General features: G+C 71.8%; 49 protein-coding genes (1 of these 49 only partly in view). 26 read left to right on the forward strand and 23 right to left on the reverse strand.

All coding sequences use genetic code 11. The features are described 5' to 3' along the window. Positions 1-273 precede the first annotated feature (273 nt). The 5 genes from BM076_RS05150 (at position 274) to BM076_RS05170 (ending at position 3,274) form a co-directional block, all read left to right on the forward strand. Positions 274-507 carry a chaplin gene (locus BM076_RS05150; protein ID WP_093712106.1) on the forward strand — a complete coding sequence of 78 codons (234 nt, stop codon included), beginning with the start codon at positions 274-276 and terminating at the stop codon, positions 505-507. 172 nt (positions 508-679) lie between these two features. Further along, entirely contained in the window at positions 680-1,450 is a 771-nt protein-coding gene (locus BM076_RS38150) for a chaplin (protein ID WP_093712107.1), read from the forward strand. 216 nt (positions 1,451-1,666) lie between these two features. Further along, positions 1,667-2,047 carry a hypothetical protein gene (locus BM076_RS05160; RefSeq protein WP_093712108.1) on the forward strand — a complete coding sequence of 127 codons (381 nt, stop codon included), beginning with the start codon at positions 1,667-1,669 and terminating at the stop codon, positions 2,045-2,047. A gap of 148 nt (positions 2,048-2,195) precedes the next feature. Beyond that, positions 2,196-2,606 (forward strand): rodlin, encoded by a 411-nt coding sequence (locus BM076_RS05165; RefSeq protein ID WP_093712109.1) that lies wholly within the window; start codon positions 2,196-2,198, stop codon positions 2,604-2,606. 227 nt (positions 2,607-2,833) lie between these two features. Beyond that, a complete protein-coding gene (locus BM076_RS05170) occupies positions 2,834-3,274 on the forward strand; it encodes a DUF7144 family membrane protein (RefSeq protein ID WP_093712110.1) in 441 nt (146 codons plus the stop codon). Here BM076_RS05170 and BM076_RS05175 read toward each other — a convergent pair. The 4 genes from BM076_RS05175 to BM076_RS05190 form a co-directional block, all read right to left on the reverse strand. Next, on the reverse strand, positions 3,271-3,732 hold the full coding sequence (locus BM076_RS05175; protein ID WP_093712111.1) for a hypothetical protein: 462 nt from the start codon (positions 3,730-3,732) through the stop codon (positions 3,271-3,273). The two genes, BM076_RS05170 and BM076_RS05175, sit on opposite strands and share 4 nt — an antisense overlap. A gap of 43 nt (positions 3,733-3,775) precedes the next feature. Further along, on the reverse strand, positions 3,776-4,171 hold the full coding sequence (locus tag BM076_RS05180) for a cupredoxin domain-containing protein (protein ID WP_093712112.1): 396 nt from the start codon (positions 4,169-4,171) through the stop codon (positions 3,776-3,778). Between the two features lie 65 nt (positions 4,172-4,236). Next, complete coding sequence (locus tag BM076_RS05185) at positions 4,237-5,070, reverse strand: ferritin-like domain-containing protein (RefSeq protein ID WP_245795726.1); 834 nt, start codon at positions 5,068-5,070, stop codon at positions 4,237-4,239. Then, positions 5,067-5,861, reverse strand: coding sequence for a ferritin-like domain-containing protein (locus BM076_RS05190; RefSeq protein ID WP_093712113.1), 795 nt, complete (start codon positions 5,859-5,861; stop codon positions 5,067-5,069). Before BM076_RS05190 ends, BM076_RS05185 begins: the two co-directional genes overlap by 4 nt. A 227-nt stretch (positions 5,862-6,088) precedes the next feature. On the opposite strand from BM076_RS05190, the gene BM076_RS05195 reads away from it, so the two are divergent. The 4 genes from BM076_RS05195 (at position 6,089) to BM076_RS05210 (ending at position 10,687) form a co-directional block, all read left to right on the forward strand. After that, a complete protein-coding gene (locus tag BM076_RS05195; RefSeq protein ID WP_093712114.1) occupies positions 6,089-6,961 on the forward strand; it encodes a sigma-70 family RNA polymerase sigma factor in 873 nt (290 codons plus the stop codon). A 318-nt stretch (positions 6,962-7,279) separates the two neighbouring features. Continuing rightward, a complete protein-coding gene (locus BM076_RS05200) occupies positions 7,280-7,630 on the forward strand; it encodes a PadR family transcriptional regulator (RefSeq protein ID WP_093712115.1) in 351 nt (116 codons plus the stop codon). After that, positions 7,627-8,733: a hypothetical protein gene (locus tag BM076_RS05205; RefSeq protein WP_093712116.1), complete on the forward strand. Its 1,107-nt coding sequence runs from the start codon at positions 7,627-7,629 to the stop codon at positions 8,731-8,733. The genes BM076_RS05200 and BM076_RS05205 overlap by 4 nt, the downstream gene beginning before the upstream one ends. A gap of 136 nt (positions 8,734-8,869) precedes the next feature. Further along, positions 8,870-10,687, forward strand: a complete 1,818-nt coding sequence (locus tag BM076_RS05210) for an alkyl/aryl-sulfatase (protein ID WP_093712258.1) — start codon at positions 8,870-8,872, stop codon at positions 10,685-10,687. A 16-nt stretch (positions 10,688-10,703) separates the two neighbouring features. On the opposite strand, the gene BM076_RS05215 is transcribed toward BM076_RS05210, so the two are convergent. Then, a complete protein-coding gene (locus BM076_RS05215; RefSeq protein ID WP_093712117.1) occupies positions 10,704-11,963 on the reverse strand; it encodes an MFS transporter in 1,260 nt (419 codons plus the stop codon). A gap of 86 nt (positions 11,964-12,049) precedes the next feature. Here BM076_RS05215 and BM076_RS05220 point away from each other — a divergent pair, with 86 nt between their 5' ends. Continuing rightward, the gene (locus tag BM076_RS05220; protein ID WP_093712118.1) at positions 12,050-13,051 is read left to right on the forward strand and encodes an ArsR/SmtB family transcription factor; all 1,002 of its coding nucleotides are present in this window, start codon (positions 12,050-12,052) and stop codon (positions 13,049-13,051) included. Between the two features lie 22 nt (positions 13,052-13,073). Here BM076_RS05220 and BM076_RS05225 read toward each other — a convergent pair whose 3' ends face one another. Both BM076_RS05225 and BM076_RS05230 read right to left on the reverse strand, forming a co-directional pair. Beyond that, entirely contained in the window at positions 13,074-14,135 is a 1,062-nt protein-coding gene (locus tag BM076_RS05225) for a flagellar basal body-associated FliL family protein (RefSeq protein WP_093712119.1), read from the reverse strand. Positions 14,136-14,214: 79 nt separating this feature from the next. After that, positions 14,215-15,372: a glycoside hydrolase family 26 protein gene (locus BM076_RS05230; protein WP_093712120.1), complete on the reverse strand. Its 1,158-nt coding sequence runs from the start codon at positions 15,370-15,372 to the stop codon at positions 14,215-14,217. A 275-nt stretch (positions 15,373-15,647) separates the two neighbouring features. On the opposite strand from BM076_RS05230, the gene BM076_RS05235 reads away from it, so the two are divergent. The 4 genes from BM076_RS05235 to BM076_RS05250 are packed head-to-tail and all read left to right on the forward strand — an operon-like array spanning position 15,648 to position 20,989. Further along, positions 15,648-16,967 (forward strand): glycosyltransferase family 2 protein, encoded by a 1,320-nt coding sequence (locus tag BM076_RS05235; protein ID WP_093712121.1) that lies wholly within the window; start codon positions 15,648-15,650, stop codon positions 16,965-16,967. Positions 16,968-16,978: 11 nt separating this feature from the next. Then, positions 16,979-18,199, forward strand: a complete 1,221-nt coding sequence (locus tag BM076_RS05240) for a glycoside hydrolase family 26 protein (RefSeq protein WP_143120520.1) — start codon at positions 16,979-16,981, stop codon at positions 18,197-18,199. Beyond that, complete coding sequence (locus BM076_RS05245; RefSeq protein WP_093712123.1) at positions 18,196-19,845, forward strand: glycosyltransferase family 39 protein; 1,650 nt, start codon at positions 18,196-18,198, stop codon at positions 19,843-19,845. Before BM076_RS05240 ends, BM076_RS05245 begins: the two co-directional genes overlap by 4 nt. A gap of 16 nt (positions 19,846-19,861) precedes the next feature. Next, entirely contained in the window at positions 19,862-20,989 is a 1,128-nt protein-coding gene (locus tag BM076_RS05250; RefSeq protein ID WP_093712124.1) for a glycoside hydrolase family 26 protein, read from the forward strand. A gap of 76 nt (positions 20,990-21,065) precedes the next feature. On the opposite strand, the gene BM076_RS05255 is transcribed toward BM076_RS05250, so the two are convergent. Both BM076_RS05255 and BM076_RS05260 read right to left on the reverse strand, forming a co-directional pair. Continuing rightward, on the reverse strand, positions 21,066-22,838 hold the full coding sequence (locus BM076_RS05255; RefSeq protein WP_093712125.1) for a discoidin domain-containing protein: 1,773 nt from the start codon (positions 22,836-22,838) through the stop codon (positions 21,066-21,068). A gap of 225 nt (positions 22,839-23,063) precedes the next feature. Beyond that, positions 23,064-23,747, reverse strand: a complete 684-nt coding sequence (locus BM076_RS05260) for a helix-turn-helix domain-containing protein (RefSeq protein WP_093712126.1) — start codon at positions 23,745-23,747, stop codon at positions 23,064-23,066. Between the two features lie 153 nt (positions 23,748-23,900). Here BM076_RS05260 and BM076_RS05265 point away from each other — a divergent pair, with 153 nt between their 5' ends. Beyond that, on the forward strand, positions 23,901-24,962 hold the full coding sequence (locus tag BM076_RS05265) for an alpha/beta hydrolase (RefSeq protein WP_093712127.1): 1,062 nt from the start codon (positions 23,901-23,903) through the stop codon (positions 24,960-24,962). 10 nt (positions 24,963-24,972) lie between these two features. Here the strand turns inward: BM076_RS05265 and BM076_RS05270 are convergent, their stop codons facing one another. From BM076_RS05270 to BM076_RS35950, 3 genes are all read right to left on the reverse strand, one after another. Continuing rightward, complete coding sequence (locus BM076_RS05270) at positions 24,973-26,451, reverse strand: AAA family ATPase (RefSeq protein WP_093712128.1); 1,479 nt, start codon at positions 26,449-26,451, stop codon at positions 24,973-24,975. 65 nt (positions 26,452-26,516) lie between these two features. Further along, on the reverse strand, positions 26,517-26,876 hold the full coding sequence (locus BM076_RS05275) for an MmcQ/YjbR family DNA-binding protein (protein ID WP_093712129.1): 360 nt from the start codon (positions 26,874-26,876) through the stop codon (positions 26,517-26,519). A gap of 54 nt (positions 26,877-26,930) precedes the next feature. Then, entirely contained in the window at positions 26,931-27,443 is a 513-nt protein-coding gene (locus tag BM076_RS35950) for a helix-turn-helix domain-containing protein (RefSeq protein WP_143120521.1), read from the reverse strand. A 164-nt stretch (positions 27,444-27,607) separates the two neighbouring features. On the opposite strand from BM076_RS35950, the gene BM076_RS05285 reads away from it, so the two are divergent. Beyond that, complete coding sequence (locus BM076_RS05285; protein WP_093712130.1) at positions 27,608-27,880, forward strand: helix-turn-helix domain-containing protein; 273 nt, start codon at positions 27,608-27,610, stop codon at positions 27,878-27,880. 524 nt (positions 27,881-28,404) lie between these two features. On the opposite strand, the gene BM076_RS05290 is transcribed toward BM076_RS05285, so the two are convergent. Beyond that, positions 28,405-28,839: a universal stress protein gene (locus tag BM076_RS05290; protein WP_093712131.1), complete on the reverse strand. Its 435-nt coding sequence runs from the start codon at positions 28,837-28,839 to the stop codon at positions 28,405-28,407. 294 nt (positions 28,840-29,133) lie between these two features. Here BM076_RS05290 and BM076_RS05295 point away from each other — a divergent pair, with 294 nt between their 5' ends. Together BM076_RS05295 and BM076_RS05300 are read left to right on the forward strand one after the other, a co-directional pair. Beyond that, positions 29,134-29,934, forward strand: coding sequence for a VOC family protein (locus BM076_RS05295; protein ID WP_093712132.1), 801 nt, complete (start codon positions 29,134-29,136; stop codon positions 29,932-29,934). Positions 29,935-30,040: 106 nt separating this feature from the next. Then, entirely contained in the window at positions 30,041-30,547 is a 507-nt protein-coding gene (locus BM076_RS05300) for a signal peptidase II (RefSeq protein WP_177246327.1), read from the forward strand. Positions 30,548-30,584: 37 nt separating this feature from the next. Here BM076_RS05300 and BM076_RS05305 read toward each other — a convergent pair whose 3' ends face one another. Beyond that, positions 30,585-32,165, reverse strand: a complete 1,581-nt coding sequence (locus BM076_RS05305) for a sulfatase family protein (RefSeq protein WP_093712134.1) — start codon at positions 32,163-32,165, stop codon at positions 30,585-30,587. A gap of 311 nt (positions 32,166-32,476) precedes the next feature. Next, positions 32,477-32,842, reverse strand: coding sequence for a hypothetical protein (locus BM076_RS05310; protein ID WP_093712135.1), 366 nt, complete (start codon positions 32,840-32,842; stop codon positions 32,477-32,479). 144 nt (positions 32,843-32,986) lie between these two features. On the opposite strand from BM076_RS05310, the gene BM076_RS05315 reads away from it, so the two are divergent. From BM076_RS05315 to BM076_RS05325, 3 genes are read left to right on the forward strand one after another with little or no spacing between them, the layout of a single operon-like run. After that, the gene (locus tag BM076_RS05315; RefSeq protein WP_245795727.1) at positions 32,987-33,373 is read left to right on the forward strand and encodes a hypothetical protein; all 387 of its coding nucleotides are present in this window, start codon (positions 32,987-32,989) and stop codon (positions 33,371-33,373) included. Next, entirely contained in the window at positions 33,370-34,272 is a 903-nt protein-coding gene (locus BM076_RS05320) for a hypothetical protein (RefSeq protein WP_093712136.1), read from the forward strand. The genes BM076_RS05315 and BM076_RS05320 overlap by 4 nt, the downstream gene beginning before the upstream one ends. Continuing rightward, complete coding sequence (locus BM076_RS05325; protein WP_093712137.1) at positions 34,269-34,649, forward strand: roadblock/LC7 domain-containing protein; 381 nt, start codon at positions 34,269-34,271, stop codon at positions 34,647-34,649. Before BM076_RS05320 ends, BM076_RS05325 begins: the two co-directional genes overlap by 4 nt. Positions 34,650-35,065: 416 nt before the next feature. Here the strand turns inward: BM076_RS05325 and BM076_RS05330 are convergent, their stop codons facing one another. Beyond that, positions 35,066-36,454: a macro domain-containing protein gene (locus tag BM076_RS05330; RefSeq protein ID WP_177246328.1), complete on the reverse strand. Its 1,389-nt coding sequence runs from the start codon at positions 36,452-36,454 to the stop codon at positions 35,066-35,068. 241 nt (positions 36,455-36,695) lie between these two features. Here BM076_RS05330 and BM076_RS05335 point away from each other — a divergent pair, with 241 nt between their 5' ends. Next, positions 36,696-37,490 (forward strand): macro domain-containing protein, encoded by a 795-nt coding sequence (locus BM076_RS05335; RefSeq protein WP_245795728.1) that lies wholly within the window; start codon positions 36,696-36,698, stop codon positions 37,488-37,490. A 92-nt stretch (positions 37,491-37,582) separates the two neighbouring features. Here the strand turns inward: BM076_RS05335 and BM076_RS05340 are convergent, their stop codons facing one another. From BM076_RS05340 to BM076_RS36470, 5 genes are all read right to left on the reverse strand, one after another. Next, the gene (locus BM076_RS05340; protein WP_093712138.1) at positions 37,583-38,296 is read right to left on the reverse strand and encodes a TIR domain-containing protein; all 714 of its coding nucleotides are present in this window, start codon (positions 38,294-38,296) and stop codon (positions 37,583-37,585) included. A gap of 4 nt (positions 38,297-38,300) precedes the next feature. Further along, the gene (locus tag BM076_RS05345) at positions 38,301-39,932 is read right to left on the reverse strand and encodes a hypothetical protein (protein WP_245795754.1); all 1,632 of its coding nucleotides are present in this window, start codon (positions 39,930-39,932) and stop codon (positions 38,301-38,303) included. Positions 39,933-40,023: 91 nt separating this feature from the next. Continuing rightward, entirely contained in the window at positions 40,024-40,806 is a 783-nt protein-coding gene (locus BM076_RS05350) for a hypothetical protein (RefSeq protein ID WP_245795729.1), read from the reverse strand. A gap of 109 nt (positions 40,807-40,915) precedes the next feature. Beyond that, entirely contained in the window at positions 40,916-43,768 is a 2,853-nt protein-coding gene (locus BM076_RS05355) for a tetratricopeptide repeat protein (RefSeq protein WP_177246329.1), read from the reverse strand. A gap of 166 nt (positions 43,769-43,934) precedes the next feature. Beyond that, positions 43,935-44,438, reverse strand: a complete 504-nt coding sequence (locus BM076_RS36470) for a hypothetical protein (protein ID WP_093712139.1) — start codon at positions 44,436-44,438, stop codon at positions 43,935-43,937. Positions 44,439-44,771: 333 nt separating this feature from the next. On the opposite strand from BM076_RS36470, the gene BM076_RS05365 reads away from it, so the two are divergent. Then, positions 44,772-47,939 carry a family 78 glycoside hydrolase catalytic domain gene (locus tag BM076_RS05365; RefSeq protein WP_093712140.1) on the forward strand — a complete coding sequence of 1,056 codons (3,168 nt, stop codon included), beginning with the start codon at positions 44,772-44,774 and terminating at the stop codon, positions 47,937-47,939. A 354-nt stretch (positions 47,940-48,293) separates the two neighbouring features. After that, complete coding sequence (locus BM076_RS05370) at positions 48,294-50,951, forward strand: PA14 domain-containing protein (protein WP_093712141.1); 2,658 nt, start codon at positions 48,294-48,296, stop codon at positions 50,949-50,951. A 63-nt stretch (positions 50,952-51,014) separates the two neighbouring features. Here the strand turns inward: BM076_RS05370 and BM076_RS05375 are convergent, their stop codons facing one another. Both BM076_RS05375 and BM076_RS05380 read right to left on the reverse strand, forming a co-directional pair. Further along, entirely contained in the window at positions 51,015-52,559 is a 1,545-nt protein-coding gene (locus BM076_RS05375) for a cellulose binding domain-containing protein (protein ID WP_093712142.1), read from the reverse strand. Between the two features lie 51 nt (positions 52,560-52,610). After that, positions 52,611-54,110 (reverse strand): glycosyltransferase family 2 protein, encoded by a 1,500-nt coding sequence (locus tag BM076_RS05380; protein ID WP_177246330.1) that lies wholly within the window; start codon positions 54,108-54,110, stop codon positions 52,611-52,613. Positions 54,111-54,703: 593 nt separating this feature from the next. Between BM076_RS05380 and BM076_RS05385 the strand changes: the two genes are divergently transcribed. Beyond that, the gene (locus tag BM076_RS05385) at positions 54,704-56,020 is read left to right on the forward strand and encodes a UDP-glucose dehydrogenase family protein (RefSeq protein ID WP_093712144.1); all 1,317 of its coding nucleotides are present in this window, start codon (positions 54,704-54,706) and stop codon (positions 56,018-56,020) included. Positions 56,021-56,190: 170 nt separating this feature from the next. Then, on the forward strand, positions 56,191-56,993 hold the start of the coding sequence (locus BM076_RS05395) for a hypothetical protein (RefSeq protein ID WP_143120523.1). Its footprint extends 2,959 nt past the window's final position; only the first 803 of its 3,762 coding nucleotides appear in the window; its start codon is at positions 56,191-56,193; its stop codon lies beyond the right edge, outside the window.

Below are 56,993 nucleotides of genomic sequence, written 5' to 3' on the forward strand. Positions count from 1 at the left end.
GGCCGGGGCCGCGGCCTTTTCTCCGGAAGGGCACGCCGGTTCCCGTCGGGGAACTCCGGACTTCCCCCGGGTTTCCCCCCGCCCGTCCGCTGCCGGCGGAAAAAGCCGAGCCATTCGGGTGGATGATGACCGGCGCGCCGTATCCGGGAGTTGCTTACCGTCGTCGCCCGTCGTTAGCCCGGCGGTAGTGGTGTTCGCGGACCCGGATTTCCGGGTCCGGCCGGCACGAAGGACGTGCGGGCACCAGACACCGCTTCGGAAAGGGAGCACAACGTGAAGTACTCGAAGGTTGCGGCCATCGCTGCCGGAACGCTCATGGCGGTCGGCGTCGCGGCCCCCGCGTTCGCCGACTCCGACGCCAGCGGTGTCACCGCTCACTCCCCGGGCGTCCTGTCCGGCAACAGCGTCCAGGTGCCGATCCACATCCCGGTCAACCTGTGCGGCAACACCGTCAACGTCATCGGTCTGCTGAACCCCGCGTTCGGCAACACCTGCGTCAACCAGTGACGAAGTGACGTGACGTCGTCCTGTCAGACCGTCAGGTTCTGATCCCGGACCGCCCCGGAGCGCGCACGTCGCGCACCGGGGCGGTCCGTCGTCAGGGACGGAACGGAAGCGGAACGAAACGGGACGGGACGAAGCGGACAGGACCGAAGAACCCGAGCGGAGAAAAGATTCGATGCGACACATCCTGAGCAGGAGCCTGCTCACCGTCGCCGCCGCCAGCAGCATCCTCGCGGCCACCGGGGGTATCGCGAGCGCGGATTCCGACGCGCAGGGCGGCGCGTCCGGCTCGCCCGGCCTGCTGTCGGGCAACAGCGTCGAGGCCCCGATCGACGTTCCGGTGAACGCGTGCGGGAACAGCGTGAACGTCGTGGGCGCCGACAACGCGGCGCTGGGCAACAAGTGCACCAATGCATCGCATTCCCATGCGGCACCGCACACCGGATCGGGCGCCCAGTCCGGTACGCAGTCCGGTACGGAGTCGGGTACGGGGGGATCACCGGGCGTGGCGTCCGGGAACTCGGTGAAAATTCCGGTCGACGTTCCGCTCGATCTGTGCGGAAACACCGTCGACGTGGTCGGACTGCTGAATGCGGTGACCGGGAATTCCTGCGCCAATGACGGAACCGGCGCGCACGCGGGCACCGGCACCGGTACGGACACCCACTCCGTGCACACCGATCCGCCGACCCAGGTACGGGACCTGCCGCCGGCCCCCGGGAAGTCCACCCGCGCGGTACCCGCCGTCGACCAGGAGTCCCTGGCCGAGACCGGTACGTCGGGCGGTGGCCTCGGCACGGCCGGGGCGGCGAGCGCGGCGCTGCTGCTCGGCGGCGCGATGCTCTACCGGCGGGGGCGCGGCGGTCCGCGCCCGGCGCACGCCGCCGTCGCCCGGTCCGCGGCGCACGACCGTATTCGCCGCACATATTCCGCGCCGGCGTCCTGACCGGTTTTCGCACCGGCGTCCTGACCGGTTTCCCCGCCGGTTTCCGCGACGGTTCGGTGGCCCCGGGCAACGGAATTAGTACGAGAATTGGGCGAGGCGGCTCTCATCGCCGGCCGCACGGACGAGTGATTGTCGAGCGGCGCGTTTACTTTTCGTTTCCGTTGCTATCCGTGGTCGTTGACCATGCCGACAGACACCGGCACTGAAAGGGTGGCAATGAAGTACTCGAAGGTCGCAGCAGTCATGGCCGGCTCGATGATGGCGGTCGGCGTCGCCGCGCCCGCTTTCGCGGACAGTGTGACGGCCCCCGACATGCCGACCGCGGCCACGATGCCGACCAGCATCAACGGCGGCGTCGACCAGCTCATGGAAGCGCAGCCGCTGCAGAAGGCCACCGACGGCATGCAGGTCGACTCCACGCTGCAGAAGGTCACCGGCACCGCGGACCAGCTCCGCGGCCAGCTCCCGACCGACGCGCTTCTCGGCCAGGCCACGTCCGCGACCAAGGACACTGCCCTCTCCACCGTGACCGGTGCGGTCCCCGGTGCCTCCCTGCTCGGCGGCCTGCCCCTCGGCGGGCTCCCGCTCGGCGGCTGACCAGACGCTCCACCCGTCGCGCGACGGCAGCGGCCGTACGCGCGGCAGCGCTCCGCCATCGGAGTGAATCGCCGGAACCAAACCCCGTGTGAGCGGTTGATCAGATCGCTCCAGAACCGTGCAATCGAGCACCGAAAAAGGATTTCACATGATCAAGAAGATGCTGGCCGGCGCTGCGCTCGCCGCTTCGGTTGTTGCCGTCGGCGTCACCGCCGCCCCGCAGGCCATGGCCCTCGGCGACGACCTGGGCACGACCACGGTGAACGGCAACGGCGCCGAGCAGAGCTACGGCAACACCCACACCGACGGTGTGCAGAGCCCGCAGATCGGCCTCGTTCAGGGCACCCTGAACAAGCCCTGCGTCGGCCTGCCGGTCAAGGCCAACGTCGGCTCCCTCGTGGGCCTGGTGCCGGTCACGGTCCAGGACGTCAACGTCCTGGCCTCCCCGCAGAACCAGCAGTGCGCCGAGAACTCCAGCCAGATCAAGGGCGACGAGCCGGCCTCGCACATCCTGAACGACATCCCGGTGCTCTCCGGCAACGGTGCGGCCAACGGCTGATCCAGCCCCCGCCCCACCCGGGCCGCCGCCCACCCCCGTGCCGGCGGCCCACCCCCCTCGCTGCCCGACCCGGCCACCCGCCCGGTCGGGCAGTCGTGCGTGTGCGCACACGGTGCGTCATGCACGTCGTTCCCGTCGTTCACCCGGATGGCCTAGTCCCGGTCGCCGCGGGGCGGTGGGGCGCGGACGGTCGGGGGTACGTCGAGGAATCGGCGAAGGAGGCTCTCATGGCACAGCCCGCTGCCCCGTCCGGGGCTCCCGCACCTCACCGCGACCCGCGCGGCGGGGGAAGCGCGTGGGCCAGCGGCGGCACCGTGTTCGCCGGCGTCCTGCTCTTCGTGGACGGTGTGCTGGCCGTGCTCAACGGTGTCGTCGGCATCGCCAAGGACAACGTGTACGCGCGCATCGGCGACTACACGTACAAGTTCAACCTCACCGCGTGGGGCTGGATCCACCTCGTCATCGGGGCCCTGCTGATCCTCACCGGCATCGGCATCCTCAAGGGCGCGCCCTGGGCCCGCGGCGTGGGCGTCGGCATGGCCGCGCTCAGTGTGATCGCGAACTTCATGTGGCTGCCCTACCAGCCGATCTGGGCGGTCATCGCCATCGCGATCGGCGTCTTCGTGATCTGGGCCCTGCTCACCGACCGGTCCAGGCCCGCGCTCTAGGGCTCTTCCGGCAGATCCCGCGCGTCGCTGCTCCGGCGGGCGAGCGCCCACCGGAGCAGCAGGTACGAGCAGGCGGCGGTCGCGGCGGCCTGGGACCAGACGGTGAGCCTCTTGTCGGGGGTCCAGACCGGCTCGTACATGTCGGGCAGCGGGCCGTGGGCGCCGACGTTCACATAGCGGTAGACCAGCAGGGCCGCGAGGCCGCCGGCCGCGACCAGCCAGCCGAGTGCGGCGCTCAGCGGCCGGCGCCACACCAGCACGAGCAGCGCGGCCAGCGACGCGAGGCCGGCCTCGACGCGGAAGAGGGCGCCCTGGCTGATGTCGGCGGTCACCGCGTCGTACTGGCCGGCGAGCTTGGCGTGCACATAGGCGTCCACGGCCAGGCCGGCCGCCGCGACGAGTCGGGCCGCGACGTCCAGGGCCCGGGCCGTGGGGGAGACGGTCGCTGCTGACGGCATGGCGGGCCTCGTTCTCGTCATAGGGGACAGGGGGAGGGAGGGGTCAGCTCACGGTGAGCTTGGCCTTCATGAACTGGTGGATCGTGCAGATGTAGTCGTAGACGCCCTTGGTCCGCGGCGCGGTGAAGGTCGCGCTCTTGCCCGGCGCGATGGTGCCGGTGTCGAAGGTGTCGCCCTTGGCGGCGGTGGCCGTGTGGGCGGTGGAGTCCTTGTTCAGGACGGTGACCTTCGTGCCCGGGGCGACGGTGAGGCCGGCGGGGGTGAAGGCGAAGTTCCGGATGACGATCGTGGTGCCGCCGCCGGAGGCCGCCGTCGCGCTGGGGGAGCTGCCGCCGGAGTCCGGGGAGGAGGACGACGACGAGCAGCCGGTCAGGATCAGGGCCGCCGCGCAGGCGGCGGCGAGAAGCGGGGCGGACGGGCGTACGGCGGTGGTGGTCACGCGGGGACTTCCCTTCGGGGGCGGGGCGGCCCGTATGGGGGTCGGGCCGCCCCGGTGAGGACGGGTCAGACGGTGAGCAGGGTGGGGCTCGCCGCCTTGTCGGTGGGCAGGAAGTCGTCGGGGACCGGGTACTGGCCCAGGACGAAGTTGAGGATCGCCGCGTGCATCGCCTCGACCGGCGCGATGGTGGCGGCGGTCGCGATGCCCGCCGGGCTGGTGACGTTGTAGGTCGCGAAGAGATACGTCTGCGCGGCCTGGTCCTCCAGCTGGAGGGCGAGCTTGGCGACGGCGCCGACGTCCTTGGCCGCGCCGAGCGCCTTGAGCGTCGCGGGCTGGTTGGACAGCGGCACATCGGTGATCGCGGGCTTGCCCGCGCCGGTCAGCACCGCGTTCCACGCCTTCGCGTGGTCGGCGTGCTGCTTCATCGCCGTCTGCACGAAGGTCGCGACGGCCGGCGGCACTTTGCCGAGCTTGCCCGCCTTCGCCGCGTCCAGCGTCGCCTGGTACGCGCCGACGGCCTGGTTCTCCAGCGCGGTGGCCAGCGCCACCACCTTCAGGTCACCGGTGTACGTGCCGGAACCGGACGCCGACGGCGAGCTGCCGCCGCCCGCGGCCGTCGAGGCCGACGCGGACGTCTTCTTCTTGTCGTCGCTGCTGGAGCAGGCGGCCAGCGCGAACGCCGCCGCCAGCCCGCCCGCGCCGATCAGGAAGCGGCGCCGCGAGGCGTCCGCCGGCGCGTCGCGCCGGACCGCCTTCTCGCGCTGCTCCTCGACGAGGTCCACCGCCGCCGCCCGCATCGCGGGCAGCGTGTCCTGGTGCGCCTGCTCCATGTCCCGGGTCAGCCGCGCGAGCTGCTCCTCGCTGATCTCCGGCTCCCAGCCGCCGCGTACGGTGCTCACTTGACGGCTCCCTCGGTGATCGGCGACGCGTTCTTGGTCGGGTAGAAAGCGTCGGGGAAGCCGACGCTGCCGGCCGCGGCGGGCAGTTTGGCCACGTCCGTCGGGATGGCGATCAGGTCGCCCATGTTCCCGGCGAGCAGCGCCTGCACCGCGAGCAGCGTCGCCCGGTGCTGCGCCTCGACGGGCGCGACGGACGCGAAGAGCTTGCGCAGGTCGCCGTTGCTGACCTGGCCGACGTTCTTGGTGTACGTCTGGGCCGCGACGTCCTCCAGCGTGATCGCCAGCTTCACCACGTCCGCGGGCGTCTTGATCGACGGCAGCGTCTGCTTGACGACGGCCGCGTACTTCGCGTCGGGCTGCGTCTGCGCCTTGCCGCCCGCCTGGGTGGCGGCCGAGTTGAACGCCTTCGCGTGCGCCTGGTGCTGCGTCGTCGTCTTCGCGATGAAGGCCGCGACGGTCTTGTTGCCGTCCTTGATGAACGGCAGCCCCGCCGCCGTCCGGTAGACGCTGATCGCCAGATTCTCGATCGACGCCGCCGTCTGCAGCGCCATGATGTCGTCGGCCGACGCGGTCGCCGCCGCGGCCCGCGAGGTGTGCAGCAGCGCGGCGGCGCCCGCCACCGCCGCGACCGATCCGCCGCGGTGCCACCAGCGCCGCGACGACACGGGCGGGGTCCCTTCCCGGAAGTCGCTCAACGCGCTCTCCGTGATCCGCAGCGCGTCGCTGTTCAGGTCCTGGGACTGCTCCGTCAGTTCTTCGAGCAGCCGGGTGTCGATGCGCTCTACGCCCATCACGCCCCATCTCTGACCGCGCCCGCTCTTGCGCGGGCACTCGTGCGGCAGGTTCGTGGCCGGGGGCCGCGCGGATTGGTCGGCTTCCCGAAATCGGTGGACGGTTCACCCGTGGGGGTGAGGGGCGCCCTCGCGGGCGAGGGTCCGTACGCGGGGCTGTCACATCGGCGGCGCGGGGCGCGTCACTGCTAGGACACCGGGTGACGGGTGACGGAAGTGGGTGACCGATGGACGAGGGCGATTTCCTCGCGACGCGCTTCGAGGAGCAGCGCGGCAGGCTGCGGGCGGTGGCGTACCGGGTGCTCGGCTCCGCCGCCGAGGCCGACGACGCCGTGCAGGAGGCGTGGCTGCGGCTGAGCCGTACCGACGCCGGCACGATCGACAACCTCGGTGCCTGGCTGACCACGGTGGTGGCCCGCGTCTCGCTGAGCATGCTGCGGTCGCGCCGGACGCGGCGCGAGGACCCGCTCGACACTCATACGGCTACCGCCTCGGAGAGCGGCGCCGATCCCGAGCAGCAGGCGCTGCTCGCCGACTCGGTCGGGCTCGCGCTGCTCGTCGTGCTCGACACGCTCTCGCCCGCCGAGCGGCTCGCTTTCGTGCTGCACGACATGTTCGCCGTGCCCTTCGACGACATCGCGGGCATCGTCGACCGCAGCCCCGCCGCGACGCGGCAGCTCGCCAGCCGGGCGCGGCGGCGCGTCCAGGGGGTCGCCGTCGCCGCCGAGGAGGCCGACGCGGTGCGGCGGCGGGCCGTCGTCGGCGCCTTTCTCGCCGCCTCGCGCGGCGGCGACTTCGAGGCGCTCCTCGAACTCCTCGACCCCGAGGTGGTCCTTCGGACGGATACGGCGGCGGCTCTGGCCGGGGCCACCACCGTGCGCGGTGCCGCGGCCGTCGCCGAGACCTTTGTCGGGCGCGCCAAGGGGGCGCGGCCCGTCCTCGTCGACGGGCGCGCCGGGCTCGCCTGGGTGCCCGAGGGGCGGCCGCGCGCCGTCTTCGTCTTCTCCCTCACCGAGGAGGGCCGGATCTCCCAGATCCACGTCCTCGCGGACGGCGCCACCATCGACCAGCTGGACGTCGTCCTCCTGGACGGTGCCTGATCTCCTGCGGAGGGCGGTGCGTGATCCCCGGGCCGGGGGTGCCTGATGTCTCCTGCGGAGTGCGGGAGTCATGTTTTTAGGGGCGCGGGGAACTGCGCGCTCAGCCCCCACCGGGCCGGTGGTCGCAAGACAAACAGCGTCTGCCCCGCTGGGGGCGGTTTTTTCCTGCGGCCCGGGGTGGGCTGAGCGCGCAGTTCCCCGCGCCCCTGAGGATGAACGTCCACCGCACGTGCGGGCGAGGGGACGTCCCCTCATGGCTTGCGGCACGCAATATATCGGGAGCCAGGATATGCTGGCCGCATGACAACCCCCCGAAGCATGACGCAGTCAGCCTTCTTCGTGTTGACCGCGCTCACCGATGAGCCGCGGCACGGGTACGGGATCCTCCAGGAAGTGGAGGAGCTGTCGGAGGGGCGGGTGGAGCTGCGGGTCGGGACGTTGTACGGGGTGCTGGACCGGCTGACGGCGGACGGCCTGATCGCGCTGGACCGCGAGGAAGTGCAGCAGGGACGGTTGCGCCGCTACTACCGGCTGACCGACGAGGGCCTGGCCGCGCTGGACGAGGAGGCCGAGCGGATGGCGGCCGGGGCGCGGGCGGCGTCCCGGCGGATAGCGGCCAGACGCGCCGCCCCCGGAGCCGCGCCCGGCCTCGCGGGAGGCACCGCATGACGGCGACCCTGCTCGAACAGCGTTACCGCGCCGTCCTGCGCCTGCTGCCCGCCTATTACCGGCGGGCGCGGGAGGAGGAGATGGTCGAGACGTTTCTGCTGCGGGTCGGCGTCGCCGAGGACGGGGCCGAGGACGAGGACGAGGCCCGGGACCTCGACCTGATGCGGCCGTCCTGGCGCGAGGTGGGAAGCGTCGTCACGCTGGCCGTCCGCAGCCGGATGGGCGCCGCGGGCGCGCCGTCGGGATACGTGACGCTCGGCGGCGCCGTACGCCACTTCGCCCTGTTCGCGCTGCTGCTCCAGGCGGCGGCCACCGTCACCGAGGCGGCGCTGTCGCTCGCCTGGTCGAGCCGCTCGGCGTACGACCGTTCGCTGCTGCTGGACGTCTTCACCTCCGACGGCGGCTACGGCTGGGCGCGCGGCGTCGCGCTGTGGGCGGCGCCGCCGCTGTGGACGGCCGCGTACGCGACGCTGCTGCGGCAGCGCCCGCGCGGGGCGCGGCTCTTCGCGGTCGCCGCCGCCGTCGCGGCGAGCGAGCCGCTGGTCGACGAGGCGCACTGGTCCGGCACGGTGACCGCGCTGACCGTCGCCACGGCCGTCTTCGGCTGGCTGACCGTGCTCGCCGTCTGCTGCGGCTTCCACGCCGACGCCGGACCCGCCTGGCTGCCCGCCGTACCGCCCGGCCTCGCTTTCCTGGGCACCTGCGTGCTGATGGGCGGCTCGGTGGTGATCCGGCCGGAGGGGGTGGACTCCCAGTGGGCGACGGGTACGGCCTTCGCCGTCGCGGCCGCCGCCTGCCTGGCCGCCCGCGCCCTGGCGGCCCGTACGGACCGGGACCGCAACGACCGCGACCGTAACGACCGGGCCCGTACGGACCGGCCCCGCAACGACCGCCCCGCCGCCGAAACCACCCTCGCCCTCGCCGCCCTCGGCCTGGTCGTCCTCACGCTGCGGGCCGGGCTGCTCGCCGTCGAGCTGGACGTCGACCTCCCCGCGGGCCTGCTCGCCGGCGCCGTGGCCCAACTGGCCGTGACGGTCCTCCTGGTGGCGGCGCTGGCCGCCGTCGGCGCCCGCGACCTGCGCGCCGCCCCGCGCACCGGCTGAGCCGGGCGCACGCCCCCCGGTTGGCGCAGCAGTACGGGCGCCGGGCCCGCCCCCGTACGCAGGATGGGGGTGCGTGCGGCGCCGCGCCGCAGGCGGGACGCTGCCCGGGAGGCCACAGGTGACCAGCATCGACGAGATGCCCGACTTCGCCGACCGTACGGACTTCGAGGACGCCGACCGCGGCCTGGTCGCGCCCCCCGCGCAGGACCGGATCACCACGGCCGACGGCCGGGTGGTGTGGGACTTCGGCGCGACCGCCTTCCTGGAGGGCGACTGCCCCGACACCGTGCACCCCAGCCTGTGGCGGCAGTCGCAGCTGTGCGCCCGCGCCGGCCTGTACGAGGTGACCGCGGGCGTCTACCAGATCCGCGGCTTCGACCTGTCCAACATGACACTGATCGAGGGCGAGCGCGGCGTCATCGTCGTCGACCCGCTGGTGTCGGCGGAGTGCGCCGCCGCGGGGCTGGCGCTGTACCGCGCGCACCGCGGCGACCGCCCGGTCACCGCCGTGCTCTGCACCCACTCGCACATCGACCACTTCGGCGGCATCCGGGGCGTCCTGCCGGAGGACGGTGACGAGGGCCACGACGCGGTACCGATCGTCGCGCCCGCCGGCTTCATGGAGCACTCGGTCGCCGAGAACGTCTACGCCGGCACCGCCATGCTGCGCCGCGGCGCCTACTACTCCGGCTACACCCTGGACCGCGGCCCGGCCGGCCTGGTCGGCATGGGCCTGGGCTTCACGTCCTCCACCGGCTCGGTCGAGCTGCTGCCGCCGACCGTCGAGATCACGGCGACCGGCCAGGAGGAGACGTACGACGGGGTGCTGTTCCGCTTCCAGCTCACGCCCGGCACCGAGGCGCCGTCCGAGCTGAACTTCCACCTCCCCGAGCGCCGCGCGCTGTGCATGGCCGAGAACGCGAGCCACACCATGCACAACATCCTGACGCTGCGCGGCGCCCTCGTCCGCGACGCCCGGATCTGGTCGCACTACCTGACCGAGTCCGTCGAACTCTTCGGCGACGGCTCCGACGTGCTCTTCGCCTCCCACCACTGGCCGACCTGGGGCACCGACCGCCTCAAGCGGTACCTGGGCGAACAGCGCGATCTGTACGGCTACTTGCACGACCAGACGCTGCGGCTGCTCAACCAGGGGCACACCGGCACCGAGTGCGCCGAACTGGTCGAGCTGCCGCCCGCGCTCGCCCGCGCCTGGCACGCCCGCGGCTACTACGGGTCGGTCAGCCACAATGTGAAGGCCATTTACCAGCGGTACATGGGCTGGTACGACGGCCACCCGTCGTCGCTGTGGGAGCACCCCCCGGCCGAGACGGCCCGCCGGTACGTGGACTGCCTGGGCGGGCTGCGGCCGGCCCTCGACAAGGCGCGGGCGTATCTGGAGGAGGGCGACGCGCGGTTCGCCGCGCAGCTGCTCAAGCACGCGGTCTTCGCGGCGCCGGAGAGCACCGAGGCGAAGGAGCTGCTGGCGCGGACCTTCGAACAGCTCGCGCACGGCGCCGAGAACGCCACCTGGCGCAACTGCTACCTCACCGGCGCGCTCGAACTGCGCGAGGGCGTGCAGCGGACCACGCTCACCTCGGGCGGCATGGCCGGGGCGCTCAGCGTGGAGCAGGTCTTCGACTCGCTCGCCATCCGCGTGGACGGGCCCCGGGCGTGGAACCTCAGCCTCGCGACCGACTGGCACTTCACCGATCTCGGCGAGCGGCACCGCGTCACCCTGCACAACGGTGTCCTCGTCCACACCCGTACCGACACCCCGCCCGTGCCCGGCTCCGTGGACCTCTCCCTCACCCTCACCAAGCCCCGGCTCATGGACCTCCTCGCCGGAGAGGGCACCTCCGGTGTGGACTACGCGGGCGACCTCGGGGCGCTCCAGAGCATTCTCGGCGTCCTGGACGACGCCGACCCGAGCTTTCCCGTCGTGACCCCGTGAGCGTGAGAAGGAGGCGCTACGTCGGGAGCTTCGCCGCGACCACCTCGCCCACCTCCGTGAGGTGCGGGTCGGGGGTGGGGGCGGCGTCGGCCGCGGCGCGGGCACGGACGCGAGGGATGAGAGCCAGGGTGGCGCCGGAGGCGAAGAGACCGCCGAGGAGGGCGGACCACCAGAGGGCGGCGGGGGACAGGGAGGTGTAGACGGCCACCCCGAGGGTGAGCGCGGAGAACCGCGCGACCCCCCAGGTCCACCCGAAGGCACCCTGATAGCGCCCCCGGGCATGAGCGGGCGCGAGGTTGGAGACGACGGCCGCCCCGATCCCGGCGACGGCGGCCTCGCCGAGGGACCAGACGACGACGGAGACGGTGTAGCCGGCAACACTGTCGGCGACCCCGGTGAGCGCCACGCCCACGGCGATGAGCACGCCGCCGGCACTCTGCACGGGCAGCTGCGGCAGCCCGGCAAGACGTGCCGTGGCGAACGGCTGGATCACGACGACGAGCACCGCGTTGACCGCGGCCATCGCCCCGTACACGGCGGGCGACAGACCACTGTCGTGGATGGCCAGCGGCAGCGCCACCTCGGTGAGCGAGTAGACGAAGAGCTGGATACCGGACAGCGGCAGCAGCGTCATGAGCAGCCGGTCCCGCAGGACGACGCCGTAGCCGACCCCGTCGCCGGCGGACGTCCCGGACCCCCTCGCCCCGGCCGGAGGCCGCGTCTCGGTGATCCGGAGCGCGACCACGACCGCGTACACGAGCATCGTCCCGGCGTCGACGGCGAACAGCAGCCAGTAGCCGTGCGCGGCGAGGAAACCGCCGAGGACGCCGCCCGCGGCTGTACCGATGTTCACGCCCCAGCCGAAGAGGGCGTACGCGCGCTGCCGGCGCTCGGCGTCGACGGAGTCGGCGAGCAGCGCGAAGGCCGCCGGGCTGACGGACGCGCCCGCCGCGCTGAGCAGCAGCGCCGCCGCGGCCATGGTGGCGACGCCGGGCGCCACGAACAGCGCGCCCTGCGCCGCCGCGGCGCCGAGCAGCCCGACGAGCATGGTCCGGCGGCGGCCGAGGCGGTCGGCGAGCAGGCCGCCGACCGCGGGACCGATGAGGTTGCCCGCGCCCAGCGCGCCGAGCACGTACGACGTCTGCGTGCCGGTCACCCCCTGCGCGGCCAGGAAGAACACCAGGAACGGCGTGACGAGGTAGCCGAGGCGGTTGACGATCGTCCCGGCGAAGAGCGTCCAGACCGTGGGCGGGAGTCCGCGAAAAGTGGTGAACATGGCAGGAGCGTGCGGCCCGCCCGCACCCCCGGGCCATTGATTAAGCTGGGACCGAATCCATGCCGTACGCAGGGGGTCGGGGAGCCATGGAAGCCGAGCTGAGTTTCACCACCGCGGATCTCGCGCAGACCCGCTTCGCGCTGTCCCCGATGTGGGAGGTCGTGACCAGCTTCAAGCTGCTGCGCACCGGTACGGAGCCGCCGCCGCACCGGCGCTGGGCCGCGCAGGTACGGCCCCGGCTGACCGAGGCCGGGCTCGACCGCGGCTGGCTCGCCGGGCTGATCCCCGGCGACGGCTATCTCGCCGACTTCCTCAACCCGACACCCGCGACGCCCTTCCCCACCCTGGCCGAGGAGTTGGCGGCGGTCCGCCGTACGCCGGGCGAGCGCGTCCACTACGAACTGGACCTGCTGGACGCCAACGCCCGTGCCGCCGGGCGCCCTTCGCACTCCGCCCGCTTCCGGCTGCTGCGCGAGGCGCCCGAGGCGGCGCTCGCCAAGGTGGCCGACGAGGTCGAGACGTACTGGGAGCTGGCGCTCGCGCCGTACTGGGCGCGGATCCGGCAGCTGCTGGAGGCCGATGTCTTCCACCGGGCCCGGCAGGTCGCCGAGCACGGCGCCGCGCAGGTGCTCAACGAGCTGCACGAGACGGTGCGTTGGGACGACGGGAGCCTACGGCTCGTACGGCGGGCCTGCGCGCTCAGCCGGGCCGAGACGGGCTCCGGGCTGCTGCTCGTGCCCTCGGCCTTCGCCTGGCCGCGGGTGCTGACGCGGTCCGTTGCGCCCGACCCGCCCCAACTCGCCTATCCCGCGCGGGGGATCGGCTCCCTGTGGGAGCCGCGGGCCACTCCCGCCGCCGATGCGGTCGCCGCCGTCCTCGGGCGTTCCCGCACTCTTCTCCTCACGGAGCTGGACACCCCCACCTCCACGACCCGGCTCGCCCAGACCTCCGGTATGTCCCCCGCCGGGGTCTCCCAGCACCTCACCGCCCTGCGCAACGCCGGCCTCGTCACCGCCCACCGCGTCGGCCGCTCCGTCCTCTACGCCCGCACGGCCGTCGCCGACGCTCTTCTCACTCCGGCGGCCTGACGTGCCCTCTCTGCTGGGGCAGCTAGTCGAGGTCGAGGAGGCGGGACAAGGTGTAGCCCGCGATGCCGTGGCCGGCGGCCACCGAGTGGGCGTCCTTGTTGCCGGCCTTGCCGTCGTTGGGGCCGGCCAGGGTGGTGTAGACGTAGCGGCCGTGGACGGCGTGGGTCACCGCGCAGGGCACCTGCTTGCAGAAGTTCGGGATGCCGGGCTGCCCGGTGAGCGGGATGAGCTTGCCCTTGAACCCCGCGTTCACCTCGCCGGCCTGCGCCGCTGTCGGGAAGACCAGCACGCCCACGCTCACCGAGTCCTTGCCCGAGACGTAGGTGGCCAGCACGATCTGCGTGCACTTGTTCTTGTCCAGGATCGGGCCGAGCCCGCCCTGGGTGCTCTTCCAGCACGGAGTGCGGTGGCTGGTGGCCTTCCGGGCGAAGCTCTGCCCGTCGACGGTGAGCGTCTTGGCCGTGAACAGGTCGCTGCCCTGGAGCGTGGGCGTCGGCGAACCGGTGGGCGTACCGGTCGGGGAACCGCTCGGCGTCCCGGTGGGCGAGCCGCTCGCGGACCCGGTCGGCGAGACGGCCGGCGCGCTGGTCTGCTTGTCGGCGATCTGCTTGCCGTCGTCCTTCTTGTCCGAGCCGCCCGCGAAGAGCAGCGCGGCGCCGACGGCGAGCGCGATGACGACGACGGAGGCCCCGCCGATGATCATCAGCCGCTTGCGCTTGCGCTCGGCCACGTTCTGGTCGGCGAGCGCGGACCAGTCCGGCTCGTTGGGGTTGGGGACGTACGGCTGCGGCTGCGGGACCTGCGGCACGCCGGGCCTGATCTCGTACGGGTAGCCCTGCTGGACCGGCTGCGGGTACTGGGTGGGCGGGAAGCCGTAACCCGGCTGCGCCTGCTGCTGGGGCGCCTGCGGTTGCGGGGCCTGCGGCTGCGCGGGCGGCGGCTGCTGACCGTACGGCTGCGGCTGCGGCCGCGGTGCCTGCGCGGGCTGCTGCTGGGCCGGTTGCGTCTGCTGCCGGTCGGCCTGCGGTACGGCACCGTTCTGGTGCGGTATGCGAGGATCCTGGGGCCCCGTGGGAGTGCTCATGGCCTGGAGAAGATCCCTTTCCCGTCACTCATTTCGGTGAATCATAGCGTCTGTGGTGTACGTCGGTCGGGTTGTCCCATTAGTGGGACCCTTCGGACGTGACCGGCCAGGGCCGCAGTGTGAGCGAGCCGAGACCCTTGCGGAAGGCGGCCTTCGTGGCCGGCGAGATGTCGAACCGGTAGTCGTACCTGCCGCCTTCGTCCTTGCTGTACTGGAACCAGACGAATCCGATGACATTCGGCGTGCGCTTGATCCAGCGGAAGAGATCGGCCGTCCAGCCCGCCTGCCGCGGCCCGGGCGCGCTGCCGGTCTCGCTGATCAGGACCGGTTTGTGCGAGAAGGCGGTGATCGCGTCCAGCGTCGGCTGGAGCACCTCGGTGGCGGTCTTCTCGCCGAAGCCGTAGCCGTCGATACCGATCCAGTCGACGTAGGCGTCACCGGGATAGAGCGGCCCGAGCGCGACGCCTCCGGTGCCGCGCAGCACATTGGGGCTCCAGACCCAGATCACTTCGGTCGCGCCGACGATCTGGAACAGATCATGGACGTGCCGCCAGGCCTTCACATAATCCCCCGATGAATTACCGCTGTTGCTCTCCGACCACGGGTACCATGCGCCATTCATCTCGTGCGCGAATCGGAGTGCGACCGGCTGCCCGATCGACTTGACCTTTTGGGCATAGCGGATGATGTACGCGTCATATGTTCCGGACGCAATGCGCTGGAGCGCGTACTTCGGCTGGTCGGCGGCGCGCGAATCCCCGTACGGCTCCCAGGTGATCAGCGGCAGCGCGCCCTGCTGATAGGCGAGTTCCGCGTGATCGGCGGAGAACGGCTGGTCCCAGTCCTGGTAGTACTCCAGGATGCGCGGCTGCTCGCCGGCCGCAGCCGCGGCCGACGCGGTGGTGGCGCGGTTGGGCCCGTGGAAGGTGGCGAGGCCGAAGTAGTCGCCGTCGGGGTGCAGATACTCGGCCTTGGTGAGCGTCTTGGTGCGGGTGGGCGTGCCGGGCGAGGACGGTACGGCCGAGGAGTCGCCGGGGGAGTCGCCGGCCGTGCCGGGCGGGGCCGGGTCCCGGTGGGCGGTACTCGGCGGCCCGCCGCTCACCGGCGCCGCGTCGCCCGCGATGGTGGTGCCGCCCCCGCCGTCGGTGGAGCACCCGACGAGGCCGAGCAGCAGCGCGCCGACGAGCGCGCACCCCAGGACGGACGTGCGCCGCATCCGTCGTGTCAGGACATTCATCCGCGGTATCCCCGGCCGTTTCTTCCGTGCGGACCGTCAGCATCTCATCCGACGACCATACGGCCGCGCGTGCGGCGACTTGTCCGGGTAATTGATGCGGCGGGCGGAATGCGCGCCACCGGTGTGCAACACGCCACATGTACCGGCTGTGTTACAGGTGGTCACGCAGTGAGGGGACGCTAAGGATCATATGATAAAAATCGTGTCACCACTTACCTTCTCTGCGGCGTGCCGCATCGTATGTGGCCCGGGGGAATCGGCGCGATAAGGAAGACATGCTGGCGTTCTTGCTGGAGATCCGTGAGTTGCGGCTCCAGGGCGTGGTGTACCCCTTCGCCGTCTTCATGGCGCTGATCTGGCTGCTGTGGCTGATCAAGATCGTGCTCGCCCGCCGGTACAAGCCGTGGAAGCGTCCTTACCGGACGACGACGTCCGTGATCATTCCGGTCGTCGACGAACCCGAGGAACTCTTCCGCGAAGTCGTCGGAAGGATCATCGACCAGCGGCCGACCGAGATCATCGTGGTCATCAACGGCCGCCGCAACGAGGCGCTGGAGCACATCTGCGACGACCTCGGCGTCTTCTGGAAATGGACCCCCGTCCCCGGCAAGCGCAACGCGCTGAAGGTCGGCCTGGACGAGTCCAGCGGCGAGATCGCGGTCCTCGTCGACTCCGACACCATCTGGACCACCAACACCCTCAGCGAGCTGGTCAAGCCCTTCCGCGACCCCGAGGTCGGCGGTGTCACCACCCGGCAGCGGATCCTCCAGCCCAGCCGTACCGTGCTCACCCGCTGGGCGGACTGGCTGGAGAGCGTGCGCTGCCAGTACTCGATGCCCGCGATGAGCGTCCTCGGCACCGTCGGCTGCCTGCCCGGCCGCACCATCGCCTTCCGCAGCTCGATCCTCTTCGACTGCATGGACGCGTTCCTCGGCGAGAAGTTCCTCGGCGTCTTCCTGGAGGTGAGCGACGACCGTACGCTCACCAACTACACGCTCAAGGCCGGGTACAAGACCGTCTACCAGTCGACGTCGCTGGTCTACACCGACGCGCCGCTGCAGTTGAAGAAGCTGGCCAAGCAGCAGTACCGCTGGGCGCGCGGCTCGCAGTACAACACGCTGCGGATGATGCCGTGGATGCTGCGCAATTCGAAGATGCTCGCGCTGTTCTACTTCACCGACGTCGCCGTGCCGTTCGTGCTGCTGGGCACCTTCGCCTCCTGGCTGGTCGCCGCCACCCACCGCGGCCGGCCCGGCATCTACCACGACCTGCCGCTGCCCGGCGACCCGACGAAGGCGCTGGTCATGCTGATCACGCTGGCCGCGGTGATGTCGCTGTTCTCGCTGATGTTCCGCTTCGGCCGGCACTTCGCCTACCGGCCGCAGGACCTGCTGTTCCTGCCGACCTTCATGCTGATCAACACCCTGCTGCTGCTCCCGGTCCGGCTGCTCGGCTTCTTCCGCTGCGCCCACAACGCCAGTTGGGGCACCCGCGCGGACAGCTTCGCGGGTGAGAAGGCACACAGCGCCCTCGTTCTCGTGCCGTATCTGCTCGGCGGCCTCATGCTCGGTGGGTCGGTGATGATGAGTGTCTAGGGTGATGCGGAGTGTCTAGTCCGAGGCGCAGAAGGTCCACGCACTGGTGGAACCGCGGCAGCGGCATCCGGCTGCGGATCTGGATGGCCGTCAACGCCGTTCTGCTGGGCGCCCTTTCGTACGGGGTCTACGCCGCGGTGGTCTCCAACGCGCAGGGCAACGGCTACTCCGGCCTCGGCGGCGGCAGCAAGAGCGCCCCCGGGCTGCTCGACCGGCTCAAGGGCAGGACGGAACCCGCCATTCCGACCAAGAGCCAGTTCCTGAATCCCGACGGCATCTACTTCGGCGCCGCCACCACCAACGCCCCGTACGACGCGGCCGAGGTCGACAAGCTGGCCGTGGACGCGGGCGGCATCCGCCCGACCATGTCGTCCTACTTCCTGTCGTGGAGCCAGAAGTTCAACCCGTACTCGATCACCGCCTCCTACGAGCACGGCACGCTCCCGCTGCTGACCTGGGAGCCCTGGCAGGGCGGCGCGCAGAACCCGGAACCCGACCAGATCCTCAAGTCCAACATCGACCAGCCCGCTTACCGGCTCGCCAACATCACCGCGGGCAAGTACGACGCGTACATCACGGCGACCGCCAAGGCGATCAAGGCCGCCAAGTGGCCGCTGGCGATCCGGTTCGCGCACGAGATGAACGGCGTCTGGTACCCCTGGTCCGAGCGGGTCAACGGCAATCACCCCGGTGACTACGTGAAGGCGTACCGCCATGTGCACGACCTGTTCGAGCAGGCCGGGGCCACCAATGTGATCTGGACGTGGTCGCCGAACATCGTCCGCCCGGCCAAGAACGTCTCGCTCGAGAAGCTCTATCCGGGCGACGACTACGTCGACTGGGTCGGCATGACCGGCTACGGCGTGCACGAGGCGAGCCCGGAGATCACCTTCCGGGCCACGATCGACACGATCCACACCTTCACGCACAAGCCGATGGTGATCACCGAGACCGGCGCGCAGATCGACGCGGACCAACTGAGCTGGGTCAACGCCTTCTTCCCGTGGCTGAAGAAGAATCCCGAGGTCATCGGCTTCGTGTGGATGCAGAAGGACCGGGACAGCGGCGCGGGCGGCAACTGGCGCTTCACCTCCAGCAAGGCCGAACAGCAGGACTTCCAGGCGGGCCTCGCCACGCTCCACCTGGCCACCGGCCAGTCGGGCACGCCGGACGGCAGGACCACCTCGACCACGCCTCCCGCGTCCCCCACGCCCACCGGGAGCACCCCATGAGCGAGCGGGAAGTCCTGGACTCGCTGGACTCCCCCGACACCATCCCGATCTCGATCATCCCGCAGCCGCGCAACGCGCATCACAGCGACGGCGACTGGGAGGTCAGGAGCGACGACGGCGAGGGCGGCGACCGGCCGCCGGCCGGGGGCGGGCGGCGCAGGCGGCGGGAGGCGGCGGCGCGGCCCGGGATGGGGCGGGCGGTGGTCATGCTGCCGCCGGTGGCCGCCACGCTGGCGGCGGGCGCGTACCGGCTGGGCGGGCAGCAGGTCAGGGAGGACGAGTCGGCCACCTGGTGGGCGGCGCACCTGTCGTGGACCGACCTCGGGCGGCTGCTGGACAACACCGATGTGGTGCTCGCCCCGTACTACGTGCTGATGCACCTGTGGGTGTCGCTGGTGGGCGGTTCGGCGACGATGCTGCGGCTGCCGTCGGTGCTGGCGATGGCCGCGACGGCCGGGCTGGTCGCGCTGCTCGGCCGCCGGATGTTCGACGCGCCGACCGGGCTGGTCGCCGGTCTGGTCTTCGCGGTGCTGCCGGTCACCACCCGGTACGCGCAGGAGGCGCGGCCGTTCGCGCTGGCCGCGCTGTCGGTGGTCGCCGGGGCGCTGCTGCTGTACCGGGCGCTGGACCACGAAGAGGCCGACCGGTGGGGCGGTTACGCCTTCGGCATGCTGCTCACCGGGATGTTCCACCCGGTCGCCGCGGCCGTCGTCGTCGCGTATCTGCTGATCACGCTCGCGACCGAACGGCAGCGCACCGGCGCCTGGTTCGCGGTCACGCTGGTGCCGGTCGCGCCGCTGTTCGCGGTGCTGATGCTGGCCCGCGGCCAGAACCACCAGGATCCGCAGGGCGGTTCGGACGTGCACGCGCTGCTGCAGCTGCCGCAGGATCTGCTCGGCTCGCAGCACGTCGCCCTCGCGCTCGGCGGACTCGCCCTGCTCGGCCTGCTGTTCGGCCGCAGGAACGGTGTGCCGCTGCTGGTGTGGGCGGTGCTGCCGCCGCTGGCGGTCTTCGGACTGCGGTCGTACGGCAATCTGTTCACCCCGTCGTACTTCGTCTTCACCGTCCCCGCGCTGGCGCTGCTCGCCGCGGCCGGCGCGTGCGGCCTGGCCCGGGTGCTGCCCGGCAAGGCCCGCGGGGTGCCGACCCGGCAGGTGCTGCTCGGCATGATCGCCGCGATCGGCGTCGCCGTCGTGTCGCTGCCGGTCTTCCCGGACCTGCGCACCGACCCGCAGCCGGGCCGGCCGGATTACGAGGCCGCCGCCGCGTGGCTGCGGCACGAGGCCAAGGCCGGCGACGGCGTCGTCTACGGCGGCGAGCTGGACAAGGTGATGCGGGCGACCGCGTACCAGTGGCGGGACGTCGGCCGCGTCCCCGCGCAGGTGTACGTGACGCTGTCGCCGCAGCGCGACGGTACGTACACCGGGCGGCCGTGCTCGGCGCCCGTGGTGTGCACCAAGGGGGTCGGACGGATCTGGCTGGTGACGAACACCCCGCGCACACCGTTCGCGGGGATGACGCAGGACGAGGGGAAGTTCCTGCAGACCGATTACGCGGCGGGCGGGTCCAAGGACTTCACCGGCGGGCTGCGGGTCACGCTGTTCAACCGGGTGCCGGAGAAGGCGAAGAACCCGGCCAAGGGGTAGGGGAGTTGGGGGGCGAATGATCGACTGGCCCGGGCGGCTGTCCAGCCCCTTCTACGGTCAGGTGTGGCGGTGGGCGAGGTACGCGGTGCCCGCCGTCGTCCTCGTGCTGGTGATCGGTGTCGTCGCGCTCGCCCGCGCCGACGGCGGTGACGGTTCCGCGGCGATCGCCGCCGACCGGGCCGCCGACAGCGACACGGGCAGCCGCGACGGCGCCTCGCTGATCGTGCCGGGACCGCCGCAGACCCCGGTGCCCGCCAAGGAGACGATCCTCCATCCGCCCGCCGGGAGCAGCTACTTCGGCGTCGCCACCCCCGACGCGCCGTGGAATTCCGCGGTGCTCGCGGGAGTCGGCCGGGACGCGGGCGGCACCACGCCCAACATGGTGGAGTACTACGTCAATTGGACCCGCGGCTTCGACCCGGGCCCGGTCCGCGCCGCCTACGCCCAGCACGCCGTGCCCGTCGTGAGCTGGGAGCCGTGGGCCGGCTCCGCCAAGGGCACCAAGCAGCCCGGTTACGCGCTCGGCACGATCGTCGACGGCCGGCACGACGCGTACATCCGGTCCTTCGCCGAGGCGGTCAAGGCCGACCGCTACCCGATCGTGCTGCGCTTCGCGCACGAGATGAACGGCCACTGGTATCCGTGGGCCGAGCCCAACGGGATCAACAAACCCGGCCAGTACGTGGCCGCCTGGAAGCACGTCCACGACATCTTCCAGCAGGTCGGCGCGGACAACGTGATCTGGGTGTGGGCGCCGAACACGCTGCGCGGCGCCGACGACATCAGCCTCACGTCCCTCTATCCCGGGGACGCCTACGTGGACTGGGTGGGCCTGGACGCCTACGGGGTCGCCGAGCACTCGGCCGGCGAACTGCTCAACCCGTCGGTGAAGGCGATCAGGGCGGTGACGAGCAAGCCGCTGCTGATCACCGAGGCGGGCGCCCGGCCGGGCGGGCGCAAGGCGCCGTACATCGCCAGCTTCTTCGCGTGGCTGCGCGCCCGGCACGACGTCATCGGCTTCATCTGGTTCCAGTACACGCAGGCCCAAGGCGGCGGCTCCGACTGGACGTTCACGTCGAGCGACGCGGCGCAGGAGTCGTTCGGCACCGGGGTGCGGACGCTGCGGCTGGTCAAGCTGCCCTGACGGCAGGCGAATCGGGGGCCGCCCCCGGCGCGGTGTGCGCCGGGGGCGGTGCGTACGAGCGGAAACTGACGGGCGATCAGGTGCCGTACACCTGGAACTCCCACAGCGAGTCGCCGTACTGCGTCGAGCGTGCCGTGCAGTTGATCCGTACGTAGCGGCCGGTGCCGGAGACGTTCAGGGTCTGATTGCCGCCGGTGCCGGTCGTGGTGGAGGAGACCGTCGTCCAGGTGGAGCCGTTGGCCGAGGTCTGGATCTGGTACGCGGTGGCGTACGCCGTCTCCCAGTTGAGCTTCACCTGGCTGATGGTGTGGCTCGCGCCGAGGTCGACCTGGAGCCACTGCGGGTCGCTGAAGGCGCTCGACCAGCGGGTGCCGGTGTTGCCGTCCACCGCGTTGGGCGCGGTGAAGCTGCCGTTCTCTGACGAGGACGCGGTCGCCGTCCGCCCCTGCGAGAGCAGCGTGGCCGTCCCCGGGCCGCCGGGGTCCCCGCCGCCGGACGACGGCGTCCCGTACAGCGCCAACTCGTAGAGCGAGTCGCCGTACTGGGACGCTCTGGCGGTCGCGTTGATCCGTACGTAGCGGGCGGTCGCCGACAGTCCGGTGTCCTGGATGTCGGCCGGATCATTGGAGTTGGAGTAGACGGTGGTCCAGGTGGAGCCGTTGGTGGAGGTCTGTAGCTGGTAGGCGGACGCTGCCGCCGCCTCCCAGACCATCGTGGCGTGCGTGAGGTCGTAGTTCTGGCCGAGGTCGACCTGGATCCACTGCGGGTCGCTGAAGGCGCTCGACCAGCGGGTGGTGACATCGCCGTCGGTGGCGTTGGACGCCGGGAACTGCGCGCTCTCGGTGGAGGACGCGGTGGTCGGCCTGCCCTTGGCGATGTTGGTGCCGGTGGTGCCGGGCGCGGCCTTGTTGTAGACGGCCACGTAGTCGACGTTCAGCGAACCGCCGGACACCGTCGCGGCGTTGGGGCCGCCGCCGAAGGCGGCCGGGAAGCCGCCGCCGATCGCCAGGTCGAAGATGATGTAGAAGCTGTGGTCCACGGCGTTGTGCCAGGCCGTGGCGTCCACCTGGTTGGAGCTGAGGGTGAAGTAGTTGGCGCCGTCCAGATACCAGCGGATCTGCTCGGGCGACGTCGACCGGTCGATCTCCACCGCGTACGTGTGATAGCCCGTCTGGCAGCCGGAGCAGGCCCGTTCGCCGCTGCCGACACCGCTGGACTCGTTGCACGCGCCACCGGGATTCGTCCCGCAGTGCAGTGTGCCGAACACCGAACTGCGGCCGTTGATGTCCTCCAGGATGTCCACTTCGCCGGAGCCCGGCCACGGCACCCCGACCCGCAGCGGCGAGCCCAGCATCCAGAAGGCGGGCCAGTAGCCGGCGCCGTTGGCCGTCGTCACGTTCGGCTGCTGGATCGACGCCTGCATACGGACGACGCCGCCCGGCTGCGCGCCGAAGCCGTCGGCCTGGGTCTCCACCCGGCCCGACGTCCAGCCGGTGTTGGGGTCGGAGCCCGAATGCAGGGCCTTGAGCACCAGGTGGCCGTTGCCGTCCTGGTAGACGTTGGCCGTGCTGTTCGTCATGGTCTCGATCTCGCCGGTCCCGAAGGTCCAGCCCTCACCGGCGTCGTACCGCCAAGTACCGGTGTCCAGACCGGTGTTGGCCGCGCCGTTGAAGTCGTCGCTCCAGGTGGTGGTGAAGCCGCTCGGCGGGGCGGGGACGGCGTCGGGCCGAACCGCCGCTGCCTGTCGGGCTGTCGTGCTGTCGGGGGCCGTCTGCGCAGTGGCCGCCTGTGGGGTGACGGTCACCTCCGCCGCGGCCTGGGGTGAACCGGCCAGGGCGACGGCCGCCATCGCGCTGACGGCGAGCAGGCCGACGCCTAGGCGTTTCGGTAAACGCTTTCCGCTGTCCGGACCTCTGCTTGATCTGATCGACATGCGTGCGTACTCCTCATGTGGGGGGCACGGCGGCCGCCGACTCGCGTACGGCGAACCGCCGTTGTCAGTGGTGCTGTTGAGAGAGCGCTCTCAGGGAGAGTCGGCCCTCCCTCCGACCGCTGTCAAGACGCCCGGCAACGTTTACGGAACCTCGCCCGTACGGGGTTCGGTCCGTGGCTCGGTTCGGGTCTCGGCCCGTGCTTCGGTCCGGGTCTCGGCCCGTGCTTCGGGGCGGACGCGGGAGCGGAGGCGTTCGCCCTGCGGGCCGAAGACGGCCAGATACTCGACCGGGCCGGTGGGCCCGGCGTTGGCGACGCCGTGCGGTGTCCGCGTGTCGAATTCGGCGACCTCGCCCGCGGTCAGTACGAGGTCGTGCTCGCCGAGTGCCAGCCACAGCCGGCCGGAGAGCACGCACAGCCACTCGTACCCCTCGTGGGACGACAGGCGCGGGCGCGCCGGCCGTTCGCCGGCCGCGGGCAGGATGTGCTTGTGGGCGTGGACGCCGCCGACGTAATGGGTGAGCGGGAGGACGGTCTTGTCGTCGCCGCGGCGTTGTGCGGTCGGCGCCGGCGGTGTCCTGGCCGGCGTCGGCGCCGGGGGCGCCGTGCCCGTCAGCTCGTCGAGCGGGACGCCGTACGCCGCCGCCAGGTGCAGCAGCAGTTCGAGGTGCGGCTTGCGCCGGCCGTTCTCGACGCGGGAGAGCGTGCTGGGGGACAGGCCCGTCGCGCGGCACACCTCGGTGAGGGAGGCGCCGTGGCGCTCGCGCGCGGCTCTCAGGCGCGGCCCCATGGCGGCGAGCAGCTCGGTGACGCTGTCCTCGGTCATGGCGGTCTCCTCTCGCCCCGGCGCCGGTCAGGGCTCCTGCCTGCCAGTTTGCCAGCCTGGCAACGCGGCTCGCGGCGGCGGCCCGCCCCGGCGCAGGATCGGGAACGTCACCGCGTACGGCACCGTGGCCGTCCGGCAACCCGAGGAGAAGCCATGCACCAGCCGCCCGTACCGCCCGTACCGCCCGTACCGTCTGCCGGGTCTGCCGGGTCTGCCGGGTCTGCCGGATCCGCCGGATCCGCCTCCGCCGGGGAGCCGCTGCACCGCACCGTCCTGACGCCCGACGGCGTACGGCTGCATATGGTGGAGCAGGGCCGCGGGCCGATGGTGCTGCTCCTGCACGGCTTCCCCGAGTCCTGGTACTCCTGGCGCCACCAACTGCCCGCCCTGGCCGCGGCCGGCTACCGGGCCGTCGCCCCCGACATCCGTGGCTACGGCCGCTCGTCCGCGCCGTCCGACGTGCGGGCGTACGGCCTGCGCGCCCTCGCGGCGGACAGCGCCGCGGTGGTGCGGGCGCTCGGCGAGGAGAGCGCCGTCGTCGTCGGCCACGACTGGGGCGCGAACATCGCGGCCGTCTCCGCCCTCCTCCACCCCGGCGTCTTCCGCGCGGTCGGCCTGCTGAGCGTCCCCTACGCGCCGCCCGGCGGCCCCCGGCCCAGCGACGTCTTCGCCGCCATGGGCGGTGACCAGGAGTTCTACGTCTCCTACTTCCAGCGGCCCGGCCGCGCCGAGGCGGAGATCGAGCCCGACGTACGCGGCTGGCTCGCCGGTTTCTACGCCGCCCTGTCCGCCGACACCATGCCCGGGCCCGACGCGCCCGACCCGCACTTCGTCGGCCCCGGCGGCACCCTCCGCGACCGTTTCCCGGCCACCAGGCCCGGCTGGCTCACCGAGGCCGATCTCGACCACTACGCCGCCGAGTTCGAGCGCAACGGCTTCACCGGGGCCCTCAACCGCTACCGCGCGATGGACCACGACTGGTCCGACCTCGCCCCCCTCAACGGCGCCCCGATCCTCCAGCCCGCCCTCTTCCTCGGCGGCGCCGAGGACGCCTCCACCACCTGGCTCGCCGACGCCATCGCCGCCTTCCCCACCACCCTCCCCGCCCTGACCGCCACCCACCTCCTCCCGTCCACCGGCCACTGGCTCCAGCAGGAACGCCCCACCGAGGTCACCACCCACCTGACCAAGTGGCTCACCACCCTCGACGTCTGACCCGGCCGGCCTACGTCCGGGCGTAGAGGGCCGGCAGGTCGATGAGGTGGACACCGGCCGGATCGGCGGCAGCGGCCTGTGCGGCGCGGGAGTTGAAGCCGGCGCCGCTGAAGCACAGCAGACGGGTGCGGCCGGTGTCGTAGCGGCCGGAGCGGGTGATCAGGTCGCGGATGTGCGCCAGCCGCTCGATGTGGGCGGCGCCCATCGTGTCGTTCCACTTGGCCTCGCCGATCGCGAGCAGCGGCGGCTTTCCGCTGCCCTCGGCGACGCCGACGACGGCCACGTCGACCTCGTGGCCGGTGCGGGCTGCCGGATCGTGGACGACGCCGTGACCGACCCGGGCGGGCAGGCCGCCGAACAGCTCGGGGTCGGCGTGGTGCAGGGCCCAGTCCCGGCAGACCTGTTCGAAGTGCGGGCCCAGTACATTGCTGACGAAGCGGCGGCCACTGGCCCGCCACACCCGCGTCGCGCTGCCGGGCCGCTCCAACTGGTCCCAGACCGGACGCATGATGGCGTGGTAGAAGCCGATCAGCGGTTCCGCGATGCGGTACGTGGGCCGGTTGTCCCGGAACACGTCGGCGTCCCGGTGCAGCAGACCCGCGTCCTCCAGGACGTTGATGGGGTGCGCGATGTCGGTGGCCTTGCGTTCCAGGTATCCGGCCATGCCGCCACGCGTGGCGTTGCCGTCCGCCACGGCCGCCAGCACCGACAAGTACAGTGCGGTGTCGCGTAGTTCGGGCTCCTCGGCGAGCAGATAGCGGGCCTCGCGGAAGAGCGGCGTCTCGGGATTGAGGACCGTCCGCACCACCCAGTCGTCGAAGTCCCCGGGGCCCTTGGGCGTGTCACCGCGGGCGAACTCGCGGCGGTAGGCGGGGGTGCCGCCGACGACGGCATGCACCTGGAGCGCCAGCCGCGGGTCGGTGATGTTCCAGAATTCGGCCGCCATCCGGTGGTCGAGCGGCCGTACCACCAGTTCGAGTCCGGCCCGGCCGCGCAGCGGCGCGCTGCCGGACAGCAGCCTGCCCATGAACGACAGCGCCGATCCGCACAGCAGCAGCCGGGTCCGGGACTCGGTGCGCTGCCTCCGCAACGGCCGCAGCGCCTCCTGGAGGATCGACGGCAGCTCCGGAGCGGCCTTCACCAGATACGGGAATTCGTCGATCACCACCGGCACCGGCCGCTCGCCGCCCAGCGCGAGCAGGGCGTCCACGACCTCCGCCCAGTCGGCGAAGTGGTACGCGCTGGCCGGCCGGCTGTGCTCGGTGAGCGCCGCGCTGATCCGGCGCAGCGATTCGGCTCCGGCCGCCTCTGTGGCCCCGAAGTAGAAGCCGCCGGCCGCTCGGCACGCCGCGTCCAGCAGGAACGTCTTGCCCTGCCTGCGGCGCCCGGACACCACGCCGAGGGTGGCGCCCGGCTGCTCGTCGGTGATGAAGCGGGTCAGCGCCGACCACTCGAAGTCGCGGTCGAACATCTCGGCTGGCTTGTCCACGGGCGGCCTGCTCTGCGGATAGAGAGGTACGTTTCCCTTAACCGTACCTCTCTATCCGAATCCGGCTACCGGTCCTTCGGGGCGAAGGTCTCGGTCAGGTCCGGGGGCGCGGCCTGGCGCCAGGAGTCGAGGAGGATGTCGTACAGCTCGCTCGCGTCCTCCAGGGCGGACAGGCGGGCGCGGACCCAGGAGGAGTGGGCCTCGTGGGCGGGGACCCAGAATTTGTGGGGCTCGGAGGCGATGAGTTCGGCCCGCTCGTGGCGGGGGCAGCGGACGGCGAAGGAGGTGCCGTCGTCGGGGACGGTGACGTACATCCGGCCGTGCACATGGAAGGTCGGGTGACCCCAGAGTTCCTTCTCCACGGTGCCGGGCAGCCCGAGGGCGACGCGCCGCACGTCCTCGGCCCGCAGTGTCGTCCGCGCCATCCGCGTACCTCCCCGTCGGGGCCATTCCACCATGTCCGGGGCGGACGCCAGGCGTTATCCGGCGGAGGTCTCCCGGTCGTCGTCGGGCGCCGCCGCCCGCTCCCTCCGGTGGCCGCCGGGCTCCTGCGCGAAGAAGACCTGCACGCGGCCGGCCAGGGTGTCGTCCTCCGAAGGGCTCAGGCCCTCGCGCGCCGCGCGGAGGACGCCTTCGACCATGTGCCAGCGCTCTTCCAGGCGGGCCCGCGGGCCGGACTCGGGGGCCGAGGCCCTCGCCTCGCGCTGCCGGGCGTCGAGCGCGCGCAGCGCTTCCGCTGCTTCGGGCCGGCCGGCCGCGGCCAGTTCTTCGGGGCGTACGCCGACCACGTGGGCCATGCGCGCCAGCGTCTCGTCGGGGCCGCTGATGGGTACCGGCCGGCCGCCGACCGACTGGTAACCGGCCACGATCTGCCGCCAGCGCGCCTCGCTGAGGTCGGCGAGATCGGCCGCCCTGCGCTGGGAGAGACCGGAAGCCGCGAGCGCGGCCTTGATCAGCTTCCCCTCGGGCGGCGCTTCCGGGCGCTCAGTCATGCGGCGAGCTTCGCACAACTACGCAACACGAGTCCAGCGATCGGGCGGAGAACGGTCGACCGGTACGGCCTGGCCTGCGCGTATGTGCGATCGGAGTGGACACGGCTTGCGTAGTTCGCGAAACTCGCTTGTGCTACGCGCTACTACGCGCTAATTTTTGGACCATGGCGCACCGCATCCGGCCGAGCAGGCTCCACCAGGAGCCCGAAGCGGTCACGTGGGCGCGGGAGAAGTCCGGACTCACCAAACGGGCGCTCGCCGATCTGGTCGGCATCTCGGAACAGCTCATGGGTGAGATCGAGTCGGGCTGGCGCAGTGCCACCCCGGCCAATCTGATCAAGATCGCCGAGGCGCTGAACTGCCCCCTCGTCGTCCTGGAGCGCAAGCGCTCCGTCGGCGCGGTCGGGACGGCGGGGCCGAAGGGTGCGGCGAAATGAAGGCGGGGAAGAAGGGCCGGTCCCCGATTTGGCATATGCCAAAGTTCCGGGACGAGCGCGTCCCGCCGACGGGGCGTCCCATCATGAAGTGAGTGCGCGGAGGCCGCCGCCGCTTCCAACGAAGACGGCCCCCGCCCAGCCGGATTACCGGTCGCAGGCGTGCCGATGGACCCAGAGTGCGATCTGGACCAACCACCAGGCGACGCGTAAGCGATCGGTAGTCCGCAGCCTCTTCGGCCTGCGGTGCTTCACTTCGCTCCTGCTCCTTTCTCCTGACACCGCTCTGTTCGCGGTGCGCGGAGAAGGCAGCAGCGGCCAAGCGCCGGCGACGGTCAGATTACGGCGCTGTACTCTCCGTGTCCGCGGGACGGAGATTTGCCCGCATACGCTCCGTACGTACCCGGACCCGTCGTGCGCGTCGGCCCCGCCCTCGGACATGGCCCCGCCCAGGCGCAGCTCCGCCCGCCGCCCCCGGCGAGGGCGCGGGGGGCGGCGGGCGGAGAGGAGGAGAAGGGGGAGAAAGGTCAGGCTTCGCTGTGGACCAGCAGGACCGACACCTTCGAGGTCTTGGCGACGCCCCGGCTCACGCTCGGGTGGAGCAGCGCGGCGATGCCGCTGTAGTGGCCGGGGCCGACCGCGATCAGGTCGCTGCCGAGGGCCTCGGCGCGCTCGACGAGGATCGCGGCGAGGTCCTCGCGCAGCCCCTCGTCCACCTCGCCCTCGGCGGTGATGCCGTCGGCGCGCAGCCGCGCGAGGGCGTCGTCCACGACCTGGCGGCTCTCCTCGCGCTCCTCGGTCGGGACGACCGTGCCGGAGATGCCGCTGGAGATCACCTGGGACGGCCGGACGTGGATGACGTGCACCGCACCGCCGGTCAGCTTGGCGAGCGCCGAGACCGCGTCCAGTACGGCACCGCCGTGGGCGGAACCGTCGACGGCGGCGAGGATGTTCTTGTACATGGGCTCAACTTCCTTGTCCGAAGGGGTCTCACGGGTGCGCGGCCTCCGTATTCCCTCAGCGGCGCCGCACCGACCCCCATTCCCGCTTCCGCCGTGACGGAGGCCACTTCGGCGCCGGCCCGGGTCCGCCGCCCGTCGGTTTTCGGCCGGTTCGCCGCGCGCCGGGCGCGCCTACTGACTAGCGTGAGAGTTCGAATGGACGTGACGTGCGTCACATGATCATTCGAACGGGGGAGCGACCGAGCCCGACCGAGCCCGACGGAGAACGGCAGAGAGCGACGGAGTGAACGGACCATGACTGAATTTCCGGAAGGCGCGCCGTGCTGGGCGGACGCGATGTTCGCGGACCTCGACGGCGCCAAGCGCTTCTACGGTGACGTGCTGGGCTGGACCTTCGGGGAGAGCGCGAGCGAGTACGGCAACTACACGCAGGCGTACGCGGACGGCAAGGCGGTCGCCGCGGTCGTACCGCCGATGCCGGGGTCCGAGGGGCAGTCGGCCTGGTGCGTGTACCTCGCCGCGGCCGACGCCGCCGCGGCGGCGGAGAAGGTGAAGGCCGCGGGCGGCGGGCTGCTGATGGAGCCCATGCGGGTCGGCGACTTCGGCACGATGGCCCTGGCGACCGAGCCGACCGGCGCGGTCTTCGGCATCTGGCAGCCCGGGCAGCACAAGGGCTTCGAGAAGGTCGCGGAGCCGGGCGCGTACGCCTGGGCGGAGATCTTCACCCGCGACCCGGCGGCCACCGACGCCTTCCTGCCGCGGGTCTTCCCGTACACGGCGCGGCAGATGGTGGACGAGCAGATCGACTTCAAGATCTTCACCGTCGAGGGCTCGGAGGACGCGGTGCTCGGCCGGATGCGGATGGGTGACGAATTCCCGCCGCAGGTGCCGTCGTACGTCAACGTCTACTTCACCGTCGCCGACTGCGACGCGACCGTCGAGAAGGCCCGCGCGGGCGGTGCGACGGTGCGGTTCGGGCCGATGGACAGCCCCTTCGGCCGGTTCGCGGCCCTCACCGACCCGCAGGGCGCCAACTTCTCGGTCATCGACGTGACGCGGACGGCCGGCGAGCAGCCGAAGACGACGGACGCGTAGCGCCGCGCCCGTACGGCGGCGCGTCACCGGCGGTGACCCGCCGCCGTACGGGCCCGGCCCCGACGTACGCTCGACGGTGGACGGGGCCAGGACCGGGAGGTGGGGCGTGCGGCGTACGTACTTGCTGTGGGTGACCGCGGCCGTCGGGCTCGCGATCGACCAGGGCACCAAGGCGGTCGCGGCGGTCGCCGTCGAGGGCCACGAGCCGACCACCGTCCTTGGCGGCAAGGTCACCTTCACCGCCTTCCGCAACTCCGGCGCGGCCGGTTCCTTCGCCCCGCACGCGACGCTGGTCTTCACCCTGCTCGCGCTGTGCGTGCTCGCCTTCATCGCGCGCGTCGCGCCCGCCGTACGCTCCACCGGCTGGGCCCTCGGCCTCGGGCTGCTCTTCGCGGGCGCCGGCGGCAATCTCACCGACCGCCTCTTCCGCACCCCCGGCTTCGGCCGCGGCGCCGTCCTCGACTTCATCCGCGTCGGCGACTCCGGCATCTTCAACCTCGCCGACCAGTGCGTCACGGCGGGCGCCGTCCTCGTCCTGATCCAGTCCTTCCGCGGCATCCCCCTCCGCCCCAAACCCACCCCGCCCCCGGCCCCCGCGCCGACCTCCCCGTAACGCGCCGACGCGGGCCCCGTCCGGCCGCGGCCCGTCCTCAGTGGCCGGGGGTGAGGGTAGCGGCCTTGGTGCAGGCGGCGGTGCCTTTGCAGTGCTGGAGGGCGGTCAGGGTGGTGTGGAGGGCGGTGCTGCGGGCGGCGGGGAGGGTCGCGGCGCCGTTGCGGAGTTCGTCCGGGTCGGCGGTCGTGTCGTAGAACTCGCGCTCGCCGTCGGCGTATTCGACCCACAGGGCGTCGGCGGTGCGGATCGCCTCGTACGTCGGCGGGTTGCCGCTGTTGTCGGGGGCGGCGTCGGGGTCGCCCTTCTTGGTGGCGGGGTGGTGGTGCTCGACGAGGACGGCCTGGCGCCAGTCCGCGGGCGGTGCGCCGTGCAGCAGCGGGACGAGGCTGCGGCCGTCGGCGGTCGCGGGGGCGCCGGCGCCCGCGAGGTCCTGGAAGGTGGGGCTCAGATCGACGTTCTCGGCGAGCGCGGAGACCGTACGCCCGCCGGGCACCCCCGGCCCCGCGACCACCAGCGGCACCCGGATGTCGGTGTCGTACGCGGTCTGCTTGCCCGGCCGCAGCCGGTGTTCGCCCATGTGGAAGCCGTTGTCCGAGCTGAAGACGATGTACGTGTCGTCCGCCAGCCCCTTGGCGGCGAGCTTCGCGCGGACGTTCGCGATCAGGTCGTCGACGGCCTGCACCGAGCGCACCCGCTTGGCGAATTTCCGGTCGATCGACTGCTGCTCCTTGGCCGACAGGGGCTTCAGCCCGCTCTGCCACTTCGGGGTCGGGGAGGACGCCGTGTTGTACGCGGGGTCGCGCGGCGCCTTGAGGCCGGGGAAGACGTGGGCGTCGCGGGGCGCGGGCGTGGACGGGCCGTGCGGCGCGAAGGTGGCCAGCTCCAGCATGAACGGCTTGTGGTCGGCGGCGGCCGAGTCGATGAAGTCCCCGGCCTTACGGGAGACCACATCGGTGAGGTAGTCCTGCGGGTCGTGCCCGTAGTGCACGACCTTGCCGTTCTCGTTGAGGTCGTAGTCGAACTCCGGGTAGCCGTTGCCTGCGGTGTCCCATTCGTCCCAGCCGGGCGGTACGTACGGCGTGCCGGTGCCGTGGGTGTCCTTCGGCTCGTAGCCGTTGAGGTACTTGCCCATGAAACCGGTGCGGTAGCCCGCCTGTTGGAGCGCGGGCGCGTAGCACTTCTTCTCGTCGCCATTGCTGTTGAACGCCCCGTAGCCGCCGTCGCTCCCGGTGTTGGTGAACACCCCGGTGTTGTGCGGGTAGTCGCCGGTCAGGATGGAGGAACGGGACGGGCAGCAGAGGGAGTCGGTGACGAAGTAGTCGGAGAAGGCGGTGCCGTCCCGCTCCAGCTTGCCCACCTGCGGCATGTAGCGCACGAGGTTCGAGGAGAGGTCGTCGGTCAGGACGAAGACGATGTTGGGGTGGTCCGGTCCGGACGCGGCGCCCGACGCCGTGGACGAGGCGGACGGAACGGACGAGGCGGACTTCGTGGAGGGAGAGCCCGATCCGGAGGAGCCGCCTCCCGTGCAGGAGACGGTCGCGGCGAGGAGCGCCGCGGCGAGTGCGGCGCCGAGCAGGCGCGGCCTGTGGTGCGAATGGCGGCGTCGAAGGATGACCATGCCGGCAGACCCCTTTCGTGGAGGCCCGGAACCGTAGACATGGTTTTTGTGAGAACTCTGTGATCCCGTGTGATCCCGCGTGACCCGTGGTGCTCGCTGTTATTCGTGAGTCCCTCAGGGAAATACGGGAATGGGCGGAACGGCATGCTGCCGCCGACTGCCGGCGCACGGTAAAAAGGCCGGCGGAAAAATTCCCCGCGCATATTCGGTTATGCGCGGGACCCCCGCGCCGTGCCCGCGTGCCGACCGTGCCGACCGCGCCCGCGTGCCGACCGTGCCGACCGTGCCGACCGCGCCGTACGGCCGCCGCCTCAGACCTCCAGCTCGGCCTCGACCCGCTTGAGCACGTGCCGCGCCAGCGCCAGGTTGGACCGGCTGCGGTCGAGCGCGAGGTAGAGGAAGAGGGAGCCGTTGGAGCCGCTGAGCAGCCGGATCAGGTGATACTGCGTGCCCAGGGTGATGAGGATGTCCTCGACCGTGTCGTCGAGCCCGAGCATCGACAGCGTGCGGACCTTGGCCCGGACGACCTCGGTGTTCCCGGCCGCGGCGACCTCCAGGTCGAGCCCGGTGCCGCCGCCGACGGTGCCCAGCGCCATGCCGCTCTCGTAGTCGACGAGCGCCGCCCCGATCGCGCCGTCGACGGACGTCGCCTCTTTGAGTGCTGCATCAATGTTCACGGGAAATTCCTTGCTGCGTGGGCCGGTCCCCGGACGAACGCGCCGCGCGGGCGGGGACCGGCGTGAATGAAAAACCTCTGGACACGATCACGGTTGAAAGAGTTCGGCGTTAAAGTACTCTGCCAGGTGTTCGAAAGTGAAGGGGTGCCTGTGAACGCGCTGGAGACCGTGCTCGGCGAAATCCATTCCGCCACGGGCGGACCGGAGGCTGCCGCCGCCTCGGGTACGGCACTGATCGACGCGGCCACCGGCCTCACCTACGCCGAGGCCGGCGACTGCGCGGCGGCCGGCAGCGGGCACGACGTGTGGCGGCTCCTGGCACTGATCGAGGACGGCCTCCACCGGGCGGGCGCGGAGGGCGAGTTGGAGAGCGTGACGGTGACCGCCCGCCATACGTACCACCTCGTCAGCGTGCTGCCGCGACAGGGCGGTGACCCGGTCCTGCTCTCGGCCGTGCTCGACCGGGCGCACACCAATCCGGCCCTGGCCGCACGGCAGCTCGCGACGGCCGCGGAGGGCCTGTTCGCATGACGGACGGCACCGGCCGCCGGGAGCCGCGCAATGTGCCGTCGCTCCTCAACGCGCTGCGGCAGGACGGTTTCACCGGGGCGGTCGAGGTGACGGGCGGCGCCGGCGGCACCCTCTTCCTGCGCGACGGACTGGTCGGCGCGGTGGAGACACCGGCGGCGCCGTCCGCCCGTTCGCTGCTGCTGAAGTCCGGCAGGATCGGCGAGCCGGACTGGGAGGCGGCGCTCGCCGCGCTGGCCGAAACCGGCGACCTGGCACGGTCGTTGACCGGCCGCGGCCTGGTCTCCGCCGCCGAACTCCACCTCGTGTGCACCGCCGCGCTCTACGACGGCGCCTTCGCGATGGCGCTGCAACCCGTCACGGGCTGGCGCACCGACGCCGGCCGGGTCCCCGAACTCGCCGCCTGGCCGGGCCAGGAGCCCGCGCGGCTGGCCGAGGAGACCGCGCTGCGGCAGCGCACGCTGCGCGAACACCTGCCGTCCGTCGCCGAGTTCGCGCGCCGCCCGGTCCCTCCGGTGTCCGCCGCGGGCCGCGCCGGCCTGGACCGGCTCGGCGCCCGCACCCGTACGGTGCTGCTGCGCGCCGACGGCCGCCGCACACCGCGCGACCTCGCGTTCGCGCTGGGCCGCGGGGTGTACCCGGTGCTGCTCGACCTGGCCAGGGCCGCCCCGGGCGGCGCCGGCCGAGCGGCGGAACAGCCCGTACCCGCCCCGCTGTTGACGGCGCGGGCGGCCGAACCGTACGCCCCGGCCGGCGCCCCTTCCGGTGACCGGCCGCTGCCCCGGCGCGTCCCGGGCGGCAGCGGCGGACGGCCGCGCGGCCGTACCCAGATACCGAACGCAGGACCACCCGCCCCCGTGAGCGGGACCGGAACCGGCCTCCCCGAGGAGAGTGCACCATGACCAGTGCCGCCCCGTACGAAGCGCTCGTCGCCTCGCTCAAGTCCCTGCGCGAGAGCGTGATGGGCGTCAACGAAACGGTGATCTCGACCTCGGACGGGCTGCTGGTGGCCGCCGACACCGCGACCGCCCAGCCCGAGTCGGTGGCGGCGCTCGCCGCCGCGAGCCTGGGCCTCGGCCGCCGTACGGCCGCGGAGGTCGGCCTCGGCGGGCTCCGTGAGGTCGTCACCCGCTGCAACGGCGGCTATGTCGTCGTCCTCGCGGTGGGCGACCACGCGCTGCTGGTGATCCTCGCGGACGAGGGCCTGGACCTGGCGGGACTCCAGCGCGAGTCCCCGGCCACCGTCGACCATTTGCAGTCCCTGCTCAGCGCCGCCTGACGCGTCCCGTCCCACGGGGCGGCAGAACCGTACGCCCCGAACCCCGGGCGCCGGGCCCCGTCTCCCGTACGCCCGCGCCGTCGGAAGCGGTGCGGAAGCGGGCGGTGGGTTACCGCGGAAGCGGCGGACGGGGTGGAGTGGTGCTCGTGGGGGCCGGGAGTCCGGGGCGGTCCGCGCGGCGGCCCGCGGGGGCCGACGGCACCGACGCACAGGGGGAACGCGGGATGCGGAGGAGCCGGTCGGAACCTGCCGGGCACCCGGCCCCCGCCGTCGTCGGCCATGCGCGCACGAGCGGCCGCGAACGTGCCGGCAACCGTACCGGCGACACCATCCGCGACCGTACCCGCGACGACATTCGCGAACGTGCCCGCGACCGTATCCGCGACCACACCCGCGAATGCGCCCGCGCCGAGCGGCTATTCGCGGTCGGCCGTGGCCTCCACCGTGTCGTGTGCGCCCCGCAGCCCCTGGAAGAGCCGTTCGACCGGCGTCAGATCGGTGCCCGCGAGGTCGTCGGGCCGTACGACGACGCGCAGTTCGGGCGTGAGCGCGCTGTGCCGGCCGCAGGCGGCGACGAAGGAACCGACGATGAGCGCGGCCAGCTGTCCGCGGTCGAGATCGGTGACGCGGGCGAGACCGGAGCCGAGCAGCGGGACGGCCAGCGGCCGGAACTGGCCGTGCAGCGCGACCGCGTCCCAGAGCCGGTCGAGGCTGACCCGCAGGTCGTCCCGGCCGGAGCGGGCCACCAGATCATTGCCGAGCCGGGAGTACGCGGTGGCGAACACCCGCCGCCCGCCGACCGGTACGGCCACGGTGGTGCCCACCGGATAGCGCACCCGCCGGCCGCGCGGCTTGGCGCGCACGCTCTCCGTGCCGACCGGCGGGACCGCCCGCAGCGCGGCCCGCAACTTCTCGTCCAGCAGCCGCCGCTGCCCGAGGAAGAGCCGGTCCACGAGCTGGCCCTGCACACTGCCCCGGCTGATGACGACGTCCTCGCCGGTGTCGGTGTCGAAGGTGTCGGTGAAGCCGACCACGAGATTGGCGTCGCCCTGCTCGAACACATCGCCCTGCACCAGCACCACATCGACCCGCCGGCCGGTCAACGGCACCGCGTGCCGCAGCAGTTCTGCGCCGTGCCGGGCCCGCAGCGCCGCCCGCAGCGACTCCAGGGTGCGGGCCGCGTCCGGGTCGTCGGGGTGGTCGCGGACGATCGACTCGGCGACAGGCAGCGCGAGATCGGGCCGCCCCAGTTCGGTCCGCGCGCGGACCAGGCCGCGCCGGGCGGCGTCCTGGAGTGTGACCAGACGCCGGATGAAGGGGTCGGCGAACTCCTCCCCGTTGACCTCGGCCAGCGGCCGGCCGCGCACCAGCTCCAGCGCCTCGGCCAGCCGGTGCGCCGCGGTCGCGGGCGGCGCGAGCAGCGCGTCGCCGACGGTCGCGGTGAACCGCGCGCAGTCCAGCTCCTCGGGACGCGCCGCAAGGCGGTACGCCGTCTCCGCACCGCCGACGGTCACCTGCTGTTCGGTGCGCAGCAGCCGGGCGGCGGTGCCGTCCTGTGCCGGGTCGAGGGCGCGCCGCAGTTCCAGGACCCGCTTTTGCACCTCATTGCGGCTGCGCTGTGCCTGATGCCGCGGCTCGTCCGCCAACCCCCAGACATCGCGGCGCAGTTGACGTACGGGCACGGCCTCGCCGTCGGCCGCCACCAGCCGCACCAGCAGCCGCGTGGTCAGCGGCGTCAGCCGTACCGCATTGCCGTCGACTTCGAGCCGCAGCGGCCCGAGCACGTGAATTCCGATGCGTGCCATTGCTTCCCCACTCATATCGGCCGGTCGCGCCGCATCCCCCCCGGGAGCGATTCCCAGATTAGCAACTCGGCAAGGCAATTCCATGAGTTCGGCTGATCCCGCCGGGCGGATACGGACGCGCGTACGGACACCTGTACGGACGCGGGTACGGACCCGGCCGCGACTGACGCGCCGGGCACAGCAGATCTTCGCGCGCAATACGATTGCCGCATTCGGCGGAATTTCCGCGGCACTTCAGTTCGTGGCGCAGTTCTTCCCGGACAGCACTCCCGGTCCTGGCCCGGCCGCGGTCTCGGTGACGGCCGGGTCGGTGGCGGTGTGCGTGCTGTGGGGGGCCGTACGGGCGCGGCCGGTGCGGCGGGTGCGGCAGGAATTCCGGCGGCCGGACATGACGGTGACGGTCGTGGCGGGCGATCTGTTCGAGCAGACCGACGCGCATCTGGTGGTCGGCTTCACCGACACCTTCGACACCTCGGCGGCCGGCGGCCTGGTCATCCACGACGCCAGCGTGCAGGGCCAGCTGACCGCCCGCCGCTACGACGGCGACCCGGCCCTGCTGGACGCCGAACTCGCCCTCGCGCTGGCCCCGTTCACCCCCGCCGCGCGCGAGGAGCGGGAGCGCAAGCCGCTCGGCAAGCTCGACCGGTATCCGCTCGGTACCGTCGCGGTGCTCGGCGCCCGGCCGCGGCTGACCTTCGCCGCCGCCTACTCCCGGATGGGCAACGACCTCGTGGCGTCCTCCGGCGTGGCGGACCTCGTGGTCAGCCTCAACCGGCTGTGGGACACCGTCGGCCGCTACGCGCGGTCCGACACGGTGGCCATGCCGCTGGTCGGCGCGGGGCTGTCCCGGCTGGACTTCCTGGACCGCGAGAGCCTGCTGCGGCTGATCCTGATGTCCTTCATCGCCCGTTCGCGCGAGGGCGCCGTCTGCCGCGAACTGCGCCTGGTGATCAGGCCCGCCGACCTGGAGCGGATCAACATGCCCGAAGTCGCCGCTTTCCTGCGGACGTTGGCGACGGGCGTGGAGGGCGCGTGAGACCCCTGCCGGGGCAGACGGAGGCGGGCGGCCCGTACGCGGAGGCGGGCGGCCCCGTAAAGGACCGCCCGCCTGGTGGATGTGACGCTACGTCAGGGCAGCCGCCGGTACGCCGACAGGTTCTGGAAGTACGACGTCTCCCGCCAGTCGGGGCGCGCGTCGTCCACCAGGCATCCGGCGCCCTTCAGCCGGGCGACGATCTTCTCCAGCGAGGTCGTCGAGCCGTCGAAGCGGATGACGTTGAGGCCCTCGATGTCGGTGGCGTGCCGCAGCCGCCCGACCTCGACGAGGATGGTCCGCTCCGGGTAGGCCATCAGCACCATGCCCAGTTCGATCAGCACGTTCTGCCGCGGCTGCCCGGTGTACTGCACCTCGTCCACCCGCTCGTAGTCGCCGAGGAGTTCGGGGTGCAGCTTGGCGGTGTCGTCCGGGGTCAGCAGCACGATCGCGGCCTGCGCCAGCGACGGCGCGTTCGCCACCACCTCGCCGATGTACGGCGCCGTTTTCCCGGTGGCCCGCACCAGCTCCTCCCACTCCAGCGGGCGCAGGTCGAGCCGCCGCAGCAGCCCGAAGGTCGCCTGCCGCATCTGCTCGTCCCGGCCGTGCACGACGAAGACATTGCGGGCGCGGCTGCTGCTCAGTCCCGCCGGTACGGGTACGGGCGCCGGGGCCGGCTCGTGTGCCGTTTCGGGTGCCTGCGCGGGCCGCGGGGGAGCGGCCGGCCCGTTGTTGTTGTAACTGATGTTGCTGTGCCCGCTGCCGGAGACGTTCTGGCTCTGGTCGTGATAACGCGCCGTGTCGCTCATGCGGTCAGTCCCCCTGGCTCTGCGCCGGGCCGGAATCGGCCGACGGATTGTTGTTGTAGCTGATGTTGCTGTGACCCGAGCCGGATACGTTCTGGCTCTTGTCCTCGTAATTGAGGATGTTGTTCTGCGCCCGGTCGTGATCGGCGAGATCGACGTTGTGCTCGGAGAGGAAGGTGCGAATGATCTCCAGCAGTCGGCGTTCCACGATCTGCTTGTACTTCAGGGCGTCGGACTTCTGGAAGAAATGGTGGTAGTGGTCGTTGGTCGCCATCTCCCGGACGCTCATCAGGGCACCGCAGTTCACGGACTTCGTGACGTAACGGCCAAGCCTGAATTCGCTGCTGTCCTCCCTCTTCTCCGCCGCCTCGATCCGGATCGCGCGGCTGCCGCGCCGCGCGGGCCGTACCAGGGTGCGCAGCGACGACGGCAGGGCGCCTTCGGGCAGCACCCGCAGCGGCCACAGCCACAGCGACAGGACCGAACGCGGCGCGGCCGTCGCCATGTCCCAGGCGACCTTCACTGCCAGCCGCGCGTCGAAGGCGTCGGGCAGCCGGTCGACCAGGTGGAAGTCCTCCACGAGCGGCCCGAGCACGTACGGGTAGAACTCGGTGTGCAGCGTGTTTCCCTTGAGGTCGAAGCCGACGAAGATCGAGGTCACCAACTCCTCGTTCCACGACCCGATCCGGACGCACAGGTACTCGCGCGCCGAGTCGTAGTCCTCGCGCCAGTGCACCGCGGGCAGGTCGTCCATGCCGGGCAGCTGCGACCAACCGGTGCCGCGGGTACGGTCGTTGGTGCGGATCGCGGTCGTGAAGCGGCGCCGCTCGACGGTCAGCCCCTCGATGCGCTCGTCCTGCCGGGTCTCCTCGCGCAGCTCCGCGGCCATCCGCTCCGCGACGTAGGCGGTGATCCCGTCCACGGTGAAGGGGATGACGGTCTTGCGCTGCTCGGTGTCGAGGCCGGGGCCCTGACCCTGCGGATCGCCGGACCGCGTGCCGTCCCTGTCCTTGGGGATGACGCGCAATTGCCGTGCGCCGAGCAGGAGTTGGGCGTTCGACCAGTCGGACATCGGCTCGCCCGCGCCGACGAACGGGCGGAAGCCGCCGTAGAAGACGAGGCTGTCGCTCACCGACTGCTCGCGGTCGATCTTGCGCGCGAGCGCCGGGGTGAGCGCGCCGGCGACCGGGTGCGCGCCGTCGAAACCGCCGTCCTCGGTGGTCTCCTTGAGTCGTGTCATCAGGGTGTGCAGCGTGACGACGCGGCGCAGATACGCCGCCGCCCACACCAGCCAGCACACCAGCAGCAGCCCGAAGGTGCCGCCGACCGCGCCGCCGTTGACCAGCAGCAGGCCGACCGCCACCGCGCCGCCGCTCAGCCACAGTTGCATCCGGCGCAGCCGCCGCGCGGCCAGCGCGTGCGCGAGCACGGTCACGGCGTCGTAGCCGTACGAGGGCGCGACCACCCGGAAGCGGTTGCGCGCCAACTCCCTGATCACGGTGTTCCGGTAGACCGGATGGAGATACGTCCCCGCCGACAGCAGGCGGGTGGCCTTCGTCCGCGCGTACGCCCGCGCGGCGGGTGGCACGCCCGGCGGTTCCGGGGGTTCGGGCGGTCGGGGCTGCGGCGGCCGGGTCATGGTCACGGTGCATCGGCTCCTGTCTCCGGCCGTACGGGTACGGCGGCGGCTCGGACGTCGGGGTACGGGCGGTGTGCGGGTACGGCGGCGGTCAGCCGGCCGGGGTCGCGGTGCCGCTGACGATCACGCCGTCGCTGACGGTGTAGGCGGCGTCGTACGACTGCGTCGTGCCATCCGTCTGCGTGGCGTCGAGCGTCAGCCGTACGACCTGGCCGGCGGCGGCCGGTTCCACGGAGACGACGGAGACGGTGTCGTGCTCGGTGGTGGCGTAGCCGCGCACGAAGGTGTCGTAGTCGCTGTCGAGGTTCTGCCCGCCGAGCCGCCAAGCCGTGGGCCAGTCACGGTTGTTGATGGCGTCGAAGTACGCGGCGACCACGGCGCGCGGGTCGTCGGCGGGCGTGGCGGTGCCGGTGTCCGTGTCCGTGCTTGCGTCCGTGGTGGTCCCCGGATCCGGGGCCGACGGGTCGCCGAAGAGGCTGCCGGGCGTATCGGTCGCGGGATCGGCGGTGGCGGTGTCCGGGTCGCCGTAGGTGTCCTGGACCTCCGCCGAGGGAGGGGTCCAGGACGGCAGCAGGCTCCCGGACCGCGTCCCGTCGTCATCGCCGGTGGTGGTGCCCCCGGACCACGGGGAACCGGCACCCGCGCCGGACCCGGAGCCGCCCGACCCGGCGCCGACCAGACCGAGCACGACGATCAGCAGCAGCGGCACCGCGATCACGGTCAGCCCCCAGGTGCGCGCGGCCCCCGCCCCCGGTATCAGCCCCACCCCCCGATAGGGCACCGGCTTGCCCCCGTAAGGCGCCGCCGCCGGCGGCTCGGGCGGCTGCGCGGAATTCGACAGCGTGTGCGCGTGTGGCAGACCGGGGTCGCTCATGGACCGCTCCAACGTTCGTCGTGCGCCGGTGTGACCCCCGCATGCGACCAGCCCCGCCGCTTCCCCGGCCAGATCCCGCCCGCTTCCGATCCGCTTCCGCGGCGGCGCGTCACCCCGTGACGCTGTCCTCGTCCGCGTCGTCCGCGTCGTCCGCCAGGGCATCGGCGAGATCGTCCGGACCGAGCCCGAAGATCTCCATGAACTCGGTCTTGGCGGCGGTGTGTTCGGGATTCTTCGGCGGGAGGCAGTTCGCCAGTTGCTCCAGGGCGAAGCCGAGGGTCCCGAGCGGCCCGTCGAGCGCGCCGGTACCGTCGGCAGGGGCCGCCAGGCGGGCCCGGCCGACCGCGTCCCGCGCAGCCACCAGACCGGCGGCATGGTCCCCCAGCGCGTTGTGCACTCGGCTGAGCCGGATCAGGGTGCTGTTCACGTAATCGGCCATCCGGTCCGGTACCGGCGCAGGCAGGGCCGGGACCAGGGCCAGGCCCTCGGTCAGCACCGACAGCGCCTGCCGGTGGGACCCGGCCTGCTCCAGATTCTGGCCGAGCAGGAGGAGCGTGATGGCGAGCCTGCGGTCGTCATCGACGAGCCCCATGTCGCGCAGTTGCCGGTCGACGGTGGCCGACTCCAGGCGTACGCCGATCAGTTCGCCGGTGCGGTGGAGGGTCTCGTACACGCCTGCGAGGTGGAACAGGCAACTGCCGAACTCGGCCAGGAACAGCCGCGGAATGTGCTGGGTCAGGTAGCGGTAGTGCTCGGCGGCCTCCGCCATGGCCGCGGCCGCCTCCTGGGGCTCGCCCAGGTCCTCCAGGCTCAGCGCGAGGTTGTACAGGGTGACAGCGAGATGCTCCCGGTGGGTGTCGGCGTCGTCCGCGAACAGCCGGCGCAAGGCGTCGACAGCAGGCCGCCCGGTGCGCACCGCGTCCTCGAAGCGGCCGAGGTCGTGCATCAGGGACGAGATCCGGGCCTGTGTGCGGACGAGGGCCTTGTCGGCCTGTTCCTCGCCGAGTGCGACCAACTCCCGGTACAGCTCCCGCGCCTCCTCGGCGGCGCGCAGCGAGCTGTGCGGGTCTTTTGCGTCGTGCAGCGACTTGGCGTAGTTGCTCAGGCCCCCCGCGAGACAGTTCGTGTGATGGATGTCGTCGGCCGCGGACCGTCCCGCGCGCTCGGCCCGCAGCGTTCTGATCGACTCGACCGTGGTCCGCACGGTCTCGCAGGGCGCGGCGTGCCCCACCAGCGCCTGGGTGTAGAGGTGGAGCAGCTCCGCCAGTTCCTCTGGATCGGTGGTCTCGGCATCGTCGAGATGCGCCTGCGACAGCCTTACGGCCTCGCCGAGGACGTCGGCGGCCTGCCCCGTCTCTCCGCAGGCGAGCAGCTCCAGCCCGTACATCCTGCGGATCCCGATCGCGGCGAGAGCAGGTATGTCCGCGGGCGTGGCGGCCACCAGACTCCGCACCAATTCGAGCCGGGCGTGGGCCAGTTCCACGCCGCGCGAGGGCCGCATGACGATCAGCAGCGCCGCGGCCGGCGGAAGGTGTCCGGCCACCGCGAGGACGACGTCGGGTGTCGACTCGGCCAGGTCCACCCTGGCGAAGACGAGGCGGTTGAGCAGGTCGCGTGCGGAGGTGTGGCGCGCCGCGTTGGCGAGGACGATCATCGCTTGGCGGATGTCGCCGTCCCGCAGTCCGTGGCCGCGGCTTTCGTCACCTGTGAGCAGCGCGGCGAGATCGTCCGCGGCGGCCGGGTCGCGGTCCAGATGCCAGCCGAGGAAGTCCTCGCCGAACCGGTCGGGATGCAGTGGCGCCAGATGGCTGTGGGCCGGATACAGCGTTCCATGGGCCCGAAGCGCTCTGTCCGCCTCCGCCGGGCTGTCGGCGACGGCCGCGGCCAGGAGCAGCCGGCGGGCGGATTCCCGGGTGCGGAACGGGCCGAAGAGCGTCGCGAGGACGACGAGCGTGCGCATCGTGTGCGTGTCCGCGGCGGCGTTCCACGCGCGCTGCTCGTGCAGCAGCAGATAGCGGCTGATGTCGGCGGGCCGAGTGGCCGAACCGTCCGGCGTGGCCGAGGTGTCCGGTCGTGGTGTCACGCCGTCCGCGGTCGGCACCGTGCCTTCGTCGGCCGACAGCACCGCGGCGAGAGCGGCCATGTGGAGCGTGAGCGGAGAGGCGTACGACGCGTCCGCCAGGTCGTCGGGGACGCGCCACGGCCGGGCGGGGATGTCGAGGGCGTGCGCGAAGGCGTCGGTCGCCTCCGCGAAGAGGTGCTCACGGGCGGGTCCGGAGATCCCGGAGAAGCCGGACAGCGCGATCGGCGGGGCGGACGCGATGCCGAAGCCGTCCAGTTCCGCGTCCAGCCGGTCCCACAGGTGGGTGCCGGTCCGGGACAGCAGCAGGACTCTGATCACCCGGGCGGGCTCCGCCGCGCGGGTCCAGTCGAGCATCGCGAGGAGGTTCGGGTGGCTCCAGCGCTCGGCGTAGTCGACGACGATCAGCAGCCGCTCGGCCGTCCCGCCGTCGGCGCGGGGGAGCAGGGGCGCGGTCGTCGTGAGGTCCCTGGCCTGGGCGACGGACCATCCGTCGGCGGCGGCGCGTGAGGCGAAGTGCTGTGCGGTACGCGTCTTGCCCTGGCCGCCCGGTCCGTGGAGCAGCAGTACCGAAAGGTCCTCGGGGCCGTCGCGCCACCGCGCCAGCCGGGCCAGGTCCGCGGTGGGCGTCCGGTACGGGACGACCTGGCTTCCCGGGTGCAGCAGATAGCTCGGCTGGTGCCTGACCCGGTCGGGCAGTTCCGCGGGCTGCCCAGGACGCAGGATCTCCAGCCGGAACAGCGGGCGCTCCAGCAGGATCGCCACATCTCCGGTGACATCACCGATCTGGATGTTGTGGCCGCCGATCCACGAGCCGTCGATACGCGGGCCGCTCATGGTGCGGTCGCGTTCGGTGCTGTGCGCGGCGCCGCGTTCTGCCACGGGCCCCTCCGCAGCGCGTGCTCGTGCTGCCGGCGCTCCCGTCGCGTGTGCCCCTGTGCCGGGCGTTCCTGTGCCGGGCGTTCCTGTGCCGGGCGTTCCTGTGCCGGGCGTTCCTGTGCCGCGTGCCTCTGCCGTGGGTGTCGTGCCGCCGTTCCTGGCATTCCGGTCAGGCCCGCTGGATCCGGACGTCCCGCGCCGAGCCGATCTGAATGTTGTCGCCGCCGATCCGGCTGCGCCGCACCGTCGGGCTGTGATCCCCGGGGCGTGGCCGGCCCTCTTCCGCCGCCGGTTCCGCGGCGGTGCCCGGGCACGGGGCAGTGCCGGGAGCCGTCCCGGTGTCCGGTTCCGAAAGGAGCGCGGCGACGTCGGCGCGGAGCGCGGCGTCCTCGCGCAGGGCCCGCAGCAGCAACGCGCCCAGCGCGGCCGGGACATGCGGGCCCTCCGCCCCCGTACCGGCGGCGGCCTCGGCCACGGCCTGCTCCAGTTCCTCGCGGCTGGGCCGGCTCTGCCGGCGCCAGAGCAACTGGAGGGCGCGTCGCCCCGCGGTCACCGTGCTGTCCGCCGCGGCATCCTCGGCCCGGGTGAGGACGGCCGTCCCGTACGCGCCGATCGCCGCCGTGAAGTACGGCGCGGACTGCTCCAGCCACCGCACGATCTCCGCGTCCGTCATCCCGGCCCCCTTCGCGTGGCACGCGTTCCCGCGACCGGCTCCCGGATCCGTTCGCGCGATCCTTCGAGCGATCCGTTCCAGCGTATGGGGCGAGGCGCGGGCGGGCGGCCGATACGGGACGTGCTCATGGACGGAGGTGGCACCCCCGGGCGGCGGTGGGTGTATCCGATGTCGGGTGGGGTGTCAGGGTTTCAAATACGTTTCAATCGTGGATTGTTGACGCATCGCGGCAGCACCCTTGAATTCTGTGAGAGGCGGCCCTAGGTTCACCGCTGCTTGCTTGAAACGATTTTTTTGCCCGAGGGCTCGGCGGCGGGCCGCGGAGGAGTCGCGATGAAGCTGCGCGTGGTGACGGCGGTGCTGGTGGTTCTCGGGCTCGGGGCCGGGCTCGGGGTGGTGCCGGCCGAGGCGGACGGCGGGGCGTACGGCGGGGGCGGCGCGGGGTCGGGAAGCGTCGAGGCGCGCGGCCTGACCGTCGAGCACCAGGTGAATCCGCTCGGGGTCGACGAGGCCGCGCCGCGCCTGGGGTGGACGCTCGGTGCGCGCGGGCGCCAGGGGCAGGGCGCGGCGGCCCAGTCGGCGTACGAGATCGCCGTGTCGAGCACGCAGGGCGGGCGGGCGGACGTGTGGGACAGCGGGCGGGTCGCGTCGTCGCGGTCCTTCGACGTCGACTACGCCGGGCGGGCGCTGAGCCCGCGCACCCGCTACTACTGGCGGGTGCGGGTCTGGGACGGCGCGCACCGGGTGTCGCGGTGGAGCGCGCCCGCGTGGTTCGAGACGGCGTTCCTGACGCCGGGTCAGTTCCAGGGGCAGTGGATCGGCTCCCCGTCGAAGCCCGCCACGACGACCCTCACGGGCGCGGACTGGATCTGGTACCCGGAGGGCAAGCCCGCCGACTCGGCCCCGGCCGCGACCCGTTACTTCCGCCGGAGCTTCGACCTGCCCGCGGGCACCGCCGTGACGTCGGCGCAGTTCGAGATCACCGCGGACGACAGCTTCGTGCTGTCCGTCAACGGCAAGGAGATCGCCCGTTCGCCGCAGGTCGCCGACTCCTGGAGCACGGCGACGCTCGTCGACATCGGCCCCGAACTGCGCCCGGGCCGCAATGTGATCGCGGTCCAGGCCACCAACTCCCTACCCGGACCTGCTGGGTTGATCGGGAAGCTGCACGTCGTGCCCGGGACGGGCGACCCGCTCGACCTGGTCACCGACACCGGCTGGAAGGCCGCGGACAGCGCGGCCGACGGCTGGCAGCAGCCGGACTTCGACGACACCGCGTGGCCCGCCGCGCTGACGGCCGCGCACTACGGCGACGCCCCCTGGTACAGCTCGGTGAACGTGCCGAGCCCGCCCGAGCCGCTGCTGCGCAAGGACTTCACGGCCGGCCGCCGGATCGCCTCGGCCCGCGCGTACGTCGCGGGCCTCGGCTACTACAAGCTCTACCTCAACGGGCAGCGCGTCGGGAACCACGAACTCGACCCGGGCTTCACCGTCTACGACAAGACGGTGCTGTACGCGACGTACGACGTCACGAAGCAGCTGCGGTCCGGCGGCGGCAACACCGTGGGGGTGAGCCTGGGCCGCGGCTACTACGCGATGACCAAGCCGGACGAGTGGAATTCCTCGCCCTGGCACAGCGAGCCGAAGCTCAAGCTGGAACTCGACATCACCTACACCGACGGCAGCACCCAGCGGGTGACCAGCGACGACAGCTGGCGCGCCGCCGACGGCCCGACCCGTACCGAATCGGTGCTGTACGGCGAGACGTACGACGCGCGCCTGGACCGGGCTGGCTGGAACTCACCCGGTTACGACGCCTCCGACTGGCGCCCCGCGATCGGCGTCGACGCGCCCGCGGGTACGCTGCGCGCGCAGTCCTTCCCGCCGATCGAGGTGACCGGCACACTGCCGGTCACCGCCGTCACCGCCCCTGCCGCCGGCACGAAGGTCTACGACGTCGGTACGCCGACGGCCGGTTGGGCGGACGTGGCGATGAGCGGACCGGCGGGCACGGTCGTGCACATCGCGTACGGCGAGAAGCTGCGCGCGGACGGCACCGTCGACAACGCCGGGCTCCAGTCGTACGCGTACACCCTCAAGGGCGGCAACTCCGAGAGCTACCGGCCGAGTTACAGCTACGACGGCTTCCGCTACGTGCAGATCGACGCGCCCGCCGGCGTCACCGTCACGTCCGTGAAGGCCGAGCGCGTGCACACGGCCGTGGCCGCCACCGGCGACTTCAGCAGTTCGAGCGACCTGCTCAACCGCTACCAGGCCGCCCAGGCCGACACGACGCTGAACAATCTGCACTCCATTCCGACCGACACCCCGATGTACGAGAAGCGGCCGTACGACGCGGACGCGCACCTCACCGCGGACTCGGCGATCGCCAACTTCGACATGGAGAACTTCTACGAGAACTGGATGCGCGCCCACCGCGACGACCAGAACGCCGACGGCACGCTCGGCCACACCGTCCCCGGCACCGTCGGCGCCAAGGCCGTCAACGACCCCGTCTGGTCGGCGAGTTTCGTACTGATCAACTGGGATCTGTACTGGTACTACGGCGACATCCGGCCGCTGCGCGACAACTACGCGGCGATGAAGCGGTGGACGGACCACTACGAGGACACGATCGCCGCAACGGGCGGCATCTACACGGGATTCAGCTACGGCGACTGGGTCGCGCCCGGTGCCGCCTTCCCGCCCGAGGGCACCCGCCTGGCCGGCACCGCGTACATCAACGAGACGGCCGCGATGATGGCGAAGATCGCCCGCGCCCTCGGCCACACCGACGACGCCGCGCACTTCGCGGCGCTCGCGACGCGCACGGCCGACGCCATCAACGCCACCTTCTACGACCCTCAGGCGAAGGCGTACTACGACGACAAGGCGGCGGGATACCGGCAGACGTCCAATCTGCTGCCGCTGAGCCTCGGCATCGTCCCGGCCGCCGACCGGGCCGCCGTGCTCGCCCGGCTCGCCGACGACATCAGGACCCGCGGCGACCACCTCAACACCGGTGCGCTCGGCACCAAGCTGATCCTCCCGGTCCTCACCGACGGCGGCGAGGGCGACCTCGCCTACCAGGTGGCCACCAACCCGACGTATCCCGGCTGGGGTTACTGGTTCCAGGGACTGGGCGCCACCACGATGTGGGAGGAGTGGCAGGACACCTCGCGCTCCCACGACCACGCCTTCCTCGGCACCGTCGCCGACTGGCTCTACCAGCGGGTCGCGGGCATCCGGCCGGCCGCACCCGGCTACACCAAGGTGCGGATCCAGCCCAGCCCGGTCGGCGACCTCACCCACGCCGCCGCCCATGTCACCACCCCGCTCGGCCGCGTCACCTCCTCCTGGACCCGCGCCCACGGCCGCCTCACGCTGCGCGTCACGATCCCGGTCGGCGCGACCGCCGACGTCCTCGTCCCGGCCCCGCACGGCACCTGGACCACCCACCACGTCGGCGCCGGCAGCCATGTCTTCCACGGCACTGCCTGAGGGTTTCGACGGGACCGCCTGACGGTTTCGACGGCACTGCCTGACGGTCCCTCATTTTCTAACGATGCAAAGAACCCCCAGGTGTACGGCGTCGCCGCGCCCGCCCGGTCCGGATGACCGGGGCATGCCGGGCCATGTCGGGCGTGACGGCTGATGCCGGACGGTACCGCTGAGGCGGTCCCGGGGATTTTCCACAATCTTTGCGCGGAGGGTGGACGGCGCCTGGGGTGCCTGGTTTCATGCTCTCCGGTCCAGGTTTTCTAACGTTGGAAAGACAGTTGAGCCGCAGGGCCTGATCCACACGACAGGCCCGAACCTGGCCGCCGAGTTCTCCCACGGAGAGGTGTATCCGCAGTGAGACCAGGCATATCCCGCACACCGAATCGACGCCGACGACTGGCCGTACTGGTGCCGCTGCTGCTGGGCGCGGCACTGCTGACCCCGGCGGCGGCGGGCGCCGCCTCGGGGCCGTCCGGGGCGGGGGCGGCCTCCGACGGGGCCGCCCCGCGAGCCGCCGGCACCGCGCAGGGCCTGCGCGCCGACTACTACCTGAGCACCGACGCGACCTCGCTGGACTTCGCGCGGTACAGCAGCACCGGCGTCGAGCCGTCGCTGAACGTGAAGGACCTGCTGCCGACCCTGCGCACCTACGCGGGCTCCACGCTGAACGTGGCCGCGCACTGGACGGGACAGCTCGACGTGCCCGCCGACGGGACGTACACCTTCTACATCAAGGGCGACAACGGCTTCCGGATGTCGCTCGACGGGTCGAGCGTGATCGACCACTGGACGACCGACTGGGACGTGCAGACCACCTCCGAGCCGGTCACCCTGACCGCGGGCGCCCACCAGTTGGCGTTCGACTACAACCAGGGCAACGGCGGCGCGTACATCACCACCGAGTGGTCGGGCCCCGGCATCACGCGGCAGGCGATCCCGGACGACGCGCTGCACCTGCCGGCCGACTTCACCCCGCCGACCGTGGACGCGACGGTGGCGAAGTCCGGTACGACGGCGACGCTCCAGCTCCCCGGCGCCGTGACATCGTTGCCATCCGACATCGCCTCGCACGTCGCGGTCCTCGCGGGCGGCAACCGGTGGACGCCGACGGTGACGGTCAACCCGGCCGACCACACCCAACTCCTGCTCACCAAGGGCGAGGACGACACCCCGGCCGCGCTGCACACCGACGTCCGCGTCAGCTACGACGGGCAGGGCGGCCTGACCACGGCGAACGGACCCGTACCGCTGCTGTCGGGCCTGGCGGCCAACAACTCCACCTGGTACTTCGCCTCGAAGTACGCCAAGGACGTCAACCCCGCCAAGCCGCTGCCGGATTACCCGCGCCCGCAGCTCACCCGGCCCAACTGGCAGAACCTCAACGGGACCTGGCAGTTCCAGGCCACCGACGAGAACGCCCCGCTGCCCACCGGCAGGCTGAACGACAAGATCCTGGTGCCGTATCCGATGGAGGCGCCGCTGTCCGGCGTCGCCGCGCACCACGACTGGTCGCTCTACCAGCGCACCTTCACCGTCCCCGCCAACTGGCGGATCGGCTCCGGCCAGCGCCTGCACCTGAACTTCGGCGCGGTCGACTACGAGACGTGGGTGTACGTCAACGGCAAGCAGGTCGCCCATCACGTCGGCGGCTACGAGGCGTTCACCGCCGACGTCACCGACGCGCTCACCCGGCGCGGGCCGCAGACGGTGCTGCTGAAGGTCAAGGACACCACCGACGACGGCACCCCGGTCGGCAAGCAGTCCCGCAGCCCCAGCGGCATCTGGTACACCCCGACCTCCGGCATCTGGCAGACCGTCTGGCTGGAGCCGGTGGCCGGCGCGAGCATCGACTCGCTCGTCCTGACGCCCGACCTGAGCAGCAGCTCGCTGTCGGTCACCGTCCGCCCGGCGGCCGGCACCCCTGCCTCCGCCAGGGTCACGGCCACCGCGTACGCCGGCCACAAGCGGGTCGGCAGCGTGTCGGGCCGCGCCGGCGCCAAGCTCCAACTGCGCATCCCGCACCCGGAGTTGTGGAGCCCGGACCACCCGTACCTCTACGACCTCAAGGTCAGCCTGTCCAGCGGGCGCTCCTACGACAGCGTCGGCTCGTACTTCGGCATGCGGTCGATCTCGGTCGGCCAGGTCGGCGGCGTCAACAAGGTGGAGCTGAACGGGAAGCCGACCTTCGTGCTCGCCACCCTCGACCAGGGCTTCTGGCCGGACGGCATCTACACCGCGCCGACCGACGCCGCCCTCAAGTCGGACCTGGAACTGCACAAGCAGCTCGGCTTCAACGCGGTGCGCAAGCACATCAAGGTGGAGCCCGCGCGCTGGTACTACTGGGCCGACCGGCTCGGCCTGATGGTCTGGCAGGACATGCCGAGCCGCAACACCGGTCCCGACGCGACGCCCGAGAGCGACGCGGCCTTCACCGGCCAGGTCCACCAGATCGTCGACCAGCACATCAGCAGCCCGTCGATCGTCATCTGGACCATGATGAACGAGGGCTGGGGCGAGAAGACCAAGGAAGCCACCGGCGCGCTCGCCGACTCCGTCAAGCAGCAGGACCCCAGCCGCCTGGTCGACCCGGCCTCCGGCGTCAACTGCTGTGCGTCCAAGGGCGATTCGGGCCGCGGTGACCTGATCGACTACCACCTCTACCACGGCCCGGCGTCCCCGGCCCCGGACGCCACCCGCGCCGCCGTCGACGGCGAGCACGGCGGCTACTCCCTCACCGTCCCCGGCCACATCCTCGGCGTCTCCGGCGGCCAGAACTACGGCGACGTGCCCACCATCGAGGAGCTGACCAAGGCGTACGTCGCCAACACCAGCCTGCTGCTGCCCGACGCGGCAGGCGATCTCTCCGGCTCGGTGTACACGCAGATCAGCGATGTGGAGGGCGAGTTGAACGGTCTGGTGACCTACGACCGCGAGGTCCTGAAGGTCATCCCGGGCCCGGTCCGCGACATCAACCGCCAACTCATCGCGGCGGGAGCCGCGGCGGGCAGCTAGCGGACACGCCGCAGATAGGGGCCCCCGTCACCACCGGTGACGGGGGCCCTTCCCGCAGCCGCCTCAGTGCTTCTTGATGGTGTTCACGTAATTGGTGCCGTTCGCGTACAGATCGCCGACGGTCTTGTCGACCTGCTCCGGGGTCATCGCCCGATCGGCGTTGTAGTAGAACCAGTTGACCTGCATGTCCCACTGCCGGGTGCCGGAGATCGGCGTCTTGAGGTCCACGAACCAGCTGTTGAAGTTCGCGGACATCGGCTCGCGCGGGTAGTACTTGCCGTCCGTGGTGAACAGCACCTTCCCGTCCATCATGTACGTCACGACGCCCTTGGCCGCGGTGATCACCAGCGTGTGCCAGCCCGCGACGCTGGTCTTGTTGATCCGCGTGGTGCGGTCGCAGCCGTAGATGGACGTCGAGGACGTCTTCACACCGCAGTTGAAGGCGCTGTACCAGGTCGTCGTGTCCAGCCGCGGACCGGGCGCGCCCCAGCCGCCGTTGGGCTGGTACTCGGCGTCCAGCTCGCTGTACTTGGCGTTCCGCGGCGAGATCATGTAGAAGTCCTCGTTGATCGGATCGCCGTTGGGGCCCGACGTCGGGTCGTCGGTGAAGTGGATCCGCGCCGCGTACGTCCCGGTGAGGAAGGGCACGTCCACGCTCTGGATCTCCGCCTGCGAGGTGCCCGCCTTGGTGCCGTCGGTGGTGGCGCGCAGGTTGAGCACCTGCCCGTCCTTGCCGCCGGGCCCGCCCTGGGCGCCGGGGACCGCGGGGAAGGAGACCGCGGAGGACTTCCACGTGTCGAGGATGCCGGGGCCGCCCTTGGAGGTGCGGACCACCCAGCCGTGCTTGTTCAGCGCCGGGTCCTCGGGACCCGAGTAGTGGAAGTTGTCGAAGAGGGTGCCGGCCAGGATCGCCTCGGTACTGGCGGCCGGGGCCTTGGCCGCGGCGCCGGCCGGTTCCGTGCCCCAGGCCAGCGCGCCGTCCACGTACCCCGCGATGTTCTTGTTGGGGCCGTAGGTCTTCTCGTCCTTGCCGTCGAAGGAGCGGTCGTTGTCCTGCTTCATCGCGCCCCCGCCGGGCCGGTAGAGCTGGAGTTCGATCGCCCCCGAGTTGGCCTGCGGCTTGAGCGCGCCCGCCTGTTCGGTGAAGGACACCTCGAGGTAGTGGTCGGCGCCGGTGGCGGGCTCGGGCAGGGCGACGATCCGCTCCGAGACGTTGGAGCAGCCGATCTCGGCGAAGATGCAGTTGGCGGCGTACGTCTCGCGGCCTTCCTGCGTGAAGTAGTAGCGCAGGGTCACGCCGGTCAGCGGGATGTCCGCCGGGGAGACATTGACGATCTGCAGCCAGGGCTGGGAGGCGGAGGCCGCCACCTTCGTGCCGGTCCGGTAGCGCACCGACAGCAGCTCCTTCGCGGGCGCCCGGCCGTCGGCCTGCGCCGCCGCGGTGGCGCCCGGCCCGGCCGCCGCCTCGTCCTTCTTGTCCTTGCCGTGCCAGACCGGCCTGCTGACGAAGACGACGCCGGCGACCAGGGCGAAGAAGACCACGGCGCGGAAGGTCGTCGCCAGTTTGCCGTCGTTCGGGGCACGACGGCGCCCGCGGGCGGAACTCATGACGACTCCTACGAATGTGACGAGGCGGCGCAGGTGGCGCGCGCCGGTGGACTACTGGCCGCCGCCGTACGAGTACGGGTACGGCTGCTCGGGTGCGTAACCGCCGTGCTGCGAGGGCGCGTACTGCTGCTGCCCGTACTGCTGCTGCCCGTACGGTACGGGCTCGCCCGCGAGCGCCTGGTGGCCGTAGCTGTCAGCAGGGTCGTACCCGTAGCCGTACCCGTCCTCCGGGGGCCGGGGGCCGCGCTGGGCGGGTATCGGGAGGCTCTGCGGAAGGCTCTGCGGGAAGCCCTCGGTGAGCGCCTCCTCGTCGTCCGCGCCGACCTCGACGGTGGCACGGGTGCCCCAGTTGGTGCTGCGCAGTGTGGCCAGCGACCACAGGCGCAGCGGCAGCAGCAGCGCGAGGTTCATGATCGCGTACAGCGGCGCGCACAGGAAGGTGAACATCCGGTCGAAGAAGCCGACGGTGACCGCGCCGCGCAGGTAGTGGACCGAGCGGATCCAGGCCATCACGCACATGTAGGCGAGATAGACCGCGAGGATCTTCCAGCTCGTCGGGTGCATCCCGATCACGATCAGCGCGCTGAGCAGACCGCCGGTGAAGATCACCCAGGTGACCAGCTCGATCAGGTTCAGCCACCAGTACATGCGGCCGATGCGGAACTTGGCGAACAGCAGGAAGCCCTCGCGGATGAAGGACTTGCCCCAGCGGATCTGCTGGCGGATGTAGTGGCCGAGCCGTTCCGGCACGTCGGTGTAGCCGACCGAGGACGGCTGGATCAGCGACAGGCCCTCGGTGAGGCAGTAGTACGTCAGCCGCCGGTCGTCGCCGAAGGTGGCGGGGCGGCCGAGGAAGCGCTGGTCGAGGAAGTCGTCGAGGTACTTGCGCACCACCCAGCCGCGGTACATCGCCAGCGAGCCGCAGGCGCAGAGCACCGAGCCGAGCCGGGAGTACGCGACGCGCTCGCCGAGGAAGGCGTTGACGTAGCGCATGTCGATCAGCCGGGTGAGCAGGTTGGTGCCGCGGTTGTGCGCGAGGACCAGGCCGGTGACGCAGTGCACGCGGCGCTTGCCGAACGGCTCCGCCAGCTCCGCGACCGCGTGCTTGTCGAGCACCGTGTCGGAGTCCACGCACATGTACATGTCGGCGTTGCGCGCCATCTCGAAGCCCGCCGCCAGGCCGTGCCGCTTGCCGCGGTTGTCCGGGAAGCGGATGAAGTCCAGCCGCACGCCCGCCTTTTCGAACTGCGGGCGCATCTCGCGGACCAGTGCCGCGCAGGACATGTCGGTCGAGCAGTCGTCCACCACGGTCAGCGAGTCGACCAGCAGGGTCTGCCCGAGCAGCGACTCCAGGCAGCGGCGCAGCATGGCCGGCGCCTCGTTGTAGACGGTCACGACGCCGTGTACGTAATAGCCGCGCTTGTGGTGCCGGAAGGTGAGTTCCGGCTTGTGCCGCCTGCGTATCGACAGCAGCAGCTTCACGAGCAGCAGCGAACCGACCGTCGCTCCGTACCAGTGAAGGTGAGCTCCGGCGTGGACGACTGAATGCATGCCGGCTCTCGCCCTCCCGGGGCGGTTCCGTGTCGGAACCTTGCCCATTCATTGACCGTTGTTGACCGTACGCGGATCGTACGGGCCCGGTAGAAGATAGCTTGCGCACGGTTTGGGAAAGAAGGGCCGACCAGCGCAACCTTTCGGGATCACGTGCTATGTCCCGTTTCACTCGGTTTTGATGGCCTCTTGCTTCCCGTTGGACCTCGGGCACGACCGACGATGACGGTCCCGGAGTGTCAACGGCACCCGCCCGCAGGTGAAATGAAGGCGAATCTTTTGCTCTCGGTCGATCACATTCCGCTTTTGGGTGGTCGAAATGCGGTGTATGGCGGTGGGAATCCGTCGTCGACATATGACGTTCGCCACACGACTTCTGCCCGGACCGGCGTCCGCGGGGCGTATCCGCAGGTGGCCGCGTATGCCGCCGCACGCGTGTGACGTGTGGAAACGCGAAGGTATAGTGCGCAGTCCATTCCGCCGCGTACGTCAGGCCCATTGGTGTGCCCGCGGCGATCGTATTCGCGCCTCCGCGGTCGGACATGCGCGCTCAGCCGTGCCCGCACACGCGCGCCGGCCAGGAAAGGAACCCGATGCGGCTCACCGTGATAGGCACCGGCTACCTCGGCGCCACCCACGCCGCGTGCATGGCGGCCGTCGGCCACGACGTCCTCGGTGTGGATGTCGACCCGGACCGGATCGCCGCACTGCGGGCCGGCCGCACCCCTTTCTACGAGCCCGGCCTCGACGACCTCGTCACCGAGCAGATCGGCACCGGCCGGCTGCGCTTCACCGACTCCTACGAGGAGGCCGCCGCCTTCGGCGAGGTGCACTTCGTGTGCGTCGGAACCCCGCAGCGCGGTGACGGCGGCGCCGCCGACCTCAGCTACCTCGACGCCGCGATCGACGCGCTCGCCCCGCACCTGCACCGGCCCTGTCTGGTGGTCGGCAAGTCCACCGTCCCGGTCGGCACCGCGCAGCGCCTCGCCGAGCGGCTGTCCGCCGCTGCCCCCGCGGGCGCGGGCGCCGCGCTCGCCTGGAACCCGGAGTTCCTGCGCGAGGGCTTCGCCATCGAGGACACGCTGCGCCCGGACCGCCTCGTCTTCGGCATCGGCTCCGCCGCCCCCGGCGGCGAGAGCGTGCTGCGCGAGGTGTACGCCCCGCTCGACCCGCGGCCGCCGATGCTCGTAATGGACCTGCCGACCGCCGAGTTGGTCAAGGTCTCCGCCAACTCCTTCCTCGCCACCAAGATTTCCTTCATCAACGCGATGGCCGAGGTCTGCGAGGCCAGCGGCGCCGACGTCACCCGGCTCAGCGAGGCGCTGTCGTACGACACCCGCATCGGCGGCCGTTTCCTCAACGCCGGTGTCGGCTTCGGCGGCGGCTGCCTGCCCAAGGACATCCGCGCCTTCCAGGCCCGCGCCGACGAACTCGGCGTCGGCCGGGCGCTGCACTTCCTGCGCGACGTCGACGCCGTCAATCTCCGCCGCCGCGAACGCGTCGTCCAGCTTGCCACCGAACTCGTCGGCGGCGACCCGGCCGGCCGCCGCATCGCCGTCTGGGGCGCCGCCTTCAAGCCCGACTCCGATGACATCCGCGACTCGCCCGCCCTCGACGTCGCCACCCGGCTGCACGCGCTCGGCGCCCTGGTCAGCGTCTACGACCCCAAGGCGATGGACAACGCCCGCAAGCTCCGGCCCCAACTCGACTACGCCACCGACCCGGTGGCCGCCGCCCAGGGCGCCGACGTCGTTCTCCTCCTCACCGAATGGCGCGCCTTCCTCGACCTCACCCCCGCCGACCTCACCCCCGTCGTCACCCGCCCCGCCATCATCGACGGCCGCAACGCCCTCGACCGCGCCACCTGGGAAGCGGCGGGCTGGACGTACCGTGGCCTGGGCCGCGCCTAGCCTTTCCCGGCCCGGGGCCGGAGGAGGGCCGCAGGCACCTGCGGACGTGGGCGGACGCTGACCGGAACCGCCTGGTGAGCTGTCGTAGGTGCTCGTTACACTTTGCGGGCCCTGGGGGGTCCGCGTGGTTGTCACGAGGGCGGCAGGGCCGTGTTCCGAGGGGGGACCGTATGTTTCTGCTGCCCGAGAACGGCCTGCGCCGTGGACGCCGCCGAAGAAGAGCCGGCGCCGCCGTGGCGACGGCGGTTGCCACCGGCGCGGCCGTCGCGCTGCTCGGGTGGGTGGGGCCCAGCTACGCCACGACCACGCCCGCCGCCGCTAAGCCCGCGGCCGGCGGCACGGCCACCGCGGCGCACAAGGCGGCCGCGACGACGGCGGGCCAGCGGCCCGCACGTCCGAAGCCGACGAGCGTGAGCCCGACGCCCACGGGTCCGACGGCCGCGAGCCCGACACTCGTGAGCCCGACGCCCACGGGTCCGAAGCCCGGCACACAGCCGCCCGCCAAGACCGGGAGCGGGACGAAGACCCGGACCGGGACCCAGGCGAAGCCCGCCGCCCCCTCCGAGGCCAAGGTGAAGGCGCTGCGCGCCGGGGCGGCGGCGCGCGCCGTGACCCAGGCCGCGCCGAGGAACACCCAGTCCACGGACTGCGGCGGCGTGCTGGCGCTCGACACCGTGCACGCGTGCACGGCGATCCCCGGGAGCGGCAGCGACACCTACACCGTCACCACCACCGTGGCCGACGACGTGCTGGCGGTCCAACTCGCCCCGACCGGCGACGCCTCGGTCGACGCGACCCTCACCGGCCCCGACGGCACGGACATCTCCTGCTCCGTCTTCGGGGCGTCACCCGCGACCTGCTCGACGGGCCCGGCCGGCACGTACACGATCGAGGTCGTCAACTGGTACACGACGGGCGGTTACACCCTCGCGGTGTCCTCGCTGCGGTCGTCCCCGTGCACGCGGCTCACCGC

The sequence above is a fragment of the Actinacidiphila alni genome (assembly GCF_900112845.1).
GTDB lineage: Bacteria > Actinomycetota > Actinomycetes > Streptomycetales > Streptomycetaceae > Actinacidiphila > Actinacidiphila alni.

Excerpts from the sequence above, each read along its gene's own strand:
- BM076_RS05375 (WP_093712142.1), bottom strand. The coding sequence starts at position 52,559 with ATGAGTTCCGCCCGCGGGCGCCGTCGTGCCCCGAACGACGGCAAACTG.
- BM076_RS05285 (WP_093712130.1), top strand. The coding sequence starts at position 27,608 with ATGGCGCACCGCATCCGGCCGAGCAGGCTCCACCAGGAGCCCGAAGCG.
- BM076_RS05340 (WP_093712138.1), bottom strand. The coding sequence starts at position 38,296 with ATGAGCGACACGGCGCGTTATCACGACCAGAGCCAGAACGTCTCCGGC.
- BM076_RS05220 (WP_093712118.1), top strand. The coding sequence starts at position 12,050 with ATGGAAGCCGAGCTGAGTTTCACCACCGCGGATCTCGCGCAGACCCGC.
- BM076_RS05365 (WP_093712140.1), top strand. The coding sequence starts at position 44,772 with ATGAAGCTGCGCGTGGTGACGGCGGTGCTGGTGGTTCTCGGGCTCGGG.
- BM076_RS05320 (WP_093712136.1), top strand. The coding sequence starts at position 33,370 with ATGACGGACGGCACCGGCCGCCGGGAGCCGCGCAATGTGCCGTCGCTC.
- BM076_RS05290 (WP_093712131.1), bottom strand. The coding sequence starts at position 28,839 with ATGTACAAGAACATCCTCGCCGCCGTCGACGGTTCCGCCCACGGCGGT.
- BM076_RS05255 (WP_093712125.1), bottom strand. The coding sequence starts at position 22,838 with ATGGCGGCCGTCGCCCTGGCCGGTTCACCCCAGGCCGCGGCGGAGGTG.
- BM076_RS05190 (WP_093712113.1), bottom strand. The coding sequence starts at position 5,861 with ATGGGCGTAGAGCGCATCGACACCCGGCTGCTCGAAGAACTGACGGAG.
- BM076_RS05350 (WP_245795729.1), bottom strand. The coding sequence starts at position 40,806 with ATGAGCGACCCCGGTCTGCCACACGCGCACACGCTGTCGAATTCCGCG.
- BM076_RS05295 (WP_093712132.1), top strand. The coding sequence starts at position 29,134 with ATGACTGAATTTCCGGAAGGCGCGCCGTGCTGGGCGGACGCGATGTTC.
- BM076_RS05175 (WP_093712111.1), bottom strand. The coding sequence starts at position 3,732 with ATGCCGTCAGCAGCGACCGTCTCCCCCACGGCCCGGGCCCTGGACGTC.
- BM076_RS05260 (WP_093712126.1), bottom strand. The coding sequence starts at position 23,747 with ATGACCGAGGACAGCGTCACCGAGCTGCTCGCCGCCATGGGGCCGCGC.
- BM076_RS05380 (WP_177246330.1), bottom strand. The coding sequence starts at position 54,110 with ATGCATTCAGTCGTCCACGCCGGAGCTCACCTTCACTGGTACGGAGCG.
- BM076_RS05230 (WP_093712120.1), bottom strand. The coding sequence starts at position 15,372 with ATGAATGTCCTGACACGACGGATGCGGCGCACGTCCGTCCTGGGGTGC.
- BM076_RS05250 (WP_093712124.1), top strand. The coding sequence starts at position 19,862 with ATGATCGACTGGCCCGGGCGGCTGTCCAGCCCCTTCTACGGTCAGGTG.
- BM076_RS05305 (WP_093712134.1), bottom strand. The coding sequence starts at position 32,165 with ATGGTCATCCTTCGACGCCGCCATTCGCACCACAGGCCGCGCCTGCTC.
- BM076_RS38150 (WP_093712107.1), top strand. The coding sequence starts at position 680 with ATGCGACACATCCTGAGCAGGAGCCTGCTCACCGTCGCCGCCGCCAGC.
- BM076_RS05170 (WP_093712110.1), top strand. The coding sequence starts at position 2,834 with ATGGCACAGCCCGCTGCCCCGTCCGGGGCTCCCGCACCTCACCGCGAC.
- BM076_RS05345 (WP_245795754.1), bottom strand. The coding sequence starts at position 39,932 with ATGACCCGGCCGCCGCAGCCCCGACCGCCCGAACCCCCGGAACCGCCG.
- BM076_RS05205 (WP_093712116.1), top strand. The coding sequence starts at position 7,627 with ATGACGGCGACCCTGCTCGAACAGCGTTACCGCGCCGTCCTGCGCCTG.
- BM076_RS35950 (WP_143120521.1), bottom strand. The coding sequence starts at position 27,443 with ATGACTGAGCGCCCGGAAGCGCCGCCCGAGGGGAAGCTGATCAAGGCC.
- BM076_RS05265 (WP_093712127.1), top strand. The coding sequence starts at position 23,901 with ATGCACCAGCCGCCCGTACCGCCCGTACCGCCCGTACCGTCTGCCGGG.
- BM076_RS05225 (WP_093712119.1), bottom strand. The coding sequence starts at position 14,135 with ATGAGCACTCCCACGGGGCCCCAGGATCCTCGCATACCGCACCAGAAC.
- BM076_RS05160 (WP_093712108.1), top strand. The coding sequence starts at position 1,667 with ATGAAGTACTCGAAGGTCGCAGCAGTCATGGCCGGCTCGATGATGGCG.
- BM076_RS05385 (WP_093712144.1), top strand. The coding sequence starts at position 54,704 with ATGCGGCTCACCGTGATAGGCACCGGCTACCTCGGCGCCACCCACGCC.
- BM076_RS05200 (WP_093712115.1), top strand. The coding sequence starts at position 7,280 with ATGACGCAGTCAGCCTTCTTCGTGTTGACCGCGCTCACCGATGAGCCG.
- BM076_RS05215 (WP_093712117.1), bottom strand. The coding sequence starts at position 11,963 with ATGTTCACCACTTTTCGCGGACTCCCGCCCACGGTCTGGACGCTCTTC.
- BM076_RS05165 (WP_093712109.1), top strand. The coding sequence starts at position 2,196 with ATGATCAAGAAGATGCTGGCCGGCGCTGCGCTCGCCGCTTCGGTTGTT.
- BM076_RS36470 (WP_093712139.1), bottom strand. The coding sequence starts at position 44,438 with ATGACGGACGCGGAGATCGTGCGGTGGCTGGAGCAGTCCGCGCCGTAC.
- BM076_RS05275 (WP_093712129.1), bottom strand. The coding sequence starts at position 26,876 with ATGGCGCGGACGACACTGCGGGCCGAGGACGTGCGGCGCGTCGCCCTC.
- BM076_RS05195 (WP_093712114.1), top strand. The coding sequence starts at position 6,089 with ATGGACGAGGGCGATTTCCTCGCGACGCGCTTCGAGGAGCAGCGCGGC.
- BM076_RS05325 (WP_093712137.1), top strand. The coding sequence starts at position 34,269 with ATGACCAGTGCCGCCCCGTACGAAGCGCTCGTCGCCTCGCTCAAGTCC.
- BM076_RS05235 (WP_093712121.1), top strand. The coding sequence starts at position 15,648 with ATGCTGGCGTTCTTGCTGGAGATCCGTGAGTTGCGGCTCCAGGGCGTG.
- BM076_RS05210 (WP_093712258.1), top strand. The coding sequence starts at position 8,870 with ATGCCCGACTTCGCCGACCGTACGGACTTCGAGGACGCCGACCGCGGC.
- BM076_RS05330 (WP_177246328.1), bottom strand. The coding sequence starts at position 36,454 with ATGGCACGCATCGGAATTCACGTGCTCGGGCCGCTGCGGCTCGAAGTC.
- BM076_RS05245 (WP_093712123.1), top strand. The coding sequence starts at position 18,196 with ATGAGCGAGCGGGAAGTCCTGGACTCGCTGGACTCCCCCGACACCATC.